The organism is Mycobacterium neumannii (assembly GCF_048452905.1).
Classification (GTDB): domain Bacteria; phylum Actinomycetota; class Actinomycetes; order Mycobacteriales; family Mycobacteriaceae; genus Mycobacterium; species Mycobacterium neumannii_B.
This window is the reverse complement of sequence record NZ_JBCGVF010000008.1, coordinates 221,997-278,281: the sequence shown is the minus strand read 5'-3', so window position 1 is coordinate 278,281 and position 56,285 is coordinate 221,997. Positions and strand designations below refer to the sequence as shown.

56 protein-coding genes (2 of these 56 cut by a window edge) are annotated in these 56,285 nt (G+C 66.3%); 32 read left to right on the top strand and 24 right to left on the bottom strand.

Going from position 1 to position 56,285, the window contains the following annotated elements; genetic code table 11:
* Positions 1 to 552, top strand: partial view of an FAD-dependent oxidoreductase gene (locus tag AAHH99_RS24060; protein WP_418770962.1) — the 3' end only. 789 nt of this gene lie to the left of the window's left edge; the window shows 552 of its 1,341 coding nt (coding positions 790-1,341); its start codon lies beyond the left edge, outside the window; its stop codon occupies positions 550 to 552.
* On the opposite strand, the gene AAHH99_RS24055 is transcribed toward AAHH99_RS24060, so the two are convergent.
* On the bottom strand, positions 546 to 1,460 hold the full coding sequence (locus AAHH99_RS24055; RefSeq protein ID WP_418770961.1) for an MBL fold metallo-hydrolase: 915 nt from the start codon (positions 1,458 to 1,460) through the stop codon (positions 546 to 548). The genes AAHH99_RS24060 and AAHH99_RS24055 overlap by 7 nt on opposite strands.
* A 133-nt stretch (positions 1,461 to 1,593) precedes the next feature.
* Positions 1,594 to 2,394 carry a hypothetical protein gene (locus tag AAHH99_RS24050; RefSeq protein ID WP_418770960.1) on the bottom strand — a complete coding sequence of 267 codons (801 nt, stop codon included), beginning with the start codon at positions 2,392 to 2,394 and terminating at the stop codon, positions 1,594 to 1,596.
* Between the two features lie 268 nt (positions 2,395 to 2,662).
* Between AAHH99_RS24050 and AAHH99_RS24045 the strand changes: the two genes are divergently transcribed.
* Positions 2,663 to 3,841: an epoxide hydrolase family protein gene (locus tag AAHH99_RS24045; RefSeq protein ID WP_418770959.1), complete on the top strand. Its 1,179-nt coding sequence runs from the start codon at positions 2,663 to 2,665 to the stop codon at positions 3,839 to 3,841.
* On the opposite strand, the gene AAHH99_RS24040 is transcribed toward AAHH99_RS24045, so the two are convergent.
* Together AAHH99_RS24040 and AAHH99_RS24035 are read right to left on the bottom strand one after the other, a co-directional pair.
* Complete coding sequence (locus AAHH99_RS24040) at positions 3,831 to 4,481, bottom strand: TetR/AcrR family transcriptional regulator (RefSeq protein ID WP_418770958.1); 651 nt, start codon at positions 4,479 to 4,481, stop codon at positions 3,831 to 3,833. The two genes, AAHH99_RS24045 and AAHH99_RS24040, sit on opposite strands and share 11 nt — an antisense overlap.
* Positions 4,474 to 5,727 (bottom strand): cytochrome P450, encoded by a 1,254-nt coding sequence (locus tag AAHH99_RS24035; protein ID WP_418771117.1) that lies wholly within the window; start codon positions 5,725 to 5,727, stop codon positions 4,474 to 4,476. The genes AAHH99_RS24040 and AAHH99_RS24035 overlap by 8 nt, the downstream gene beginning before the upstream one ends.
* 364 nt (positions 5,728 to 6,091) lie before the next feature.
* Between AAHH99_RS24035 and AAHH99_RS24030 the strand changes: the two genes are divergently transcribed.
* Positions 6,092 to 6,238: a hypothetical protein gene (locus tag AAHH99_RS24030; RefSeq protein WP_120279625.1), complete on the top strand. Its 147-nt coding sequence runs from the start codon at positions 6,092 to 6,094 to the stop codon at positions 6,236 to 6,238.
* A gap of 77 nt (positions 6,239 to 6,315) precedes the next feature.
* Here AAHH99_RS24030 and AAHH99_RS24025 read toward each other — a convergent pair whose 3' ends face one another.
* Positions 6,316 to 8,025 carry a GMC family oxidoreductase gene (locus tag AAHH99_RS24025; RefSeq protein ID WP_418770957.1) on the bottom strand — a complete coding sequence of 570 codons (1,710 nt, stop codon included), beginning with the start codon at positions 8,023 to 8,025 and terminating at the stop codon, positions 6,316 to 6,318.
* Between the two features lie 119 nt (positions 8,026 to 8,144).
* Between AAHH99_RS24025 and AAHH99_RS24020 the strand changes: the two genes are divergently transcribed.
* Complete coding sequence (locus AAHH99_RS24020) at positions 8,145 to 8,825, top strand: DUF4304 domain-containing protein (protein ID WP_418770956.1); 681 nt, start codon at positions 8,145 to 8,147, stop codon at positions 8,823 to 8,825.
* 65 nt (positions 8,826 to 8,890) lie between these two features.
* On the opposite strand, the gene AAHH99_RS24015 is transcribed toward AAHH99_RS24020, so the two are convergent.
* Positions 8,891 to 9,265 carry an endonuclease VII domain-containing protein gene (locus AAHH99_RS24015; protein WP_418770955.1) on the bottom strand — a complete coding sequence of 125 codons (375 nt, stop codon included), beginning with the start codon at positions 9,263 to 9,265 and terminating at the stop codon, positions 8,891 to 8,893.
* Between the two features lie 774 nt (positions 9,266 to 10,039).
* Here AAHH99_RS24015 and AAHH99_RS24010 point away from each other — a divergent pair.
* Positions 10,040 to 10,441, top strand: a complete 402-nt coding sequence (locus AAHH99_RS24010) for a hypothetical protein (RefSeq protein WP_064393834.1) — start codon at positions 10,040 to 10,042, stop codon at positions 10,439 to 10,441.
* A gap of 18 nt (positions 10,442 to 10,459) precedes the next feature.
* Here the strand turns inward: AAHH99_RS24010 and AAHH99_RS24005 are convergent, their stop codons facing one another.
* The 3 genes from AAHH99_RS24005 to AAHH99_RS23995 all read right to left on the bottom strand — a co-directional run bounded on the left by AAHH99_RS24005 (position 10,460) and on the right by AAHH99_RS23995 (position 12,708).
* Entirely contained in the window at positions 10,460 to 11,281 is an 822-nt protein-coding gene (locus AAHH99_RS24005) for a thioesterase family protein (protein ID WP_064427849.1), read from the bottom strand.
* 37 nt (positions 11,282 to 11,318) lie between these two features.
* A complete protein-coding gene (locus AAHH99_RS24000; RefSeq protein ID WP_064427850.1) occupies positions 11,319 to 12,020 on the bottom strand; it encodes an SDR family NAD(P)-dependent oxidoreductase in 702 nt (233 codons plus the stop codon).
* 136 nt (positions 12,021 to 12,156) lie between these two features.
* The gene (locus AAHH99_RS23995; protein WP_064427947.1) at positions 12,157 to 12,708 is read right to left on the bottom strand and encodes a class I SAM-dependent methyltransferase; all 552 of its coding nucleotides are present in this window, start codon (positions 12,706 to 12,708) and stop codon (positions 12,157 to 12,159) included.
* Between the two features lie 109 nt (positions 12,709 to 12,817).
* Here AAHH99_RS23995 and AAHH99_RS23990 point away from each other — a divergent pair, with 109 nt between their 5' ends.
* The 3 genes from AAHH99_RS23990 (at position 12,818) to AAHH99_RS23980 (ending at position 15,752) form a co-directional block, all read left to right on the top strand.
* On the top strand, positions 12,818 to 13,264 hold the full coding sequence (locus tag AAHH99_RS23990; protein WP_418770954.1) for a MerR family transcriptional regulator: 447 nt from the start codon (positions 12,818 to 12,820) through the stop codon (positions 13,262 to 13,264).
* Between the two features lie 46 nt (positions 13,265 to 13,310).
* Positions 13,311 to 14,189 carry an alpha/beta fold hydrolase gene (locus AAHH99_RS23985; RefSeq protein ID WP_064427852.1) on the top strand — a complete coding sequence of 293 codons (879 nt, stop codon included), beginning with the start codon at positions 13,311 to 13,313 and terminating at the stop codon, positions 14,187 to 14,189.
* A 90-nt stretch (positions 14,190 to 14,279) separates the two neighbouring features.
* A complete protein-coding gene (locus AAHH99_RS23980) occupies positions 14,280 to 15,752 on the top strand; it encodes an MFS transporter (protein WP_064427853.1) in 1,473 nt (490 codons plus the stop codon).
* A gap of 25 nt (positions 15,753 to 15,777) precedes the next feature.
* Here AAHH99_RS23980 and AAHH99_RS23975 read toward each other — a convergent pair whose 3' ends face one another.
* Positions 15,778 to 16,206, bottom strand: coding sequence for an SRPBCC family protein (locus AAHH99_RS23975; RefSeq protein ID WP_064427854.1), 429 nt, complete (start codon positions 16,204 to 16,206; stop codon positions 15,778 to 15,780).
* 365 nt (positions 16,207 to 16,571) lie between these two features.
* Between AAHH99_RS23975 and AAHH99_RS23970 the strand changes: the two genes are divergently transcribed.
* The 4 genes from AAHH99_RS23970 to AAHH99_RS23955 all read left to right on the top strand — a co-directional run bounded on the left by AAHH99_RS23970 (position 16,572) and on the right by AAHH99_RS23955 (position 20,679).
* Entirely contained in the window at positions 16,572 to 17,690 is a 1,119-nt protein-coding gene (locus AAHH99_RS23970) for an ABC transporter ATP-binding protein (protein ID WP_418771116.1), read from the top strand.
* Between the two features lie 89 nt (positions 17,691 to 17,779).
* On the top strand, positions 17,780 to 18,958 hold the full coding sequence (locus tag AAHH99_RS23965) for a polyamine ABC transporter substrate-binding protein (RefSeq protein WP_418770953.1): 1,179 nt from the start codon (positions 17,780 to 17,782) through the stop codon (positions 18,956 to 18,958).
* 3 nt (positions 18,959 to 18,961) lie between these two features.
* Positions 18,962 to 19,837, top strand: coding sequence for an ABC transporter permease (locus tag AAHH99_RS23960; protein WP_418770952.1), 876 nt, complete (start codon positions 18,962 to 18,964; stop codon positions 19,835 to 19,837).
* Entirely contained in the window at positions 19,834 to 20,679 is an 846-nt protein-coding gene (locus AAHH99_RS23955) for an ABC transporter permease (protein WP_418770951.1), read from the top strand. Before AAHH99_RS23960 ends, AAHH99_RS23955 begins: the two co-directional genes overlap by 4 nt.
* Before the next feature lie 89 nt (positions 20,680 to 20,768).
* Here the strand turns inward: AAHH99_RS23955 and AAHH99_RS23950 are convergent, their stop codons facing one another.
* Positions 20,769 to 21,635, bottom strand: a complete 867-nt coding sequence (locus AAHH99_RS23950) for an EamA family transporter (protein ID WP_418770950.1) — start codon at positions 21,633 to 21,635, stop codon at positions 20,769 to 20,771.
* A 69-nt stretch (positions 21,636 to 21,704) separates the two neighbouring features.
* A complete protein-coding gene (locus AAHH99_RS23945) occupies positions 21,705 to 22,115 on the bottom strand; it encodes a hypothetical protein (RefSeq protein WP_418771115.1) in 411 nt (136 codons plus the stop codon).
* 190 nt (positions 22,116 to 22,305) lie between these two features.
* Here AAHH99_RS23945 and AAHH99_RS23940 point away from each other — a divergent pair, with 190 nt between their 5' ends.
* Entirely contained in the window at positions 22,306 to 22,818 is a 513-nt protein-coding gene (locus tag AAHH99_RS23940; protein ID WP_418770949.1) for a hypothetical protein, read from the top strand.
* Between the two features lie 5 nt (positions 22,819 to 22,823).
* Here AAHH99_RS23940 and AAHH99_RS23935 read toward each other — a convergent pair whose 3' ends face one another.
* Genes AAHH99_RS23935 through AAHH99_RS23900 form a run of 8 tightly spaced genes read right to left on the bottom strand, consistent with a single transcriptional unit; the run spans position 22,824 to position 32,051 of the window.
* Entirely contained in the window at positions 22,824 to 24,359 is a 1,536-nt protein-coding gene (locus AAHH99_RS23935; RefSeq protein WP_418770948.1) for an MCE family protein, read from the bottom strand.
* Positions 24,359 to 25,600 carry an MCE family protein gene (locus AAHH99_RS23930; RefSeq protein ID WP_418770947.1) on the bottom strand — a complete coding sequence of 414 codons (1,242 nt, stop codon included), beginning with the start codon at positions 25,598 to 25,600 and terminating at the stop codon, positions 24,359 to 24,361. The genes AAHH99_RS23935 and AAHH99_RS23930 overlap by 1 nt, the downstream gene beginning before the upstream one ends.
* Entirely contained in the window at positions 25,597 to 27,045 is a 1,449-nt protein-coding gene (locus AAHH99_RS23925; protein WP_418770946.1) for an MCE family protein, read from the bottom strand. Before AAHH99_RS23925 ends, AAHH99_RS23930 begins: the two co-directional genes overlap by 4 nt.
* The gene (locus AAHH99_RS23920) at positions 27,042 to 28,124 is read right to left on the bottom strand and encodes an MCE family protein (protein ID WP_418770945.1); all 1,083 of its coding nucleotides are present in this window, start codon (positions 28,122 to 28,124) and stop codon (positions 27,042 to 27,044) included. The genes AAHH99_RS23925 and AAHH99_RS23920 overlap by 4 nt, the downstream gene beginning before the upstream one ends.
* Positions 28,124 to 29,146 (bottom strand): MCE family protein, encoded by a 1,023-nt coding sequence (locus AAHH99_RS23915; RefSeq protein ID WP_418770944.1) that lies wholly within the window; start codon positions 29,144 to 29,146, stop codon positions 28,124 to 28,126. Before AAHH99_RS23915 ends, AAHH99_RS23920 begins: the two co-directional genes overlap by 1 nt.
* Positions 29,143 to 30,363: an MCE family protein gene (locus AAHH99_RS23910; RefSeq protein ID WP_418770943.1), complete on the bottom strand. Its 1,221-nt coding sequence runs from the start codon at positions 30,361 to 30,363 to the stop codon at positions 29,143 to 29,145. Before AAHH99_RS23910 ends, AAHH99_RS23915 begins: the two co-directional genes overlap by 4 nt.
* 7 nt (positions 30,364 to 30,370) lie before the next feature.
* Complete coding sequence (locus AAHH99_RS23905) at positions 30,371 to 31,228, bottom strand: MlaE family ABC transporter permease (protein WP_064397019.1); 858 nt, start codon at positions 31,226 to 31,228, stop codon at positions 30,371 to 30,373.
* 13 nt (positions 31,229 to 31,241) lie between these two features.
* Complete coding sequence (locus AAHH99_RS23900; protein ID WP_094295118.1) at positions 31,242 to 32,051, bottom strand: MlaE family ABC transporter permease; 810 nt, start codon at positions 32,049 to 32,051, stop codon at positions 31,242 to 31,244.
* Positions 32,052 to 32,276: 225 nt separating this feature from the next.
* Between AAHH99_RS23900 and AAHH99_RS23895 the strand changes: the two genes are divergently transcribed.
* Positions 32,277 to 33,152, top strand: coding sequence for an alpha/beta fold hydrolase (locus AAHH99_RS23895; RefSeq protein ID WP_418770942.1), 876 nt, complete (start codon positions 32,277 to 32,279; stop codon positions 33,150 to 33,152).
* Here the strand turns inward: AAHH99_RS23895 and AAHH99_RS23890 are convergent.
* The gene (locus tag AAHH99_RS23890; protein ID WP_418770941.1) at positions 33,149 to 34,765 is read right to left on the bottom strand and encodes a flavin-containing monooxygenase; all 1,617 of its coding nucleotides are present in this window, start codon (positions 34,763 to 34,765) and stop codon (positions 33,149 to 33,151) included. The genes AAHH99_RS23895 and AAHH99_RS23890 overlap by 4 nt on opposite strands.
* Positions 34,766 to 34,895: 130 nt before the next feature.
* Between AAHH99_RS23890 and AAHH99_RS23885 the strand changes: the two genes are divergently transcribed.
* The 7 genes from AAHH99_RS23885 to AAHH99_RS23855 all read left to right on the top strand — a co-directional run bounded on the left by AAHH99_RS23885 (position 34,896) and on the right by AAHH99_RS23855 (position 41,992).
* Positions 34,896 to 35,198, top strand: a complete 303-nt coding sequence (locus AAHH99_RS23885) for a 2Fe-2S iron-sulfur cluster-binding protein (RefSeq protein WP_418770940.1) — start codon at positions 34,896 to 34,898, stop codon at positions 35,196 to 35,198.
* 92 nt (positions 35,199 to 35,290) lie between these two features.
* Positions 35,291 to 36,472 (top strand): acyl-CoA dehydrogenase family protein, encoded by a 1,182-nt coding sequence (locus AAHH99_RS23880; protein WP_418770939.1) that lies wholly within the window; start codon positions 35,291 to 35,293, stop codon positions 36,470 to 36,472.
* 10 nt (positions 36,473 to 36,482) lie between these two features.
* Positions 36,483 to 37,391, top strand: a complete 909-nt coding sequence (bphC, locus tag AAHH99_RS23875) for a biphenyl-2,3-diol 1,2-dioxygenase (RefSeq protein ID WP_418770938.1) — start codon at positions 36,483 to 36,485, stop codon at positions 37,389 to 37,391.
* Positions 37,388 to 38,848: an FAD-dependent oxidoreductase gene (locus AAHH99_RS23870; protein WP_418770937.1), complete on the top strand. Its 1,461-nt coding sequence runs from the start codon at positions 37,388 to 37,390 to the stop codon at positions 38,846 to 38,848. The genes bphC and AAHH99_RS23870 overlap by 4 nt, the downstream gene beginning before the upstream one ends.
* Positions 38,849 to 38,885: 37 nt before the next feature.
* Positions 38,886 to 40,043: a zinc-binding dehydrogenase gene (locus AAHH99_RS23865; protein ID WP_418770936.1), complete on the top strand. Its 1,158-nt coding sequence runs from the start codon at positions 38,886 to 38,888 to the stop codon at positions 40,041 to 40,043.
* Between the two features lie 201 nt (positions 40,044 to 40,244).
* Complete coding sequence (locus tag AAHH99_RS23860) at positions 40,245 to 41,087, top strand: IclR family transcriptional regulator (RefSeq protein WP_418770935.1); 843 nt, start codon at positions 40,245 to 40,247, stop codon at positions 41,085 to 41,087.
* Positions 41,084 to 41,992, top strand: coding sequence for an alpha/beta hydrolase (locus AAHH99_RS23855; RefSeq protein ID WP_418770934.1), 909 nt, complete (start codon positions 41,084 to 41,086; stop codon positions 41,990 to 41,992). The genes AAHH99_RS23860 and AAHH99_RS23855 overlap by 4 nt, the downstream gene beginning before the upstream one ends.
* Before the next feature lie 10 nt (positions 41,993 to 42,002).
* Here the strand turns inward: AAHH99_RS23855 and AAHH99_RS23850 are convergent, their stop codons facing one another.
* Positions 42,003 to 43,208, bottom strand: coding sequence for an NADH:flavin oxidoreductase (locus AAHH99_RS23850; RefSeq protein ID WP_418770933.1), 1,206 nt, complete (start codon positions 43,206 to 43,208; stop codon positions 42,003 to 42,005).
* 100 nt (positions 43,209 to 43,308) lie between these two features.
* On the opposite strand from AAHH99_RS23850, the gene AAHH99_RS23845 reads away from it, so the two are divergent.
* On the top strand, positions 43,309 to 43,656 hold the full coding sequence (locus AAHH99_RS23845; RefSeq protein WP_418770932.1) for a hypothetical protein: 348 nt from the start codon (positions 43,309 to 43,311) through the stop codon (positions 43,654 to 43,656).
* Positions 43,649 to 44,263 (top strand): Dabb family protein, encoded by a 615-nt coding sequence (locus AAHH99_RS23840; RefSeq protein ID WP_418770931.1) that lies wholly within the window; start codon positions 43,649 to 43,651, stop codon positions 44,261 to 44,263. Before AAHH99_RS23845 ends, AAHH99_RS23840 begins: the two co-directional genes overlap by 8 nt.
* A 76-nt stretch (positions 44,264 to 44,339) precedes the next feature.
* Here the strand turns inward: AAHH99_RS23840 and AAHH99_RS23835 are convergent, their stop codons facing one another.
* Together AAHH99_RS23835 and AAHH99_RS23830 are read right to left on the bottom strand one after the other, a co-directional pair.
* Positions 44,340 to 45,227, bottom strand: coding sequence for an SDR family NAD(P)-dependent oxidoreductase (locus tag AAHH99_RS23835; RefSeq protein ID WP_418770930.1), 888 nt, complete (start codon positions 45,225 to 45,227; stop codon positions 44,340 to 44,342).
* Complete coding sequence (locus AAHH99_RS23830; protein ID WP_418770929.1) at positions 45,224 to 47,152, bottom strand: flavin-containing monooxygenase; 1,929 nt, start codon at positions 47,150 to 47,152, stop codon at positions 45,224 to 45,226. Before AAHH99_RS23830 ends, AAHH99_RS23835 begins: the two co-directional genes overlap by 4 nt.
* A gap of 102 nt (positions 47,153 to 47,254) precedes the next feature.
* On the opposite strand from AAHH99_RS23830, the gene AAHH99_RS23825 reads away from it, so the two are divergent.
* The 9 genes from AAHH99_RS23825 to AAHH99_RS23785 form a co-directional block, all read left to right on the top strand.
* Positions 47,255 to 48,832, top strand: coding sequence for an acyl-CoA synthetase (locus tag AAHH99_RS23825; RefSeq protein ID WP_418770928.1), 1,578 nt, complete (start codon positions 47,255 to 47,257; stop codon positions 48,830 to 48,832).
* 27 nt (positions 48,833 to 48,859) lie between these two features.
* Positions 48,860 to 49,966 (top strand): zinc-binding dehydrogenase, encoded by a 1,107-nt coding sequence (locus AAHH99_RS23820; RefSeq protein ID WP_418770927.1) that lies wholly within the window; start codon positions 48,860 to 48,862, stop codon positions 49,964 to 49,966.
* Between the two features lie 16 nt (positions 49,967 to 49,982).
* Positions 49,983 to 51,401, top strand: coding sequence for an aldehyde dehydrogenase family protein (locus AAHH99_RS23815; protein ID WP_418770926.1), 1,419 nt, complete (start codon positions 49,983 to 49,985; stop codon positions 51,399 to 51,401).
* Positions 51,398 to 52,177 carry a crotonase/enoyl-CoA hydratase family protein gene (locus AAHH99_RS23810; RefSeq protein WP_418770925.1) on the top strand — a complete coding sequence of 260 codons (780 nt, stop codon included), beginning with the start codon at positions 51,398 to 51,400 and terminating at the stop codon, positions 52,175 to 52,177. The genes AAHH99_RS23815 and AAHH99_RS23810 overlap by 4 nt, the downstream gene beginning before the upstream one ends.
* Entirely contained in the window at positions 52,174 to 53,319 is a 1,146-nt protein-coding gene (locus tag AAHH99_RS23805; protein WP_418770924.1) for an acyl-CoA dehydrogenase family protein, read from the top strand. Before AAHH99_RS23810 ends, AAHH99_RS23805 begins: the two co-directional genes overlap by 4 nt.
* Positions 53,316 to 54,326, top strand: coding sequence for an acyl-CoA dehydrogenase family protein (locus AAHH99_RS23800; protein WP_418770923.1), 1,011 nt, complete (start codon positions 53,316 to 53,318; stop codon positions 54,324 to 54,326). Before AAHH99_RS23805 ends, AAHH99_RS23800 begins: the two co-directional genes overlap by 4 nt.
* Positions 54,327 to 54,407: 81 nt before the next feature.
* On the top strand, positions 54,408 to 54,896 hold the full coding sequence (locus AAHH99_RS23795; protein WP_418770922.1) for a nuclear transport factor 2 family protein: 489 nt from the start codon (positions 54,408 to 54,410) through the stop codon (positions 54,894 to 54,896).
* Between the two features lie 3 nt (positions 54,897 to 54,899).
* On the top strand, positions 54,900 to 55,751 hold the full coding sequence (locus AAHH99_RS23790; RefSeq protein WP_418770921.1) for an SDR family oxidoreductase: 852 nt from the start codon (positions 54,900 to 54,902) through the stop codon (positions 55,749 to 55,751).
* Positions 55,748 to 56,285, top strand: the 5' portion of a protein-coding gene (locus tag AAHH99_RS23785; RefSeq protein ID WP_418770920.1) for an alpha/beta hydrolase. 407 nt of this gene lie beyond the right edge of the window; 538 of the gene's 945 nt are visible here — the first part of the coding sequence; it begins with the start codon at positions 55,748 to 55,750; its stop codon lies beyond the right edge, outside the window. Before AAHH99_RS23790 ends, AAHH99_RS23785 begins: the two co-directional genes overlap by 4 nt.

The following is a 56,285-nucleotide window of genomic DNA, read 5'->3' as shown; positions in this document are numbered from 1 at the left end:
CCGGAGGTGTTGGCCGCTGTGGCCGAATGCGCGCCCCCGCATATCAGCGAAGCGCTTAACGAAGCCGAACCGCTGGGGGAGACGCACCATCGCCAGTTCCCGACGAGCGTGTGGCGCCGCTACGACAGGGTGTCCTCATTTCCTCAGGGGCTGTTGGTGATTGGGGACGCGGTGTGCAGCTTGAACCCGATGTACGGCCAGGGCATGACCTCGGCGCTGATGCAGGCTCGCGGCCTTCGACAGACCCTTGCCTCCAACGGTGAACCGTCGAGTCAGGCCTACTTTCGCGATGTTGCACGGCGGCTGGCACCTCTTTGGTGGGCCAACCGGCTCAACGACTTCGGCTTCACCCCAGCGAGCCGGTGGACGTCATGGCCACAGCGTGCGTTCAACAGCTACACCACCGCCTACATGGCCGCCGCATCGACTGACATGGCGCTCACCGAAACGTTCCTGCGCATGCTGCAAGGCGTGGACCCCGGGACGAGCCTTATGCGCCCCGGACATGTCGCGCGGGTCGTCGGTAACGCACGGCGGCGCGTTCGTCAGTAGTCCCACACAGTGGGGACGCACCGGAAGACGTCGCCGGCGGTCGCGACGTGGCAGACCGACGGGAACGGCAGGTGAGTGGCCACCAGGGACTCACCGGTCGCGGCCAGTTCCCGCAGAAGTTCGATCCGTACGCGAGCCGACTCTTCTGGGTCGTGTTCGAAGCCGTTGTGCCACTCCGGGTTATCGAATCCGGGGGCGAAGACGGCATCGCCGGCGAACGTCAGCCGGTCACCGCCGGAGTCGAGGCGGACGATGGCGTGACCCGGGGTGTGACCTCCGGTGCGAGCGACGAGTACTCCGGGTGCCAGTTCGTACTCTGTCTCGAAGGTCCGCATGTGACCGCGGTACTCATCGAGGAACCGCCCAGCGATCGACCGAAGCGCGTCCGGAACGGGAGCGGGCATGTCGGTGTGGGAGAAGTCGGGCGCCTCCCAGAATTCGGCCTCGGCGGCCGCAACGTGAACTTGCAGGTCGGGACGCAACCGTTCCTTCAGGCCCTTCGTGAGCAGCCCGCCCACGTGGTCCATATGCAGGTGGGTGAGCACCACATCGGTCACCGCCGAGGGGTCGATACCGGCGGCTTCCAGACGATGGACGGTCTGCCCGGCACGCGGAAAGTCCGGGAACTCCACGCCGAGACCGGCGTCGACCAGGATGGTCCGACCACCGGTGCGTACCACGACAACGTTGAGTGGCCAGGCGAGCACGTCTCTGGGAAGGAACCGGTCGTCGAGCCAGCTACCGAACTCGGTCGGGTCGGCGTTGGTCGCCATCGTCCTGGCCGCGATCGGTAGCACCCCATCGCTGATCACCAGCACCTCGATGTCGCCGACCTGAACCGCGTACCGCGATGGAACCAACTCGTCGAGTCCTGCTGTACCCAAGTCCGAGATACTGTCTACGCTCACGACCGTCCTCCTGAGGGCGTTACGAGAAATGATCTGTCATTTCCGGAGAACGCCCTCAGGCAGCGGGATTTATCCAGGGATTGAATCGGATCCTGTTTGTCCCGAGCCCTTCGATCGGCAGGACACAGCCGAATCAGCGCGGTGCAGTGACCACGAGTTCGTGGTCACCGGCCGCCCAGGCGGATTCGAACACGTCGGTGGTCACATGCTCGCCCCGGGTGTCGTCACCGCCACTATCGCCGAGATACACGGCGTCGTTGTCGTAATCGATCGCGGCTACAGTGACCAGGTGACCGCATCCCGTCCGGTCACCGTCGCCATCCCAGATGGTGGTGGAGTTCACGCACACAATCGCTTGCCGTCCGTCGCCTAAATAGTCCGCCAACGCATCCATACCTGTGGCGAGTCCACCTTTGGCAGCCGTGTCGTCGTTCGTGTAGTCGGCCTTGATTCCGTAGTGCTTGAGCAGGACTAGAAGGTCGGTTGTACAGGTGCCATGGCCGACACCTCCGTCACTGGGATCGACGCTTTCGTCATACACCGGTTCACCCGGGTCACAATCGCTCGGAGTTTTCGCCGCAAGATCGATGATCTCCCGCTCGGTGGGCGCCGCCCCGGTCATTTCGCCGACCACCATGCGGGTGGCCATCAGCCCGCAGTCGCTTTCGGTTTGTTCCTCCCAGTAGTGCAGGGCGGCTGCAGGATCTCCGTAGACGCCGCCGGTGATCTCGGGCTGGGCGTTCTCGTCGTCCTTGGCCTTCTCCGGAGTCGCCTCTGCGGGTTGAGGAATCCCGGATCCTTCGGGATTGGCCGCTGACGACTCGGCGGGCTCTGCCTCGCTACCGCACGCGGCACCGGCAAAGACGGTCAGGGTGGCGATTACGGCCGCGGCGAACGCCTTACGGTCTCGCTCGCTTCGCTGGCGAAATAGCACCTCGCGAAGCTAGCAGACGCCGAGGAATTCTCCGGGCATTTACTGACGTCAGAGAAAAATCGGTAGCGTAGGGAAGCTGTGCAGCTGGCGAGGATTCGTTGTCGGGGAGCGCCCGCGGGAGCGCGTCAGGGACTTGACGGGCCGTTTTGGCGCCCGTGGTGACACGAGCCGGGCTCTTGCAATTGCGAAACGGAAGTGAGATGACGCGGCAGGCGTTGAACGGTTCCGTCGACGCATACGCCGAGTCGACGATGACCAGGGAGGTCTCATGCCCACAAATCGCATCACCAGCGGTGTGCAAGCGTTCGAAACCCACACGGCCGGCACCGACCTCGACGATCTGCGCGCACGGTTGACCGCCGCGAGGCTGCCGGAAGCCGAGACGGTCAACAGCGCTGATGCCGGTCCACGCCGGTGGGAACAGGGTGTCCCTCTGGACTTTCTCGCCGACGTCGTCGAGTACTGGCGCACCGGCTACGACTGGTGGGCGTTCGAGGCACGCCTGAACCAGATCGGCCAGTTCCGCACCACGATCGATGGCCTGGGTATCCATTTCTTGCACCGCCGGTCCACGCGCACCGACGCGGTCCCCCTGATCGTGACGCACGGCTGGCCAGGCAGTATCGTCGAATTTATCGATGTCATCGATGAATTGGCAGATCCGAGCGATGCAAGCGCGCAGGCGTTCCACGTCGTGGTCCCGTCACTGCCCGGCTTCGGCTACAGCGACAAGCCGGCCACCACCGGGTGGGGGATCGAGAAGATCGCGGCCGCCTGGGTGAAACTGATGGGACGGCTGGACTACACCAAGTTCGTCGCCCACGGTGGCGACTGGGGAGGCGTGATCACCACGGTCCTCGGAGGCCGGTTCCCGGATCACCTTCTCGGCATCCATACTCTGACCCCGCAGGCACCGCCCGGACTGTCGACGGATGCGCTGACGGACGCGGAGCGGAAATGGGCGCAGGAGACACGTGATTTCTGGCTGCACCGCGCGGCATACGCGAAGCAGCAGGCGGCTCGACCGCAGACCATCGGGTACTCGCTCGTCGACTCGCCAGTCGGGCTCCTCGCCTGGATCCTCGACAAGTTCGCCGAGTGGTCAGACACCAAGGACAGTCCGTTCGAGACAATCTCGAGGGAAAGGATTCTCGATGACGTGACCTTGTACTGGCTGACTCGGACCGGTGCGTCGGCGGCTCGCATCTACTACGAAAGCCACGCCTCGCTCGATCCCGAGTTGCGAGTCGGCGTTCCGTCCGCGATCAGTGTGTATCCCCGCGACATCGAGAAGTGCCCGCGGCCGTGGGCCGAGGAGAGATTCCGGCGCATTGTCCGATGGAATTCTCCCGAAACCGGCGGACATTTCCCGTCGCTGGAGGTGCCCGACTATTTCGTCACCGATCTGCGTGAGAGCTTTGGGGCAGTACTGGCCGCTAATCGGTGAGCGCACCTGCTTCGTCGTGCTCGTGAATCAACAGTGACGTCACTCGCGGATAGAGAATCGCTGGACCAAGCCATCGAGCTACGAAGCCACGCAGTGCGGCCCCCTTACGAATCGGCTGTCCAGGATCGGTCAGCATGGACTGCACTGTGCGCAAGGTCATCTCGGCGAGTTCTTCAAGAAGGGCGCTGTCGAAGCCGTGAAGCTGCCAATCCACATCGAGCCTGCGAAAGAATGACAGGCAGAATGCCTTTGCGGTATCGGACGTCAACGAGGTGACAGCTTCCCCGTCTTGCCGCCGGCTCAGTAGGTTTTCCAGCTGGGGATCGCCGGTGAGGGTTTCGACTGCGAACGACACGCATCCGACGAGTGCCGTGACGGGGTCGTTGACACCGCTGACGTGCTCGACAACCTGATCGATGAATCCGTCGACGGCACGCATCGCGCTGGCGACGAGTAACGCGTCAGCATTGGGGAAGTAGCGGTAGACCGTTTGCCGTGTGACCCCGAGTCGGCGAGCGACGTCGGCAAGGCGTATCGCTGGTCCGTGCTCAGCGACCACTTCGTCCACCGCGTCCAGGATTCGGGCAATCGCTTCCTCGTCTGAGCTGGGTGTCGCGCCTGCCCAGCCGCGGCTACGCATGCGCGGTCGCAATCCTTGCGCTGGTGAATTCGATCTGAAGCGTTAGCGGACCAGTCATTCCCAACAAGGATTTCCACGGCGCCGGACCGACGCGGCGGGGTGCATCGAGACGGCGGGTGAGGACCACAAGTGCCTCCGCCAGCTCACGGCGCGCGAGATTGGCCCCCAGACAGTAGTGGGCACCGCCGCCAAAAGTCAGAATCGGCGGTACGTCTCTGCGGGTGATGTCAAACCGCTCAGCATCGCGATAGATCGCTGGGTCACGATTGGCTGCAAAGGTATTCACCAGTATGAAGGTCCCTGCCGGGAACAGGTAGCCGGCGAACTCGACATCCTCGGTCGCGGCCCGCGGCACGATACTGGCCGCCGGTGAGTGGCGCATGCTCTCCTCGACAGCCTGCATCGCAAGCTCCGGTTGGTCGCGAAGCGTCATCCACTGATCGGGGTGCTCGCAGAGCACCTGGACCGAGGCGGCCAGTTGATTGCGGGTGGTGTCCGTTCCCGCCATCAGGAAGCCGGCCACCAACATGCGGAGTTCGTCGAGATTCAGCCGGTCTCCGTCGCTTTCGGCGCGGATTAGTTCGGAGAGCAGATCATCGGTGAGGCTGTGTCGACGGGCGGCGACCATGTCGTCGACGTAAGCGTCCAATTCGCCCCACGCCCGCATGATCGCGGACTCGTCGAAGTTGGCGTCGGGCTGGAAGTTGAGGGCCTTGAAGACCTCCTCAGTCCAATCTGCGAACAGGTGCCAATCCTCTCGAGGTGCACCGATGAGCGTGCACATGATCGGAGTGGGGTAGGGACGCGCAAGGTCGGTCACGACGTCGCAGCGTCCGGCGTCCGCCACCCGGTCGATCAGCCCGTTCACCACCTCCTGGATGGTGTCTTGAAGACGCGACGTCGCGCGCGGAGTGAACGCTTTCGACACGAGTTTGCGTAGACGCATATGAGGTGCGCCTTCCAGCCCAAGGAGGCTGTTCGCCATCTTTTCGAACAAAGGACCCGACGTAATGCCCTGTGAGGCCAGAGTGATACCGGGCGGAAGCCGAAATCTACTGTCCCGCAGGATCTCGCGGGAAAGTTCATATGACAGGATTTCCGGCCCGAAGGGGCCGATGGCAATGGGTGCACGTGCCTGCGCCGCTCGGACATCGTCGAGGATGTCGTGCGGCGTGGCGGCGAGACCGTAGTTGAAGGTGGGAAGGCCCGCGTCGAAGACATTGGGAGCAGCGCTGGTCACGGTTATCAGAAGCGACTTTCGCGAGTTCTGGACGTTTTGCTCTGAAGCGTATGACCATCAACCGCTTAATGTCAACCAACAGGAACAAAGGCACAGGATAAGCGCGGGTTCCAAGGAGTTAGATCATACGTATAGAGCCCAAACGTCCTGTTGTGTGTCGTACGCGGCGCCAAGCTCCGACCGGCCGATTCTTTTCAGGAGTCATCGCTCGTTCGGCTGCGCTCACGCCGACCAGCGCGATGGGGAGTGACCCGTTTTCTGGACCGCGGCGGCACGCTCTCCAACGCGCCTACAGCCACTGACTCGAAAGACGTGTCGGCAACCTTGCGTAAGGGGTCACGATTTTCGCCTATGGGCGGAGAATTGATCCATGTCCACTGCGGTTTGGATCGCGATTGCGGTATTCGCGGTCGGGGCTGTCGCCGGCGGGTTGTTGCGGATTCGCGCCTGGCTGCAGAAGCCGGCACCACCCGAGGTGATCGAAGCCGCACACCGTGACGACGACGAAGGCGACTGAAGGTCACGACTCAAACAAACCGGTCGCGGCTGTCCGAGGCCAGTTCGGTGGAACGCTGCGGCACGAGTGGGACCGGCTTATTTTAGGATCGCCCGCGCTGCGCGCTCTGCGATCAGCATGACCGGCGCGTTGGTGTTCCCGGACGTGATAGTGGGCATCGCCGAAGCATCGGCCACCCGCAGGCCCGCGACGCCACGCACGCGGCAGTCGGTGTCGAGCACCGTGGCGGCGGACCGTGGCATACCGCGTGTATCAAAGGCACCCATCGCGCAGGTGCCCACCGGGTGGAAAATGGTGGTACCCAATTCACGCGCCGCCGCCAGTAGGTCTTCGTCGCTCACCAGTTCCGAGCCAGGGAGCATTTCTTCCGGACAGTAGCGGGCCAGGGGAGGGGTGGCCATGATCTGCCTGGTCATCCGAAGGCCGCGCACGGCGACTTCACGGTCGGCATCAGTGGACAGGTAGTTGCAGATGATCTTTGGGTGGGCCAGCGGATCTGCACCGACCAGACGCACGTGCCCGCGCGAGGTGGGTCGCAGGTTGCAGACCGAGGGAGTGATGGCACCGAAGGGGTGCAGGGGTTCCCCGAATTTCGGCAACGACAACGGCTGCACATGCCACTCCATATCCGGGCTGGCCAGCGCCGGCTCGCTCCTAGCGAAAGCCCCCAGTGTGGACGGCGGCATCGTCATGGGTCCCGATCGCAGCAGCAGGTACTGAATTCCCATGCCCGCCCGGGTGATCCAATTCCGGTACAGCGTGTTGACGGTTCGCGCGCCCCGAATGCGGTAGACCGTTCGAAGCTGCAAATGGTCCTGGAGGTTTCCGCCGACTCCTGGCAGATCAACGACCACCGGCACGTGATGCTGGGTGAGCAGCCCCGCCGGGCCCAACCCCGAAACCTGCATCAGATGGGGCGAGCCAATGGCGCCGGCGCTCAGGATCACCTCCCGACGGGCTCGGGCGTCGACGATCTGGCCGTCTTTGAGCAGCCGTAGGCCGGTGACGCGGTGCTGCGCCGTGGTCCAGGCGCCGCGACGCTGATCGTCGCTGACCTGATCGTCCATTAGCAGCTGGAGAGCCTGAGTCTGCGTGTAGACGGAGAGATTGGAGCGGTGGGTGACGGGGTGCAGGAAGGCATCGGCCATCGACCAGCGCCGGCCGCGTCGTTGATTGACATGAAAGTAGGCGCTCCCGGAGTTGTCGCCCCGGTTGAACTCTTCGATCGGCGCAATACCCAGTTCGGCTGCGGCGGCCTGCCAGGCGTCCAGAATTTTCCAGCGCACCCGCGGTCGCTCCACGCGGATCTCACCACCGGTGCCATGCCACTCGTCGGCTCCGCCGAAGTAGTCTTCCAACTCCTTGTAGATTGCGAGTGTTTCGCCTGGACCGTCTGGGCCGCCCCAAAGCCAGCGCTCGTCTCCGGTGGCTTGCGCCCACAACTCGTAATCGCTTGCCTGCCCGCGCATATGGATCATGGCGTTGATCGACGAGCATCCGCCGATCACGCGACCCCGCGCGTAGATGATGCTACGGCCGGCCAAGCCTGGGTCGGGCTCCGTCGTGAAGCACCAGTCGGTGCGGGGGTTGCCAATGGTGTACAGATAGCCGACCGGCACCTTGATCCAGAACCAGTTGTCCGTGCCGCCGGCCTCGATCAGGAGCACACGGTGGTCGGGGTTGGCGCTGAGCCGATTGGCGAGCAGGCAGCCCGCGCTGCCCGCTCCCACGATGATGAAGTCGAACTCGGCATCAAGTCGAACTCCTTGGTGGCCCCTGGATCTCACCGCTACCACATTAACGGGCAAGGTAGCTTTCGCCCTCATCGTCGGGCATGGTCGCGCCGCCCTTGCGTAGCCTGAAATTGGTGCGTTGGAGGATGGTGCCGCGGCCTTAGCCTTGAGTCATGGGCGAGGGGGCAGTCAACGGTTCATTGCAACGGGCTTACGAGGCGGTGGTCTCCGCCGATGTCGGCCCGTTCCTGCGCGCACGTGGCTTTGGCATATCGGACTGCAGTTTCAAGCGGGAGCGCGGGCCGCTCTACGACATGATCCACCTTCAGCCCGACTGGCACAACGGCACGATGTCGTGGCACGGGTTCTTCGTCAATGTCGGTATCGGATCAGTCGAAGTCGACGCCGCATGTCCTGGATACGAGCGAGTGAGACATCCTCTCAAAGGTTCGCTGCTGCAACGTCGTTGGGAGGACTTGGTATCCGATCTGCCATACGAGGTGCGATTCGACCGTCGCACCGACATGCGGCAGTTCGCCGGCGCGCTCTGCGACGGCTTCGACTTGATACTGGTTGAGGTGGAACGGATAAGCACTACAGAGCAATTGGTGCGATACGCAGTCGACAACAACTTGCTCATCGAATATGACAAGACCTGCCGGTACCTGGCTGCAATTGATGACATCGACACGCTGACGGAATACGTGACAAGGCTGCACGATTGCTTCGGACATCAAGACCGTTGGTCGATCTTCAGCCGCAACATCAGCACGGCTGCTGGGCGCTGGGCGGATGAGCTGGGGAAGCGAGGATTGCTCGAGGATTACCCCAGTGACAGGTATGAGCCTTCCTGACGACGGTGTGGCGGATGACAAACCGCTGGGACGGTTGTCGAAAACCGCGTCGCCGCCGACGCGTCCTACGCGGTATTCGACGAATTATGGGCTCGCAAGTACGAGATGGCGGCACTTAGACGCTGCGGGTTGTCACCAAACGCTCCGAGGCCCGCATTGCATGACGGACAGAGAAGCCCCCGAATTTCGCCGGTGACGTGATCATGATCTACCGCGAGCGGAACCTTCGCCAGTGGCCTGCCGTCGCGGCGAGGTCGACCACCGACTCGGTTCAAGTCGATTGCGATCTCGTCGCGTCCGCAGATTGCGCAGCGATAATCCTGAGTTGCCCGGAGTAAATCGTACTGCTCGGGCGTAATTCGATACTTCGCCCACAGGTTCGCGCGTCGGATCTCCGCTGGATGTTGCTTGAGCCGGCGAGCCCGCTGGTAGCACGCCATACACAATGGATCGCTCTCTCATGTACGCGCCATTCGTCTTCGCGGTTTGACTTTGCCGCATCCAACGACCGGAGAACAACGCATCATCTCTAGCTCCGACGAAATTGTCGGCGGCTGATCCATAGGGAGAGTCTGGCAGTATGGTCTGACATCTAACTTGACATAGTGTGGCTTATCGGCATTCGGCTGACCTGGCGGATGTGTTGCCGGGCCGGCCGGTTGTCTGTCACGGCCGGCGTCCCGGAGCGCTCCCGGCGGACCGCTCCGTTCCGGCCAACACGCCGCCCGGCGACCCCTTAACGGGTTGATTCCACGCACCAGACGCGTGCGATCAACCCGTTAGCGATGTCGACATCCGCCCGGTCGATCGAGGCCGCTTCGTGGCGTCGATGAACCGGGCCGGCTCGGGCATCCATCGACGCCTCCTGGCTTCCCCGCTGCGCGATGTCATTTCGTCACTGTGACGATTTGGTGCCGTCTAAGCCGGACCTGGAAAGCACTCGCTCCGGGGCGATTTCGAGCACGCGACCCGCCAGACTGATAGCAACCAATAGCTCGGCCATCGGCGCATCAAGAAGAACACCCATCATCCGCCTCCCGCCACTTCCGGCGCCGCAGAAAACAGCGCCTCGCCCCTGGACCCTCCCCACCTCTTCCCCGCGAGACGACCATCGTTATGTCACGTGACGATTTGCGCACTCCCCGCCTGTCCATCGCGCGAATCGTTCGCGGCAAATACCGGACAATGCGGTCACCGTGCGGGATCGTTGTCACATGAGCCCCAAGGTTCCCACCCCTAAAGAAATCAGAGAAGCGGCGCAGGCGGCCGCCGAGACCGCCCAGACGGTCGCCAGTGAGGCGATGCGCATCCCACCCGCATCGCTACAGATGATGGCCCAGGTGCCGGACCTCATCGAGAACATGGCCGCGGCGACGGAGCGTCTCAATGCGGCGATCGACCGCGCGGAACGCTATCTCGCACTGGCCGATCCGATGATCCGGACCATGGACGCGATCGTGCCGCAGCTCGAGGCGCTGATTGCCACCGGCAACGATGTCTACAACGCCGTTGGCCGGATCCCCGGCGTTGCCACGGTGGGCCGGTTTGCATCTCGGACCTCGAGCCCGCCGGCAGAAAAGAAGCCCCCCGGTGGGCGCACCCGCAAGAAACCCTGACGGCAAGCCGCCGAGCGATCATTCGTAGTTGACTTCACCGCGCGGGAACGGCCGGCCGCGGAAGTCGATCTGGGCCGCCGGGTTCGCCACCGCGGTCACCATGCCCGACCCGAAGGCGCCCTGCCGGTCGAACAGCGTCGCCGTGCCGACCGAGATTCCGTCAGCCACCCAATGTGAGTCGCCCTGCACCAGAACCCAGTCGTCAAATGGCATCCGCGCCAACGCAACCGTGAGGTCCCCGTTGATGTAACCGATCCCCTCGGTGCCCAGATTGCTCACCAGGCTCGTCGACTCCGCCACTGTTACCGCCCTGACAAACGGTGAGACTGGCTCTCCCGCAACGATGTCCGCGCAGGAAAAGTAGAACCGCTTGCGCGACGTGTTCTGGTGCGCTGCCGGCGAACGCGTCCAACCCGCATCGTCGCTACCGATGAACGGTACGAGTTCCTCGTCTGGAGTCGGCAGTTGCGGGACGCCGCCAGGCGCGACCCACTCCTCACCGGGCGGCGCAGCCGATCGTCGGTACTGCACCAGCGTGGCACGTGCGACCGGCCGACCATCCTGCACCACTTCGCATTCCGCGTTGCGTACGCGCCGACCGTCACGGATCACCCGCACCTCAACGGTCGTCGGCAGGTTGCGCGCCGCCCGGAACAGGTCGACAGTTATCCGCGTCGGCATGAACTCCGGCGAACCGCAATCCTTCTCGAGCGCCTGCGCGGCCAACCCGACGACGGCCGGTCCGTTGAGGTGATCATCACCCCAGTGGCTCTGGGCAAAGATCGACGGCATGTATGCGCCGTCCGCCGTCGGCGTGAAATACGCGGGGTCAGTGCTCATCTGCGGATCTTCGCACAGGGAGCCAAACGCGCTTCTGCTAGGTGTTGCGACCGCCGTTGACGCCGATGATCTGACCGGTGATGTAGCCGGCTTCCTCTGAGACGAGAAAAGCGCACGTGGCCGCGATGTCCTCGGGCTTACCCATGCGGCGCACAGGAGTCGCGTCGATGGTGGCCTGAATGTCGCCGAGGTAGCCCCGCGCCTCTGCCGCTCGCAGCATCGGCGTGTCGATGAAGCCCGGCGGCACGGCGTTCACGGTGATGCCTGCCGGACCGTATTCGAGCGCCAGCGTCTTCGTCAGCCCGTTCACCGCGGATTTCGCCGCCACGTAGTGCGACATATACGGCGCACCGGAATGCGTGCTCGACGACGAGATGTTGACGATCCGACCCCAACCCGCGTCCACCATGTCGGGCAGTACCGCCTGCACGCAGTGAAAGACGCCGTTGAGGTTGACATCGACCACGCGCTGCCACTGCTCGAACGTGATGTCGCCGAACCGCGAGAAGCCGTCCAGGCCCGCAGCATTGACTAGAATCGCCACCGGCCCGAGCTGGCTACGTACGGCCGAAAGCGCGGCGTCGACCTGACGGCGATCAGTGACGTCGGCGGTGAAGGTGAACTCCTCGTCGCTCGGCGCCAAGTCGACGCTCGCGACGCGGTAGCCGTCGGCACGCAACCGATCCACGACCGCGCGTCCGATCCCCGAGCCGCCGCCGGTGACGACCGCTGTCTTCATTCACTTGTCCTTTCGTGATCCCTTGTCAGAGAACGCGTATGCCGATCAGTGAAGCATCCGCAAACCAAGGAGTGCTGACGCGCGTCCTTCAGGTGTAGCAGATCGCACACTCGACGCCGGAGATCGGCACCGAAAGTTACCGGCGAACGGCCAAGACCGCCCACACGTCGCGCCGCCCGGCCTTGTGCCCGCCGACCGTCACGTCCGCGAAACCCCAGGAGCGACACCGCTCCGCGAACGCGTCAGCCTGCTGGCGCGTCCACCCGTGGCTGGCCAGGCCCGTCGCACCCGGTTTCGTCTGTCGTTCAATAGCGAGCAGGCGGCCACCGGGAACGAGCAGTCGAGCCGCCTCATTCAAACCTGAATCCACGTCTTGCCAGTGGTGCACGGTCGCCAGCGACCACACCACGGTCGCCGACTGGTCCGAGAGCGGCACGTCCTCGGCGGTGCCCGTCGTCCACGCGACGGAACCGTCGGGGGTGAACATGCGGGCGAGCCGGAGCATCACGGGCGCCGGGTCAACGCCGGTCGCGGCCGCCCCACGGCGGACGGCCTCGCGGACCGCGGACCCGGGCCCACACCCGATGTCGACGACGGTGTCCGCGGCCGACACACCAGTGAGGTCCGCGGCCAGGCGGGCACTCGGCCGCCCCATGAGCATCAAGACGAGCCCGACCAGCGCGCCCATCGGGCCTGCGAAGCCGGGATGGTCGGCGTGATGGTTGACGGGCAGATTATCGGCGGCGCTCACGACCACAAGCTTGCCGCTTCAAGTCGGCTTGAAGTCAAATGGCGGTATGGACGCGATTCCCATCGGCGAAGCGGCCGCCCGGTTGCAGATGGCCTCGTCGACGTTGCGCTACTACGACGAGCGCGGTCTGGTTCGTCCTCAGAAGCGGCTGGCCGGTCGGCGCATGTATGGCATCGACGAACTGCGCCGCTTGGCGCTGCTGAAGATCTTCAACAAACTGGGGCTGCCGCTGGACACCGCTGCGGCCGTCCTCGACGCGCCCAGCCCGCAGTGGCGCGAACTCGTGCGCCAGCAGATCGGCCAACTCGACGAGGTGATCGCGCAGGCGCGCGGCGCCCAGCAGTTCCTTACGCATGCGATGCACTGCCCCACCGACCACCCCGCCCGCCAATGCCCGACGATGACCGGGGCGTTGGACCGGCTGGTCGACGGCGCATCGGTCGAGCAGCTCGCCGCCGAACACGCCGATCCTGACCGTCCGAGCAATACGTAGGGCTCGATCCGGGTATATGAGGCCGAACCGGGGAGGGACCACGCTCATGACTGAGATGAACTATCTGGAGTTGCACGGCGACCGCGTCGCGTACCGAGACGTCGGCAGCGGTGAAGAAGCGCTGCTGCTGATCCACGGCATGGCCGGAAGCTCCGAAACGTGGCGGGCGGTGATCCCCCAGCTGTCGCGGCGATATCGCGTCATCGCGCCCGACCTGTTGGGGCACGGTCAATCGGACAAGCCCCGCGGCGACTACTCGCTGGGCGCGTTCGCGGTGTGGCTGCGCGACCTGCTCGATGAACTCGGGGTGTCCAAGGCCACCATCGTCGGCCAATCGCTGGGCGGCGGGGTGGCCATGCAGTTCGTCTACCAGCATCCCGACTACTGTCAACGCCTCGTGCTGATCAGCAGCGGCGGGCTGGGACCCGACGTCGGCTGGACGCTTCGCCTGCTCTCGGCGCCAGGTTCGGAATTCCTGCTACCGCTCATCGCGCCCCGGGCCGTCTTGGCCGCGGGCAACCGGCTGCGCAACTGGTTCTCCACCGCGGGCATCCAATCGCCACGCGGCGCGGAGATGTGGAGTGCCTATTCCTCACTGGCCGACGCGCAGACACGCCACGCCTTCCTTCGGACACTGCGCTCGGTCGTCGACTATCGCGGCCAAGCCGTCAGCGCCCTGAACCGGCTGCACGTCGCATCGGAGATGCCCATCATGGCCATCTGGGGTGACCAGGATCGCATCATTCCGGTCGGTCACGCGTACGTGGCGCAAGAGGCACGGCCCGAATGCCGGCTGGAAGTGCTCGAAGGCGTCGGGCATTTTGCGCATGTGGAACGCCCCGGTGAGGTGGTGGACCTGCTCGACGATTTCATCACCACGACCGCGCAGTCGGCCGGACAACCCGTCACCCACAGCGAGTCGTAGCCGCGTCCCCTGCACCGCCCGGTACAGGTACCTCCGGAACGCGCAGACATAATCGACGAAACGGAAGGTCATCTAAGGATCGGAGCGGCTGTGGTCGAGACCGGTGCGGCGCAGTCGCCCACGATCGGTCGCGAACGCTCCCCTCGCCTACTGGTCGCCGGGCTGTCCATCGTCGTGCTGACCGTCGCGGTGCTGCAGACGGCCGTCGTCCCGGTGCTGGGCATCATCGCCGACCAACTCGACGCATCCCTCGTCGGCGTGAGCTGGGCGGTTACCGCGAACCTGCTGGCCGCCGTCGCGGCCACGCCGCTGCTCGGCCGGCTTGCCGACCTTCACAGCAAGCACCGCGTGCTGCTCGGCGTTCTCGCAGTCGTGCTGGCCGGATCACTGCTCGCCGCCGTCACGTCGTCACTCGAACTGCTCATCGTCGCCCGCGTGCTCCAGGCCGCCTCCTACGCCCTCTACCCGATCAGCATCGCGATCCTGCGGGAGGAACTACCCCCGGACCGTCTGATGTCGGCGATGGCGGTGTTGTCCGGGACGCTGGGCTTTGGTGGCGGAACCGGCCTCGTCGTGGTGGGCCTGTTGATGACCGGGGACGCCGGCTATCACCGGGTGTTCTGGTTGACGACCGCGTTCACGGTCGTGGTGATCGCGATCGTGCTCCTGGTGGTGCCTCGACGGCCGCGCCACGTCGCCGGATCGATCGACTGGCTGGGAGCGGCCGGGTTGGCGGTGGGACTGTCGGCGCTGCTGTTGGCGATCAGCCAGGGCCAGACGTGGGGCTGGGCATCGCCTGCCACCCTCGGCTGCGTCCTCGGTGCAGTGGCGGTGCTCGCGGGCTGGTGGTGGTGGGAGCGTCACATCAACCGACCGCTGGTATCGACGTCGATGCTCACCCGACGCCCGATCCTGCTCACCAACGTCGCCACGATCTTCGTCGGTATGGGCCTGTACTTCGCGTTCCTCGGGTTGACGCTTTTCGTTCAAATACCGCGTGAGGCAGCGGGTTACGGCTTCGGCGCGACGGTGCTCGAAGCCAGCGTCGTCTATCTGCTTCCGGGTGCGTTCACCGGCTTCATCGTCGCGTTGGTCAGCGGTAGGTTCATCGACCGTTTCGGCGCCCGGCCGGTGCTGCTCGTGGCGGCGGTCGCCGGTATCGCCGGCTTTCTGTTTGTCGCGTTGGTGCACTCGCACACGTGGCAGATCATCGTCGCGAGCATCCTCGCCAACGCCTACATCAGCCTCGGCTACGGCGCGCTACCCGCGTTGGTCGTCAGCGAGGTGGACGCCGGCGAGACCGGCGTGGCCACGAGCATGAACGCAATAGCCCGCACGATCGGCAGTTCGATCGCGGCGGCGGTCGTTGCCATGCTGCTCAGCCGGTCGGTGCCCGGAACGGGCGTGCCGATGGAGAACAGCTTCCTCGCGATATTTCTGGGCGGCGCGATCACGTCGATGCTCGCGCTGGTGCTGATCGCCATGTCGCGTCCATCGTCACGGCCGATGGATTCCGTGGAGGCCCGCTACGAAACGCGTGCCATGAACCACGAATGGGGCTGACCCCGCCCAGCCGTCGGCCCGTTGGTCAGTGCAGCGCGGCCAGATTGCTGACCGACTTGTGCACGTCGGATTCGATCACCTTGGCCACCAGATTGCCGATGCGCGTGTTCAACAGCCCGCCAGATAGGTCGGCGACCACCTGAAACGTCGACCCCGGATTGTCGGCGCGGACGCACAGGGTCAGCCCGATGCGAATGCCCGGGCGGCCCCGGCCGACCATCTCGACGACCTTGGGCTCGTCGTAGCGCGTGACTTGCCAATGGATGGTGTTGCGGAATCCCTTGACCTTGATCAGCGACGAGACGCATGTCCCGACCTCGATGTTGGCGGGCACCTCGCTGCGCCACCCGCCGAAGATCGTCAGCCACTCGTCGAACCGGCTCAGGTCCGAGGCCAACTCCCACGCCTTGTGCGGGGTCAGGTCCGACGACACCGCAACGTCCACTGCTGCCATGACTAGTGCCGTACCCCTCGAACCGGGGCAGGTAAACGGCGTTTCACCCGATCATGGCGGCGCCGACTGCGAAACTGATCACGACACCGGTTCAGCGTCGGCGCCGCCTGCGGTCTGCCGGCCAGGCCGACGACTGCGCCGGTGACGCGAATCTGGTGCCCGGCATCACGTCAGACGAAGGATTCCATTGTGAGTATGTAAATTCCCTGCGGAATCGCTTGCGAACGACCGCTCGATCCGCGATTGTTTACCCACAGCTCGGGGGGCTGCCCGTAGGAGGATCCGCACTGACCGGCACACACACCACCGCCGTCGACCGATCATCGGGACACAGCGAGGCGGCCCGCCCGTCGGGCGCCCCGGTCATCGAGATTGACCACGTCACCAAACGCTTCGGCGACTACGTCGCTGTGGCCGACGCGGACTTCTCCGTCGCCTCGGGCGAATTCTTTTCGATGCTGGGACCGTCGGGCTGCGGCAAGACCACCACCCTGCGCATGATCGCCGGGTTCGAAAGCCCCACCGACGGTGCGATCCGGCTCGAAGGTGTCGATGTTTCGAAAGTTCCGCCTCACAAGCGCAACGTCAACACGGTGTTCCAGCACTATGCGCTGTTTCCGCACATGTCGGTGTGGGACAACGTCGCATACGGTCCCCGAAGCAAGAAGCTGGCCAAAGGTGAGATCCGTAAGCGGGTCGACGAGCTCCTCAAGATCGTGCGGTTGACCGATTTCGCCGATCGCCGTCCGGGCCAGCTCTCGGGCGGGCAGCAACAGCGCGTCGCGCTGGCGCGGGCTCTGGTGAACTATCCGAGCGCGCTGCTGCTCGACGAACCGCTCGGCGCGCTGGATCTCAAGCTGCGTCAGGTGATGCAGTTCGAGCTCAAGCGCATTCAGCGCGAAGTGGGGATCACGTTCATCTACGTGACCCACGATCAGGAGGAAGCGCTGACCATGAGCGACCGCATCGCGGTCATGAACGCCGGCAACGTCGACCAGATCGGTACGCCGACCGAGATCTACGACCGACCCGCCACCGTGTTCGTCGCGAGCTTCATCGGGCAGGCCAACCTGTGGGCGGGCCGCCAGACCGGAAGGGCCAACCGGGAATACGTCGAGATCGAGGTGCTGGGCTCGGCGCTGAAAGCGCGGCCGGGCGAGACGACGATCGAATCCGGAGGCCACGCGACGCTGATGGTGCGGCCCGAACGGATCCGCGTGTGCATAGATGCTCCCACCGGTGATCTCGTCGGCGTGCGCGCGACGGTCACCGATCTGACCTTCCAGGGTCCGGTGGTCAGGCTGTCGTTGGCTGCGCCGGATGACTCGGCGATGATCGCCCACATCGGCCCCGAGGAGGATCTGCCGCTGCTGCGCCCCGGCGACGAGGTCCACGTCTGCTGGACACCGGACGCCTCACTCGTGTTGCCTGCAGCCGACATTCCCACCGCCGAGGATCTCGAGGAGATGCTCGACGATTCCTGATCGTCCCCGTGGCGATCCGGCACCGCCCCGAGCGGCGACTCGCAAGTGGTCGGCCCCTCCCCTCCCTCCGACGAAAGGCACAGCCGCCCATGCCCTACGAGATGGATCCCCGCCTCTCCCGCTTCGCCGCCAACCGCACGTCGCGCCGCCGCTTCATCGGTGGAGGCGCCGCTGCGGCCGCCGCCGCGGTGCTCGGCCCGTCGTTCCTAGCGGCGTGCGGATCAGACAGCGGCACTTCCGGCACCACCACACAAGAAGGCGGACCGGCGAGCGGCACGCTGCGGATCTCGAATTGGCCGCTGTACATGGCCGAGGGGTTCATCGCCGCCTTCCAGCAGGGCTCGGGTATCACCATCGACTACAAGGAAGACTTCAACGACAACGAGGAATGGTTCGCCAAGGTCAAGGAACCGTTGTCGCGCAAGCAGGACATCGGCACCGACCTCGTGGTGCCCACCTCCTTCATGGCGTCACAGATCCGGAAGCTGAACTGGGTCAACGACTTCAGCGAAGACGGCATTCCGAACAAGAAGAATCTGCGACCGGACCTGCTCGACGCGCAGATGGATCCGGGCCGCAAGTGGAGCGCGCCCTACATGACCGGCATGGTCGGCCTGGCCTACAACCGCGCCGCCACCGGACGTGACATCACCAGGATCGACGATCTGTGGGATCCGGCGTTCAAGGGCCGCGTCAGTATGCTCTCCGACTTCCAGGACGGCCTGGGCATGATCATGCAGTCCCAGGGCGCAGACCCCGCATCGCCCAACACCGAATCGGTGCAGAATGCGGTGAACCTCGTCCGCGAGCAGAACGACCGCGGCCAGATCCGCCGGTTCACCGGCAACGACTACGCCGACGACCTGGCGGCGGGCAATGTCGTGGTCGCGCAAGCCTATTCGGGCGATGTGGTGCAGCTACAGGCCGACAACCCCGACCTTCAGTTCGTGGTACCGGAGACCGGTGGCACCGACTTCCTCGACACCATGGTCATCCCCTACACCACGCAGAACCAGAAGGCCGCCGAGGCGTGGATCGACTTCGTCTACGACCGGGCCAACTACGCCAAACTCATCGCCTTCACGCAATTCGTTCCGGTGCTCTCGGACATGACGTCAGAACTCGACCGGATCGACCCGAATCTGGGCAAGAACGAGCTGATCAATCCGCCGCGATCCACCCTCGACCGGATCAAGGCCTGGGCTCCGCTCGAGGACGAGCAGAAGCAGCAGTACGCTACGATGTACGCCGAAGTCACCGGCGGTTGATGGATGGCGGGAGTCGCCAGTAGCGGCCGACAACGCAGCAGGATCGCACCGTATCTGATGATCCTGCCGGCGATGGTGTACTTGGCGGTGTTCTTCGTCATTCCGTTCATCTCCCTGGCGCGGATGTCTCTGTCGAAGGCCAGCGGCTCGATTTTCCTTCCGACACTGACATTCTCGTGGGATTTCGGGAACTACGCCGAGGCGTTCAGCAAGTATCAGGAGCAGATACTGCGGTCGTTCGGCTACGCCACCACCGCGACGGTGCTGTGCGTGCTGCTCTCGTTCCCCTTGGCGTATGTGATCGCTTTCAAGGCCGGGCGTTTCAAGAACCTCATCCTCGGACTGGTGATCCTGCCGTTCTTCGTGACGTTCCTGATCCGCACCATCGCGTGGAAAACCATTCTGGCCGACGACGGTTGGGTGGTCGGCGCGCTGGATGCGATCGGGCTGCTGCCCGTCGAGGGGCGGCTGTTGTCGACGAGTTGGGCCGTCATCGGGGGCCTCACCTACAACTGGATCATCTTCATGATCCTGCCGCTGTACGTCAGCTTGGAGAAGATCGATCCCCGGCTGATCGAGGCCTCCAAGGACCTGTACTCGTCGAACACCCGCAGCTTCACCAAGGTCATCCTGCCGCTGTCACTTCCCGGCCTGCTGGCCGGCAGCCTGCTGGTCTTCATCCCGGCCGCGGGTGACTTCATCAACGCCGAGTATCTGGGCAGCACCCAAACGACCATGATCGGCAACGTGATTCAGCAACAGTTCCTGGTCGTCAAGGACTACCCGGCCGCGGCGGCGCTGAGCATGGTGCTGATGGGCATCATCCTGGTGGGTGTCCTGCTCTACACCCGGGCATTGGGCACGGAGGAACTCGTATGACCGTCCAGGCCATGGAAGCGGCGACCAGCATCGCGCCGGCCAAGCGAGTCAAGGGGACACCGCGGCGGGGTGACTGGCTGCTGAGGATCGTCGCGGGACTGGTGCTGCTGTACCTGTTTCTGCCCATCTTCGTGATCGTGCTGTTCTCTTTCAACGATCCCAAGGGCAAGTTCAACTACAGCTGGCAGGGTTTCACCCTGGACAACTGGGCCGATCCGTTCAAGTACCCCGCGCTGACCGAGGCGCTGAAGCTGAGCATCAACGTCGCCGCAGTCTCCACCGCCGTTGCATTGGTGCTGGGCTCGCTGGTGGCGATAGCCCTTGTGCGCCAACGGTGGCGGGGCCAGCGTGCGGTCGACACATTTCTCGTGCTGCCGCTGACGGCGCCCGAGGTTGTCATGGGCGCCGCGCTGCTGGTGCTGTTCCTCGACCTCGGCTGGGCCACCGGCTATGTGACGATCGTGCTGGCGCACATCGCGTTCGAGGTCAGCTTCATCGCGATGACAGTGCGTGCCCGGGTGCGCGGATTCGACTGGACGCTCGAGGACGCGTCGATGGATCTCGGCGCCAGCCCCACGCGCACCTTCTTCCGGGTGACGCTTCCGTTGATCGTTCCGGGCATCGTCGCGGCGGCCATGTTGTCGTTCGCCTTGTCGCTCGACGACTTCATCATCACCTATTTCGTCAGTGGTTCGACGGTGACCTACCCGCTGTATGTCAACGCCGCGGTTAAGGCCGCGGTGCCGCCGCAGATCAATGTTCTCGCCACGGCGATCCTGGTGGTCAGCCTCATCCTGCTGGCAGCGGGAACCCTGTACCGGCGCAAGCGGATCGACGTCTAGCGCACGCTACGCGCCGGGGTGCGCCGAGTTCTGCACCAGGGCTGCGAATCCGGCGGAATCACGACCCTCCTGCAGAACTCGGCGCGAACTCACGCGCCGACCTCGGCGGGCAGCGGGGGCTCGCGCGCCCCGGCGCGGGCGGCGCCCATGCCGGCGGCCACGACGAAGCACATGCCGAGCACTCCGAGCGGTTCGGGCACCTGGCGCAGGATGATGAGGCCGATGGCCATCGCGAAGCCGGGTTCGAGGGCCATCAGCGTGCCGAACGCCGCGGTCGTGAGTCTGCGCAACGCCAGGAGTTCCAACGCGAAGGGCACGACCGGCAGCAGGATCGCCAGTCCGATACCGATCAGCAGGATCTCAAGAGACATCCGAGGCAGCACCAGATGGCCGACGGCGAGCGTCGCCACCAAACCAGCGACCGGCATCGATACCGCCAAACCGGACATGCCCACCACCTCGTCACCGACCCGCTGGGTCAACAGGATGTAAGCCGCCCAGCAGGCGGCCGACGCCAGCGCGTAAAGGACGCCGACCGGATCAATCTCGCCGGCCCACGGTTGTGTGAGCAGCACGACCCCCGCCGCGGCCAGCCCCGGCCACAGGAGGCGGGTCCTTCCGGTTCCGTGCGCGACCGCGACGCCCAAGGGACCGAGGAACTCGATCGCGCTGGCAGTGCCCAAGGGAATGCGGGCGAGCGCCGCCATGAACAACAAGGTGATGGCGGCAGTGACGACACCGAGCACCACGCACATTCGAAAAGTCGCCCAGGTGAACGCGCTTGGTCGCGGCCGCACGATGACGAGCATCAGCACACCTGCCCATGCCAGCCGCAGCCAGGCCGCGCCTTCGGCGCCGATACGGTCGATCAGCGTCACCGCGACCGCCGCGCCGGTCTGCACGGACAGCATTGCCGCAACCGCCATCAGCACCCCGCTGCGGGTACGGCTCACCATTCCTGCATTGAACGGGATGTGGAGCGGTCGCGTCCACGGTATTTCGTTCGGCAGCCAGGCGTGGCTCTGCTACAGGCGAGCGAGGCTGAACGGGTAGGTGAAGGTACCGCCCGGGGCGCCGTCACAGCCGGTCGCGAACGAGGACTCGAGGATGCCCGATCGGGTCACGGCGTCCCATGAGTAGACGTCGCGGGTCGGGATCACCGGACCGTAGTAGACGTTGCCGCAGCGCAGCCCGTCCGGAACGTCGACGGTCAGGGTGTACCGACCGTCCGCCAACTGGGCGTCCCCGCTGTACGCGAACGCCTTCGCGATGGGTTGCGGGATGGCCTGTACGTGCACACATTCGCCGGGGCAGCGCGAGATCGCCCACAGCCACGTGTGGAAGTCGTAACGCCCCTCGATCACCAGATGGAAGTTGCCGTAGGCGGTCTCGGCGCGCGCGGGCAGCGAGGCGAACAACGCCGCGACTGCCAGCATCACACCGACCAATACGGAAGCCACGGAACGGCGTCGTACAGGCACGGTGTCCTTGATACGTCATGCCGACGACGACCGACGATGGTGGTGCCGCTCAGCGGGATCACCCGTTCCACTGAGCGGGCGTTACCCGATCTCGGTGCCAGAACCGATTTAGGTTGAACTCGCCACGATCGTGAAGGAGTCGGCGATGCGGATGCCCGGTGTCGCGGGATGTGTCGTCGCTGTCGCTGTGACAGGGATCGGATTCGCCGGTGCCGCCAACGCCACCGAGGACCAGTGGGGACTCAACGGCAGCTACACCGCCACCTCGAACGGTGAATACGCCAAGACCAACGAGGTGTTCCGCGACGAAGCCAGCCTGCGCAGCACGTGGACCATCACCACGACGTGCAGCTACCCGACGGAGTGCACGGGCACCGTCGTCAGCGACTTCGGCTGGACCGCGCCGATCTACAAGACGGGTGGCGTCTGGTACGTCAAGCACACGGTGGAGGACTGGATTCCGTGTCTTGACGGCACGGCGGCCCCCGGCCTCCAGGTGTTCCGGTTCGTTCCCGTGAACGAGGACGGCAGCATGACCGACCCTGCGTCGACGACACTGGCGGGCGAAGACCAGACCACCGGCCCCAGCGGCGCGTGCGGCGTCAGCAAGCCGGTCTTCATCAACATGCCGTTCAAGCTCGTGAAGAACGACGCTTGACCGGCTCACTCATTCGGGACGAGTAAGTCCTGCCACGACTTCCGACCCGCCGGTGCGGCCAGGTCGGCTTGTCGGAACACCTGTCCGTCCGGCGTCGCGTACTGACCCGTCTGCGGATCGTAGGGGGCGAAGGCGACGGACGGCTCGCCACCGGAGTGCGAGGAACTCGGGGCCGCGGCGGGACCCGGATTGTCCGACGGTGGCGGCGCGGCTTCGCCTGGTTGGGCGGGCGGCATCGGCGTTCCCTCCACCGGACCGTAGATCCGCTCTTCGAAGTCGACGCGGTCGTCGGGTGCGATCCCCTGGGCGATCAGGCCGGGATCGATCGGATACGGACCCAGCGGGTGTTGACGCATTGCCAGCGGCTCGAACGGCTTGTCACTGCGGCACATCTCGGCGGTCGGTGCGCGCTTGCCCGGTTGCGCGAGGCACGGATAGTTGCGGGCTCCACGCACCCCGATGGATGAATCCTGCGGCAGCTTGCAGTACAAACCGTCGGGTGTGTCGACGATCGTCTCGTCCTCCGGTGAGCGCCATTGGTTCGGCGGCAGGAACCCGACCGTGCACGCGGGCGGGTCGCTGATCACCAGCGTGAAATCCCCCAGCGCCATGCCCGTGGGATTGTTGCGCGCCACACCGACGGTCTGCGTGGCCGCCACATACGGTGGGAACAGCACCAGAAGTTGTTCCAGCGCAGCGTGATACGTCACGCCGACCTCGCCGACGGACGTCAGGTTGGCCAACAGCACGGGCAGCGTCGCCTTGACGTCGTTGAACAACCGCGAGGCCTCGTTTGCCGCGCCGGGACCGACCTCGAGGATCGTGCGCATCTGCGCATCGTCGGCCTCGAGTTGACCGGTGATGCCCGCGACGCTGCGAGCCCAGCTGCGGATGGCGTCGGCCGATTGCGCTTGACCGTCCAGAAGCGGACGGCTGTCGTCGATCAACGCCCGTGTCTTGTCGGCGATCGCATTGCCGTCGCTGACGATCTTCGCCGACGAGTCCATCAGTGAACCGAAGTCGTATCCGGCCCCGTCCAGAGCCTTAAACGACTCGTCGAGCAGACCGCTGATCTTGTCCTTCGGAATGCTGTCAATCAGGGCGCTGACCTGATCGAGCATGGGGCCGACGGCTTGCGGCACCGAGGTCTTCTCTCGGGGGATCACCGAGCCGTCCTGCAGAAACGGCCCGTTGGTGTCATCGGGCACCAGGTCCACGTATTGTTCGCCGACCGCGGACACGCTGCGCACGGCGGCCTGGGTGTCGGCGGGAACCTTCGGTGAGGTGGTCAGCGACAGCGTCGCGACGGCGCCCTCGCGGGTGGCGCGCACGTCGAGGACCTTGCCCATTTGGACACCGCGATAGGTCACGTTGGAGAACCGGTAAAGGCCTCCGGTGCCGGGCAGTTCGAGCTGCACCGTGATGCGGCCGATGCCCAACAGCGTCGGCACCTGCATGTAGCCGAACACCATCAGCGCGATGCCGATCACCGAGGCGATGGTGAAGATGATGAGCTGATTTCGGACGAAGCGCGTCAACATCAGTTGCCGCCTCCCCCGGCGTCCGCCGCTCCGTCGGCCGCGAGACCAGATCCGTGGTCGACGACGACTCCGTGGGAATCATCTGAGCCGTCAACGCTTTCGACCAGCGGCGGGGGCTCGGCGACCTCGGTGGGCGCCGGCGTGATCGGCGCGTTCAGCGGGTCCAGGGTGTAGGTCAGATACCAGGGGTCGCCCGGCGCGGGCACCATCGGCGCGCCCTCCTGCCCCCAGCGGGTGCCGAGGAACAGCCCCCGCTTGAGCCGCGGAATGGTGAAGTCGAAAATGATGAACTGGTTCATGTAGTCGCCGCGGATCGCACGGTCGATGAAGCTCTGCGTGTATGGGAACGTCGGCGCATAGGCGAGGACGGTGCCCAGATCCGGGCCGACGTCGGCGAGCGCGCGCAACGTAGGTTCGAGGTTGGCGAGGTTGCGCACGATGTCGTCTTTCGTGTCGTTGATCAGCCCGGTCGCCGTGTCGCTGAACCGTCCCAGGCGCTCCAGTGCCTCGGTGATGCGCGGCCGTTCCTTGATCAGGACATCGAGAGCGGGCGGAATGCGTTGCAGCGCATTGGTGATGACGTCGCGTTCGGCGGCGAACGTGCCGGACATGCGATCCATCGCGGTGATGGACGCATTGATGTCGTCACGTTGGGCGTCGAGCATCCCGACGAAATCGTTCAATCGGACAAACAGATCTCTGATCTGGTTTTCGCGCCCGTTGAGAGCGGCGTTGAACTCGCGGACGATGTCACCCATCTGCCCGAGGCCGCCGCCGTTGACCACGACCGACAGCGAGGACAGCGTCTGTTCGGTGGACGGGTACGTCGACGACCTGTCGAGTCCGATGGTCGATCCGGGTTTCAGTGTGCCGCTGGGCGCCTGCCCCAGAGGGGGGTCCAGCGCCAGGTGCATCGACCCGAGGAGGCTGGTCTGCCCCACGGTCGCCACCACGTTCGCGGGTATCACGACGTCGGGCCGCACCGACACCTCGATGTCGGCGTGCCAGTTCGTCACCTTCATCTTGCCGATGCTGCCGACGACGACGTCGCCGAGCATGACCGGTGAATTGGGTTCCAGGGAACCGACATTGGCGACCTGGATGTGATACACGGCGGCGCCCTCACCCCGTCCCACCGTGCCCGGGAGCGGCAGCGAGTTCACGCCTTCGAACGTGCACCCGGTCATCGCGAGGGCGACGCAACACGCCACGACGAGCCGACGGATCGAGCGGCGCGTCATGACGGCCCCATCGGGGTCGCCGGCGGCACCGGTGCCTCGGCGGGCATCAACATCTCCTCGAGAGTCGTCGGCTGCGAGGCCGTCGTCGGTGGGCCCGGAGGAACCGGCGCACCCGGGAACAGGGCGGGTTGCGGCGCGGCCGGCAGTCCGTGCGGTGCGTAGGCGCCGGGCGGGCCCGGCGGAGTGGCCCACCCCGCCGGCGGCGGCACGTCACCGGCGCCGGTGTACGCCGATACCGCCGGTGCGGCTTCCGGGGGCACCGGAGCGCCGCCGGCTCCCCCGGGTGCCAGCGCGGGATCCGAATAGATCAGGTTGTCCGGGCTCGGCGACTTCTGCAGGTAGGCGTTGAAGGGCATCGGCAGATAGTTGAAATTGAGCAATCGCAGTGCGGGCCCGAGGTATTCCGCGCATGCCTTCGACGCCTCGGGCGCCGTGGCGTTCTTGACCGCCCCGATCGCCGAGCACACCAGCTGCACCGGGTTGGCGAAGTTCGCCAACGCGAAGCCGCCGATCATGGTGCCGGTGTCGGGGTTGTAGATGTTGTATCCGTTGCCGATCGCGTTGGGGGCGACGTGGAGCACGTTCTCCAGGGCCAGTCGATTGTCGGCGAGATTCTGTGTGACGGCGCCGAGGCGCTGGATCTGTTCGGCGGTCTGATCTCTGCTGCCCGCGATGAACCGCTGCACCTCGCCGACGGCTTCGGCGAGATAGGTGAGGGCGGCGTCGAGATCGGACCTGCTCGAATCGACGACGCTGCTCACCGTGGCGAGGCGGTTCTGGAACTGCACGATCTGCGCGTTACTGTCGCGCAGTGCATTGACGAAGGTCTGGAGGTTCACGATGACGTCGACGATGTCGCCGCTGCCGTCGGCGAGGATCCGGCCGACCTGTGCCAGCTGGGTGATGGTCTCGCGGAGCTTGTCGCCGTTGCCGTTCATAGCGTTGGCCGCGCTGTCGATGAAGCGGCTGACCGAGGTCGTCGAGATGTCGCCGCTGGGGCCGAGATCCGTCGCGAGCCGCGTCAGTTGCTCCTTGACCTCGTCCCACTCGACGGGCACCGCGGTCCGGTCGACGCCGATGACGGCGTTGTCGGGAAGTGCCGGGCCGCTGGTCTCGTAGGCGGGGGCGAGCTGAACGTAGCGCGCGGACACCAGGTTCTGCGCGACTATTACCGCTTTGGCGTCGGCGGGGATCGGCACGTCACGGTCGACGGACAGCCGCATGCGGGCCTGGGCTCCGTCGGGCTCGATCGACTCGATGGTGCCCACCCGCACCCCCGCGACGCGTACCTCGTCACCCGGATAGATCGCGGTCGCGGAGGCGAAGTACGCGGTGATGGTCCTGGGACCGAAATACGACTGCCCAACCACCACACCGGTTCCGGCGACGAGCAGGCCCACCAGGATCACCAGCAGCGTAGTGGTCAGGGGTTTGCGACCGATCATCGCGACCCTCCCGGAATACCGTTGTATGGGAACGGGAATTCGGCTCGTGGCCCCGCATTGTCCGGTGGCTGTCCGGCGTTCACCCCGCGGCGGTAGCCGAGCGCATAGTCGAGGAACGGTTGCAGCGACTGCGCGGGGAGCAGGTTGCCGACGAACGCGTTGTAGTAGAACCCGTTGTTGACGGCCTCACCCTGAGTCACCTGGTACTTGGCCAAGCCGGACAGGGCCTTGGCGATGTTGTCGCGGTTGCGCTCGAGCATGTCGTAGACCGCGTTGAGCTTCTGCAACGTCGGCGCCAGTTCCTGCTCGTTGTCGTGCACCAGACCGGTCAGCTGCTGGGCGACGGCCGAGGTGTTGGCGAGCAGGCTGACGATCGCGTACCGACGGTTCTCGAGCACTCCCATCAGGTCGTTGGCGTTGAGGATCAAAGTGTTCAGCTGCTCGCTGCGCTCGGACAGCACACTCGTGACGTCGGCGGCGCTCTTGAGTAGCCGGCCCAGCGACTCGTCGCGTCCGTTCAGTGAGCGCGACAGCCGGCTCAGCCCGTCGAAGGTCGGTCCGAGTTGCGGCGCGATCCGGTCGATTGTGTCGGAGAGCGTGTCGAGGGCCTGGTTCACCGAGCCGGTATCGGTGTCAGTCGTGTTCGCGGTGAACTCGCTGACCGCCTCGGTCAGTGAGTACGGCGAAGATGTCCTCGACAGCGGGATGACGTACAGCGGCTTCACCCGGTCATCGCCCGCCGGTTCCAGGGCCAGCGTGCGCTCCCCCAGCAGCGTGCCGGTGCGGATGTGCGCCGTGGTCTGCGATCCGAGGCGGACCTTTCCGTCGACGGTGAACGTCACGAGGGCTTTGCCCTTGTCCAGGGAGACCTCGGACACCGAGCCGACGGTCATACCCGAGACCTTCACGTCGTTGCCCGGCGTCAGACCGCCAGCCTCGGTGAACAGCGCCTGATACCTGACGGCGGTGGCCCACGACCACAGCCGCTCGGGTTGCAGCCCCACAGCGATGATCAGGACGATGAGAACAACACCGATGAATCCGGCTCGAATCAGCGATGAGGCACGGTATTTCAGCATCAGGGCTCCCCGCATCTTCCGTTGTTCTGCAGGATCCAGGGAAAGTGCGCGGTGCGGCCCTGCAGGTCGGTGACCCTGACCGATATTCCGCACAGGTACTGGTTCAGGAAGCTGCCGTATGCGCCGAGACGCACGAGCTTCTTGTAGTTTTGCGGCGCCTTCTGTAGGGAGATGTCGAGAAGCGGTATGTCCTTCTCGAGCAGCGGAGCGACGCGGTTGAGCTGGTCGACGCTGCCGGCCAGCGGCGGCCGGGCCTGGGTCATCAGATCGGCGAGAGAAGCGGTCCCGCTGTCCAGTGCGGTGATCGCCTCCCCGATCGGGTCACGGTCGGCGGCCAGGCCGGTGATCAACTTCTCGAGGCGGTCCACCGCCCCGGAGAACTTGTTCCCGTCCTTGGCGATGGTGGCCAGCACCGCGTTGAGGTTGTCGATCAGGTTCCGCACGGTCTCGCCGTTGTCGGCGATCGAGTTGGAGAAGGATGCGGTCTTGGCGAACAGCGATTCGAGGTTGCCGCCCTGCCCCTGCAGAATCTGTATCAAGGAGCGGGTCAAAGCGTTGACGTCGTCGGGGTTCAGGCCGCGGATCACGGGCTTCAGCCCGCCGAGAAGGAGGTCGAGATCCAGGGCCGGCTCGGTGCGGTCGGCGGGGATCTGTGAGCCGGGTCCGGCGACTTTCGTCGAGCCGGGCCCGTCGAGGAGTTCGAGGTAGCGATCCCCGACGAGGTTGAGGTAGCGCACCGCGGCTTTGGTTCCTGAGGTGAGCACGATGTCGGAGGAGACGTCGAACGTGACCACGACGGTGTTGTCCGGTTGCAGGGAGACGTCGTGGACGGTGCCGACGCGGATACCCGAAACCCGCACGGAATCCCCGGGTTTGAGGTCGGAGACGTCGGTGAACACCGCGGAGTAGTCGTGCGCGGACCCGGTGCGGTACTGGCCGAAGATCGCGAACAGCGCGGCGGTGAGCAGCAGCATCACCGCACCGAAAACGCCCAGTTTGATGGCTGTTTTCACGCCGCTCATCCCGGTTGTCCGATCTGCGAGGAGTTGCGGGGCGGACCGTCGATCGGACCGAACAGCGCCTGCTTGAGCGCATCGGAGTTCAGCAGGATGCCCTGGTTGCCGTACTGCGCGCGGCTGGCGTCGATGTCGCTGACGACGTAGGGCGCCCGTGTTTCGTAGCCGACGTCGGGCAGTCCCGCGCACTGGGGCCCGCCTTTGGCCGCGACCTTGGGCAGGTTCTGCGGATAGCGGTAGCGTTCGGAGCCCAACACGAAGGAGTCGAGCAGCAGCACCCCGGGCACCGGCGAGGGTGCAGCGGTGGCCAGCGGGACCATACCTGCCAGAACGCAATTCAGCGCTGGGTGGTACTGGTTGGTCAGGTCGGTCGTCGGCACGAGGAGGTCGAAGACGTCGGTGAACACCTTGCGGTTGCCGGCGAGCACTTCGTCGCCGCTGTCGGCCAACCCGATCGTGCTGAGCAACAGGGTGTCGAGGTCCTGCTGTTTGTCGACGATCGTGTCGCTGATACTGGTGGCGTTGTCGACGATGGCCAGCAGGTCCGGGCTGGCGTCGGCGTAGGCCTCGAGAACCTCTGGCAAGACCGCGATGTCGTGACTCAGATTCCCCAGACTGGGATCGATCTTCGCGAGCATGGTGTCCAGATCGGACAGCGTCTGCCCGAATTTCTCGCCGCGTCCGCTCAGGCCCGATGCCAGCGCCCCGAGCGTCTCGTTGAGTTTGGCGGGTTCGATGCGGTTCAGCACCGACACGAGTTGTTCGAAGATGGTGTTGATCTCGACGGTGACGTGGTCGGCGTCGAGCACCTGACCCGCACGGAGCCCCTGCGGGGACGGGTCCGCGGGCGGCACCAGTGCAACGGATTTCGCGCCGAACACCGTCGACGACGCGATGTCGACGCGCACGTTCGCCGGGATCAGTTCCATTGACGAGGGATCCATGGCGAGGTGGATCGCGGCACGGCCGTCGGGCAGGGGCTCTACCGACGCGACAGTGCCCACTTGAGCGCCGTGCAGCTTGACCTTGGCGTCGGGGTTCATCACCAGGCCGGCGCGGTCGGTGACGACGGTGACCGGTTCGGTCTTGGTGAAGTCGCCGCGGAAGAGCGCGACGGCGATGGCGACGACCGCGACGATCGCGAGGACAGCGATGAGTCCCGCTGCCGGTCTTGCGTATTCACGTGGCTGCGCGGGCGCCGATGTCTGCTGGTTGGTCGTCAAGGTGCCACTACCCGGACAGGTTGAAGTTGCCGTTGGAACCGTAGACGGCCAGGGATACCAGCAAGGTGACCGACACGACGATCACCAGCGAGGTGCGCACCGCGTTACCGACCGCAACGCCCACACCGGAGGGCCCGCCTGAGGCGAAGTAGCCGAAGTAGGTGTGTACCAAAAGGATGGTGATGGCCATCAGCACCGCCTGCAGGAATGACCACAACAGGTCGATCGGATTCAAGAACGTGTCGAAGTAGTGGTCATACAAGCCGCCGGACTGGCCGAACAACACCACGGTGGTGAACTGGCTGGCAACGAACGACAGGATCACCGCGATCGAGTACAGCGGGGTGATCGCCACCATCCCCGCGATCAGCCGGGTCGACACCAGATACTCGATCGGCCGGATCGCCATCGACTCCAGCGCGTCGATCTCCTCGTTGATGCGCATCGCACCCAGCTGCGCGGTCACCCCGGCCCCGAACGTGGCCGCCAACCCGATCCCGGCCACCGTCGGCGCCGCGATACGCACGTTGATGAACGCCGCCAAAAACCCGGTCAGCGCCTCGATACCGATGTCGCCCAACGACGAATACCCCTGCACCGCCAAGGTGCCGCCCGCAGCCAACGTCAGGAAGCCGACAATGGCCACCGTGCCGCCGATCATCGCCAATGTCCCCGCGCCCATCGAGATCTCGGCGATCAACCGCACGATCTCCTTGCGGAAGTGCACCGACGCGTGCGGCACCCCCGCCAGAGCACGCAGATAGAACAACATGTGATCGCCGATGCGACCCAAAAAGTCGACCGGCTTGCGAGCCCCCCGAGTCAGGCGCGGATAGGTGCTGCGCAGAACTTGTACGGTTCCCATCGATAGCTCCCGATCAGCCCGTCGTCATCCGAATGCCGATCGCGGTCACGACCACGTTGATCACGAACAACGCCATGAACGCATACACCACCGTCTCGTTGACGGCGTTACCGACCGCCTTGGCACCACCACCGGTGATCGTCAAACCGCGAAAACACGCCACCAACCCCGCGATCAACCCGAACAGCGCCGCCTTCACACACGAGATGATCACCTCGGGCACACCGGTCAACAGCGTGATCCCGGCCGCGAACGCACCAGGGTTCACATCCTGGATGAACACCGAAAACGTGTAACCACCCAGGATCCCGATGATCACCACCAAACTGTTGAGCAACAGCGCGACCAGTCCCGAGGCCAACATCCGCGGGGTCACCAAGCGCTGGACCGGGTTGATGCCCAGCACCTCCATCGCATCGATTTCCTCGCGGATCGTGCGCGACCCCAGATCAGCACACATCGCCGTCGCGCCCGCACCGGCCACGATCAACACCGTCACGATCGGACCCACCTGGGTCACCGCGCCAAACGCCGCACCCGCCCCCGACAGATCAGCCGCACCCAACTCCCGCAACAAGATGTTCAACGTGAACGACACCAACACCGTGAACGGAATCGCCACCAACAACGTCGGCGCCAACGACACCCGAGCAATAAACCAGCACTGCTCCAAGAACTCCCGCCACTGAAACGGCCGACGAAACACAAACCGCACCGCATCGGCCGACATCGCGAACAACGCCCCGACCGCCTGCATCGGCCCCGCCAGATTCCGCAACGGCGGCAGACCCGCAGACCACCGCTCCGGCGCCTTAGTCGTCATGGCCAGCAACCTCGTTCGTCGACGTCACTGCGAAGCACCATCGGCATCGCGGGACATCACGCCTCCTGATTGCGTCATCTGACAGCGGGCGGCAAGGGCGCCATGTCTCGACGGGAAAGCGTCGCAGTCAAACGCGCGCCGGCACAGTGAGCGTCCCGCTTACCGGGACGACCGATGAACGGAACACCCGCCCGCCGCGCGACGAGCGCGTGGCAGGCTGTGGGCGTGACCGATACCGCAGCCTTCATCGCCCGCGTCGAGAGCGACCTCCGTGAGACACCCACCCCCTCCGGTGTGCTGCGCTACTACGACGTCGGTGACGGTCCCGTTCTGCTCTTTCTTCACGGCTCCGGGCCCGGCGTCACCGGCTGGCGCAACTTCCGCGGTGTGCTCCCGGCCTTCGCCGAGCATTTCCGTTGCGTGATCCTGGAATTCCCGGGCTTCGGGGTCAGCGACGACTTCGGCGGTCATCCGATGATCACCGCGCAGGGCGCCGTCGTCCCCTTCCTCGACGCGCTGGGCATCGACAAAGTCGACATCGTCGGCAACTCGATGGGCGGCGGCGTAGGGATCAATTTCGCAATCAGCAACCCGGACCGCATCGGCCGGCTGGTCACGATCGGCGGCATCGGCACCAACATCTTCAGCCCCGGCCCGAGTGAGGGGATTCGGCTGCTCCAGGAGTTCACCGAGGACCCCACCCGTCAGCGGTTGGTCGACTGGCTCAACTCGATGGTCTACGACCAGTCTCTGGTCACCGAGCAACTGATCGAGGAACGCTGGCAGTTGGCGACCGATCCGGAGACGCTGGAGTCCGCCCGACGTATGTACGGCAAGAAGGCCTTCGCGCAGATGATGGCGTTCATGCGCGGCAGCGACGTGCCTTTGCCGTGGGCGCAGATGCACAAGGTCGCGGCGCCCACACTGCTGACGTGGGGACGCGACGACCGGGTCAGCCCTTTGGACATGGCGCTCATTCCGATGCGCACGATTCCGAACGCTGAGCTTCATGTGTTCCCGAACTGTGGGCACTGGGCGATGATCGAGGCCAAGGCGGCGTTCGAGAGCACCGTGTTGGCGTTCCTCACCCGCGACGCCTAGGACGCAGCGAGTAGGCGGAAACCCTTGTAACCCGCGGCGGCGACCTCGGCACAGATGTCCAGGTAAACGCCGAAACCGCCGATGAACAACATGAATCCACGCGGTTTACCCGGGACGTTGGCGCCCATGTACCAGGAGTTGGCTTTCGGGAACAACGTCGCTTCTGCGCGTCGATTGCACTCGGCGATCCAGTTCTCGACGGCGTCGCCGGTGGGTTCGATCGCGGTGTAGCCGTGCTCGTCGAGATACGCAATCGCCTCGGCGATCCAGTTCACGTTCGCCTCGGCGTGCAACACCATGTTGGCGAGCACCGCGGGCGCACCGGGGCCCGAGATCAGGAACAGGTTCGGGAAGCCGTCCACGCCGAGACCGAGGTAGGTGCGCGGGCCGTGCGCCCAGTCGTCGTGCAGCGTCTGGCCGCCGCGGCCGACGATGTCGATCTTGGCCAGTGCGCCGGTCATGGCGTCGAAACCCGTGGCGAGCACGATCGCGTCGACGTCGTAATGGGCGTCGGTGGTGTTGATGCCGTCGGCGTCGACGGACACTATCGGCGTCTTGCGCACACTCACCAGCTTCACATGCGGCTTGTTGAACGTCTGAAAGTAATTGGTGTCGGTACAGATTCGCTTCGTCCCGATGGGATGGTCGTTCGGGATGAGAAGCTCGGCGACCTCGGGGTCGTCGATCACCGCCCTGATCTTCTCCTCGTAGAACTTGCGCGCTTCCTCGTTGGCGGCCATATCGATCATCTGATCGCTGAACGTCTTCGAGAACAGCACACCCCCGAGTTCCCAGCGCTTCTCGAACGCCTCGCGGCGCTCCTCGGGCGTAGCCTCCATCGTCAGCTTCGGATGGGCGATGTGCGGTGAGCCCCCGCCGCTGCGCCACGACAGGCGGCGGCGTTCGGCGTAGGTTGCCTTGACCTGGGCCCGGTCCTCATCGGTTAACGGCCGATTACCGGCGGGCACACTGTAATTCGGTGTCCGCTGGAACACGTAGAGACGATCGGCCTGTTCGGCGATCACCGGAATGGACTGGATGCCCGACGAACCCGTCCCGATCACCGCGACCCGCTTGCCGGTGAAGTCGACAGGCTCGTGCGGCCAGTGCGCGGTGTGGTACAGCTCCCCCGCGTAATCGTCCAGGCCGGGAAAGTCCGGCCTCAGCGCCGCGGACAGCGGACCGGTCGCCATCACGCAGAAGCGCGCGGTGACGACCTCGCCCGTGTCGGTCGACACCGTCCAGCGCAGGTTGTCCTCGTCGAGCACGGCCGAGGTAACCCGGGTGTTGAAAGTGATGCCGTCGCGTAGGTTCAGCTTGTCGGCGACCCAGTTCATGTAGCGCAGGATCTCGGCCTGCGTCGCGTACTTCTCCGACCAGTCCCACTCCTGCTCGAGTCGGGGATCGAACGAGTAGCAGTAGTCGACGCTTTCGACGTCGCAGCGCGCTCCCGGATAGCGGTTGTAGTACCAGGTGCCCCCGATCTCGGGCGCCGACTCGAACACGCGCACCGACAAGCCCTGCGACCGCAGCTTGTGCAACGCGTACAACCCGGCGAAGCCGGCGCCGACCACCACCGCGTCCACGCTTGACCGCTCCTCGGAAATACCCACGCAGCCACGGTAGGTCGTGGTGGGCCCGGCGTAGCCGGAGTTTCCCGATGACCGGGCGATCGGGCCGGGACCGTTCCGCCCATCGGAAGCACCGGTCGACCCGACTCCCGACGGCGGTGAAGATCGGCGCATGACACAGACCGACGCCTGCGAGACGCGGGTCGGCGCCACCGTTTGCGTCGATCTGGACGGCACCCGGCACCACCTCCGCTGGCCGCGCGACAAGACACTGGTCGACGCGCTGCTCGACGCCGGCGTCGACCCTCCCCACTCGTGCCGGGAGGGTCACTGCGGCTCATGTGTCGCGACCGTGGTGTCCGGCGAGGTCGACATGGCCACCTGCGAGATCCTCGAGCCCGACGACCTGGCCGAGGGTCTCATCCTCGGCTGTCAGGCCCGACCGGTCAGCGACGATCTGCACGTCGAGTACTGAGCCGGAAACGCCGCCCGCTGACCGGGATTTGATTCCGTTCGCGCTTCCGGTGCGGTAGACCATCAAGTGCAGCCAACAGTGAGGACATCAGCATGAGTGAGCGCGTACTCGACCGGGTGATGCAACTGGCCGAGCAGTTCAAGGATCAGGGCGCCGAGGCCGAGAAGATCGGGCGGTTGACCGACGCCACGGTCAAGTCGATGAAGGCCGCCGGCTCCATCCGCCTGCTGCAGCCCAAGAAGCACGGCGGCTACGAAGCTCATCCGCGCGAGTTCGCCGAAACCGTGATGGCCACCGCGGTCCTGGACCCTGCGGCGGGCTGGGTCAACGGCGTGGTGGGCGTGCATCCCTATCAGCTCGCCTACGCCGATCCGCGCGTCGGCGAGGAGGTGTGGGCCGACGACATCGACACCTGGATGGCTTCGCCGTACGCGCCGCAGGGTGTGGCCAAGCCAGTCGACGGCGGCTACATCTTCAACGGGCGCTGGCAGTTCAGCTCGGGAACCGACGCGTGCGACTGGATCATCCTCGGCGCGATGATCGGCGATGCGGAGGGCAAACCGCTGATGCCACCGCAGATGCTGCACATGATTCTTCCGCGACCGGACTACGAGATCGTCGAGGACTCGTGGGACGTGGTCGGACTGCGCGGCACCGGTTCCAAGGACGTCATCGTCAAGGATGCCTTCGTGCCGGAGTACCGGACGATGGACGCGATGAAGGTGATGGACGGCACCGCGCAGCGCGAGGCAGGCATGACCGAGCCGCTGTACCTGATGCCGTGGTCGACGATGTTCCCGCTCGGCATCTCCGCCGCCACGATCGGCATCGCCGAGGGCGCGCTGGCCGCGCACCTGGACTACCAGCGTGAGCGCGTGAACTCCAGTGGCGTTGCGATCAAGGACGACCCGTACGTCATGTACGCGATCGGCGAGGCGGCCGCCGACATCAACGCCGCACGCCAGGAACTGCTGGCCAACGCCGACCGCATCTACGACATGGTCGCCGCGGGAAAGGAGGTCAGCTTCGAGGACCGGGCCGCCGGCCGTCGCACCCAGATCCGCGCGGTGTGGCGCGCGGTGTCCGCCGTCGACGAGATCTTCGCCCGCTCGGGCGGCAACGCCGCGCGCATGGACAAGCCGCTGCAGCGGTACTGGCGCGACGTGCACGTCGGCCAGCTGCACGCGATCCACGTGCCCGGCACGGTGTTTCACGCGTCGGCGCTGAGCTCGCTCGGCGTGGATCCGCAGGGTCCGCTGCGGGCGATGATCTAGAAAGGGCACTATGAGCGATCTCAAGAGCCTCGGATACGTCAAGGTTCAGACCACCGACATCGACCGCTGGCGCCACTTCGCGTTCAAGGTGCTCGGCTTCGCAGAGGGCTCCGGCCCCGAGGACTATGCGCTGTATCTGCGGATGGACGAACGTGCCGCGCGCATCATCGTGGTGCCCGGCGACGTCGACAAGATCGTCACCGTCGGGTGGGAGGTCCGCGACCATGCGGCGTTGACGCGCGTGAAGGCGGCCCTCGACGGCGCAGGCGTGGCGGTCAAGGAACTTTCTCTCGAGGAGGCCGACGCTCGTCGCGTCGAGGAGGTGATCGCGTTCGACGATCCCGCGGGGACCTCCACCGAGGTCTTCCACGGCGCGGTGCTCGACCACAGCCCGGTGGTGACGCCGTACGGCGCCCGGTTCGTCACCGGCGATCAGGGGTTGGGTCACGTCGTGCTGCCGGCCCTCGACATGCCCGGCCTGTTTCAGTTCTACACCGAGGTCCTGGGATTCAAGTCGCGCGGCGCGTTTCGCGTTCCGACGCCGCCGGAGTTCGGGCCGCTGCGGGTGCGGTTCCTCGGGATCAACGCGCGCCATCACAGCCTGGCGATCTGTCCCGCGATGACGTTGCGTGACCCGGGCCTGATCCACCTGATGGTGGAGGTCGACAGCCTCGATGCGGTCGGGCAGGCTCTCGACCGGGTGAACAAGGACGGTTTCCAGCTGTCCTCCACGCTGGGCAGGCACACCAACGACAAGATGGTGTCGTTCTATGTGCGCGCGCCCGGCGACTGGGACATCGAGTTCGGCACCGACGGTATGCGGGTGGACGAAACGTATTACACCGCAGAGGAAATCACCGCCGACAGCTACTGGGGCCACGAGTGGGTGTCCGACCTGCCTGCGGCGATGCGCCCGTGAGCGGCGACATCACTCCCCTGTTCGCGGCCGACATCGCGCAGTGGGACGAGGAGGCCGACGTCGTCATCGCCGGCTTCGGCATCGCCGGGGCGGCCGCGGCGGTGGAAGCCGCGCGCGCCGGCGCCGACGTCCTGGTCCTCGAACGCACCGGGTCGTGGGGCGGCGCGGCGTCGATGGCCGGCGGGTTCATCTACCTCGGTGGCGGCACACCCATCCAAAAGGCCTGTGGTTTCGACGATTCCGTCGCGAACATGGCCGCGTACCTCAATGTCGCGATGGGACCCGGCGCCGACGAGAAGCGCATCGCCGACTACTGCGACGGCAGCCTCGAGCATTTCGACTGGCTCGTCGGCAGCGGCGTGCAGTTCAAGCCGGAGTTCTTCGGCGAGCCCGGCTGGGAGCCCATGGGCGATCAGGGGCTGATGTACAGCGGCGGGGAGAACTCCTACCCGTTCAACGCGATTGCCTCACCCGCGCCGCGCGGACACGTCCCGCAGATGTCGAACAAGAAGCAGGGCGAGGCGAGCGCCGGCTACATGCTGATGAAGCCGCTCGTGGAGACGGCCACCGCGGCCGGGGCGCGGGCGATCTATGACGTTCGTGTGCAACGGTTGGTCGTCGGGTCCGACGGTCGGGTGGTCGGTGTGTACGCGCGCCGGTACGGCGAGGAGATCGCCGTGCGGGCGCGTCGCGGAGTGGTGCTGGCGATGGGCAGCTTCGCCTACAACGAGGCCATGGTCGCTCAGTACGCGCCGCGCATCGCCGGCCGGCCCGCCGCCGCCATCGAGCAGCACGACGGTCAGGCGATCCGGATGGCGCAGGCGCTGGGCGCCGACCTGGCTCACATGGACGCCACCGAGGTGGCCATCTTCATCGATCCGCAGCAGCTGGTGCGGGGCATCCTCGTCAACGGTCGCGGTCAGCGCTACGTCGCCGAGGACACCTATCCCGGCAGGGTCGGGCAGCTGACCTTGTATCACCAGGACAACACGGCGTTCCTGATCATCGACGAGAAGTCCCAGGAGGAGGCGATGGCCTCGCTGTCGCCGCAGCTGATGCTGCGCCCGCCGACCTGGGTGTGCGAGACGGTGGCCGAACTCGAATCCGAGATGGGTCTGCCGACGGGATCGCTTCAGGCGACCGTGTCGGCCTACAACGCCGGCGTCGCCGTGGGCGAGGATCCGCTGCTGCACAAGAAGCCGCAGTGGCTGCGACCGATCGGGTCGCCGGTGGGCGCGATCGACCTGCGCGAGAGTACCGGCGGATTCACCCTTGGCGGGCTTCTGACGTCGCTGAACGCGGAGGTGCTGCACGTCAGCGGCGAGCCCATCCCTGGTCTGTTCGCTGCGGGCCGCTGCACCGCGGGCCTCGCCGCGTGGGGTTACGCGAGCGGGATCTCGTTGGGCGACGGCAGCTTCTACGGCCGGCGGGCGGGGCGCAGCGCGGCGGGAGCCTAGTCCCCGACCGCCCGTCCGCGTGGTACACGATGGACGCATGAAGGCCGTCAGCTGTGAACGTGGCACCCTGTCCGTCGTCGGCCTCCCGTCCCCTGCGCCGGCCCGCGGTCAGCTGCTGCTCGAGGTGCGGCGCTGCGGCATCTGCGGATCGGATCTGCACGCCAAGGACCACGCCGACGAACTGACCGACGTGATGAACGAAGTCGGTTATCCCGACTTCATGCGCCAGGACACGCCGGTCGTCTTGGGTCACGAGTTCGTCGGCGAAGTGGCCGAGCGCGGCCCCGGTGTCCCCAAGGAGTTCAGGGCCGGGGCTCCCGTGGTGTCGTTTCCCATGGTGCGGGCGGCAGGCGGGGTGCACATGACCGGGCTGTCGCCGCTGGCGCCCGGCGCGTACGCCGAGCACGTCCTGGCCGAAGCCTCGATGAGCTTCGTCGTCCCCAACGGGCTCGACCTCGACATCGCCGCGCTGACCGAACCGATGGCGGTGGCCTTGCATGCGGTGCGCCGCAGTCAGATCGGCAGGCGAGATGTCGCGATCGTGATCGGTTGTGGGCCGGTCGGTCTCGCGGTGATCTGCCATCTCAAGTCGCTCGGGGTGCAGACGATCGTGGCGAGCGACTTATCGGTGACCCGTCGCGAGATGGCGTCGCGCTGCGGCGCCGACGTCGTCGTGGACCCGGCCGTCGACTCCCCCTACGCGGCCGCCGGTCAGTCCGGGGCCGTCACCGAGGCCCAGCAGCTGTTCGAACTCGCCGTCGGCTCGATGGAGAAGCTGCGCCGGTTGCCCGGCTGGTCGCATCTGTACCGGATCGCCGACAAGGTGGGCGCCGCGTCGCCGAAGCGGCCGGTGGTATTCGAATGCGTCGGCGTGCCCGGGATCATCGACGGCATCATCCGGGCCGCGCCCGTGCAGTCGCGGGTCGTCGTGGTCGGCGTGTGCATGGGCACCGACCACTTCCGGCCGGCGGTGGCAAACGGCAAGGACACCGACCTGCGGTTCGTGTTCGGTTACACGCCGCTGGAGTTCCGCGACACGCTGCACCTGCTGGCCGACGGCAAGGTCGACGCCTCTGCGCTCGTCACCGGCACTGTCGGCCTCGACGGCGTGGCCCACGCCTTCGAAGTACTGGGTGCGGCCGAAGCGCACGCCAAGATCCTGATCGATCCGCGAAGCGACGCCGTTTCGCCCTAACCGGTTTGATCCACGCACCCGGTGCGTGGGATCAACCCGTGAGAGACACGCCGACGCGAGGCCCGACGCCGCAGGTCGTTGACGTGATCGAAAGTAAATTGCGCCGATCGTGTGACACGCCGCACAGCGACATGCTACAAATAGGCATATTCCTATTAGAAATACCGCCTGCCTGGTCGCAGGTCGCTCTCCGGAGGCCACATGACAACGACTGTCGAAACACCCAGCGCCGTCCTCGACCGCGTATCGCTGGTTCTTGACGCTTTCGATGGGCCGGGCCGACTGACACTGGCGCAGATCGTTCGCCGCACCGGGCTTCCTCGCTCGTCCGCACACCGCATGCTCGAGCGCCTCGTCCAGCTGCGCTGGTTGCGACGCAACGGACGCGACTACGAGTTGGGCATGCGGTTGGTCGAGCTGGGTTCGCTCGCGGTGCACCAGGACCGCCTGCACCGCGCGGCGGTGCCCCTGCTGCACGACCTGCATCGCGCGACCGGTCTCGTCGTCCACCTCGCCGTGCTCGACGGCACCGATGTCGTGTACCTGGAGAAGATCGGTGACGGGTTGGGCGCCGCCATTCCCAGCCGCGTCGGAGGGCGTCACCCCGCGCACTGTTCGGCGCTGGGCAAGGCGATGCTGGCGTCGGCCATCGACCTGAACTACGACACGATCGATTTGACGAACCGCCGTACCAAGTACTCCATCGGATCGCCCGTCCAGTTGCGCACCGAGCTGGCCAAGGTGCGCTCGCACGGGATCGCGTTCGACCGCGAGGAGTCTTTGGCCGGATTCGGTTGTGTCGCAGCGCCGATCGGTGGCCAGGGTGAAGCGGTCGCGGCCGTGTCGGTGTGCGGCCCGATGAACCGCATGATGTTCGACCAACGTCTCGTCGCGCCGGTGCGGATGACGGCCATGGCGGTGTGGCGCAACGCCGAGAACGGTCCGCAGCGGGTGGCGCCGACGCTGCAGCAGGCCCGGCCGCTGCGGAATGTGCCTGCGCCGCGGCCCACGGCGCCCCGCGAGCCGGTGCTGCAGTACGCGTGACGCTCGACCCGCAGATCGCCGAGCTGATCGAGACGCTGGACTCCGGCTTTCCTCCGGTGCACACCATGTCCGGTGCGCAGGCGCGGGCGGCGATCCGATCGCGGTTCGTGGCACCCGCGGAGCCCGAGGCCGTCGGGTCCGTCACCGACATCACCATCACCGGAGGCGTCAAGGTCCGGGTGTACCGGCCGGCGGCCGATGTCCCGCTGCCGGTGGTGGTGTACGCCCACGGCGGCGGGTTCGTGTTCTGCGACCTCGACAGCCATGACGGGCTGTGCCGCAACCTGGCGAATCTCCTTACCGCGGTGGTGATCTCGGTGGACTACCGACTGGCGCCGGAGAGCAGGTGGCCGGCCGCGGCGGAAGACGTGTACGCGGCGACGCTCTGGGCGGCCGAGCACGCGGCGGATTTCGGTGGCGACCCGGACAGGCTCGCGGTGGCGGGCGACAGCGCAGGCGGCAACCTCACGGCGGTCACCACCCTCATGGCGCGCGACCGCGGCGGGCCCGCGCTGTCCGCCCAGCTGCTGATCTACCCGATGATCGCCGCGGACTTCGAAACCGAGTCATACCGGCTGTACGGCAAGGGTTTCTACAACCCCCGGCCCGCGCTGCAGTGGTACTGGGACCAGTACGTGCCCTCCCCCGCCGACCGCATCCACCCGTATGCGTCGCCACTGCAGGCGCACCTGGACGGACTGCCACCGGCCGTGGTGGTGATCGCGGGTCACGATCCGCTCCGAGACGAGGGCGTTGCCTACGCCGACGCATTGGAAGCCGCGGGCGTTCCCGTGGCGCGGTGCACTTTCAACGGCGGGATCCACGGTTTCATGACGATGCCGATGCTCGACATCGCTCACGAGGCGCGCCGCCAAGCGACCCAAGAACTCGCGAAGTTGTTGTGAGGCCCTGCGATCAGACCTTCGTGACCGGCCCGTAGCGCTGGTGCGGGTCGAGCACGCAGTGGGTCCGGCCGAACACCGTGACCATGCACTTGTTGTTGTGGTTGCAGCGACTGCGCGTGTCGTGGTCGGCGATCATCGCGTTGACCAGATCGGGTTCGCGCAGCAGCGCCCTGCCCATCGCCATGAAGTCGAAGCCCTCGCGCAGCCCCGTCTGGAGGTGCTCGTAGTTCGTGATGCCGCCCAGCAGAATCAGTTTGGTGTTGCGGACCACCGGCACGAACTGCCGCGCCGCGTCGAGCATGTAGAGATCGCGGTACGGATAACTGCCCATGACCCGCTTGCCCGCGATGCGGACACCGGGCCGCAACGCGGACGGCATCACCTCGGCGAACTCCTTGACCGGGACGTCGCCCCGGAACAGGTACATAGGCTTGTACACCGACGAACCCTGGGTGAGCTCGATCGCGTCCAACGCGGAGTCGGCGTCGAGCAGCTGCGCGGTCCGCAGGGCCTCGTCGATCCAGATGCTGCCGGGCAGTCCGTCGTCCATGTCGAGTTTGGCGATGACCGCGATCTGGTCCTTGACGAGGTCTTTGACCCGGGCCGCTATTTCGCGCACCAACCGCGACCGGTTGTCGATCGAACCGCCGTATTCGTCCTTGCGCCGGTTGATCCGCGCGCTGAGGAACGAGCTCGGCAGGTAGAGATGGCCGAAGTGCAGTTCGACGGCGTCGAAGCCGGCGTCGACGGCCACCTGTGCCGCCGCGGCGAATTGTCCGATCACGGCGCGGATCTCGTCGCGGGTGATCTCGCGACAGTAGGCGAAGGAGGTGGGGTTGATGAAGCGGCTGGGGGCGACGGCCGTGACGCCGGTCAACTTCTTCGGAGCGACGACGCCGGCGTGTCCCAGCTGCGCCGAGATCGCCGCTCCTGTGGCGTGCACGGCGTCGGTAAGCCTGCGCAGTCCGGGCAGCGCCGCTTCGCTCATCACGATCTGGCCGGGCGCGCTGGCGCCCTCCTTCGAGACGCAGCAGTACGCGACCGTCGTCATACCCACGCCGCCCTTGGCGAATGCGACGTGAAAGTCGATCAGGTCGTCGGTGACCATTCCGTCGGGCGAGCGGCCCTCCGACGTCGCGGCCTTGATGACCCGGTTGCGCAGCTTCACCGGACCGAGCCGGGACGGCGCAAACGGGTCCAGCGTCTCAACGGTCATCGGATTACGGTGCTCCCCGCCGCGGGCGTGGTCAACCGTGTCGTCCCGATGGCCGGGAGCGTCATCGTCACCACGGGCGGCGCCCCCCTAATGTCGGGCCATGGCCGACGGTGAGGTGTTCGTCATCGACAGGGTCATCACCCGGCCCGGATGCGCACGGCGTTTCGTCGACACGTATCTGGCCGAATACGCGCCGGGGGCGCGTGATCGCGGGATGACGCTTCGCGACGTGCTCGTCAGCCCACCGATCTGGTTCGACGACCAATCCAACGTCATCACCGTGACGTGGTCGCTGCCCAGCCCGCAAGCCTGGTGGGAGATGACGTGGAAGGGCAGGCCCGACGCGACGCTCGGAGCGTGGTGGGACGGCGTGGCCGAGCTGGTCGTCGAGCGCACCCGCAGCGTCGCCGCCGCAGCAGGCGATGTCGACGGCTTGTGCGATGTATAGCGTCATCCGGCTGATCGATGCCGCCGATGCCACCGGACGTGACCGTTTGCTGTACGAGCTGCGCGAAGCCGCGACGGCCAGCAAAGCGGCCCACGCCCTGGTGCAGCCGACGCTGCCCGGCGTGCGCAACGGTGGCGACATCCTCATGCATCTGCGCTTTCGCAACGAAGACGAGTGGTCCTCGGTGGCAACGACTTTCGATTCGATCCTCGATCGCCCCGAGGTCGGCCGCGTCAACGGCGGCACCTACACCGGCGACGTGGTCGCCGCCCGAGACATCTCCGCCACCGTCTACCGGACACTGCTGCTGCGGGTACAACCGGACACCGACGAGGCGACGGTGGCGAGGTTCGAGGACGATCTGCGACTGCTTCCCCGCTATGTAACCTCGATCCGCACATGGCAACTCAGTCGCGTCGACTCGGCCGTCGGCGCCTCACCGTGGACCCACGTCTTCGAGCAGGAGTTCCGAGACCTCGACGGCTTGACCGGTCCGTACCTCATGCACCCCATCCACTGGGCGTACGTGGACCGCTGGTTCGACCCCGAATGTCCCGACGTCATCATCCGCGACCGGGTCTGCCACAGCTTCTGCAGCATGGAATGACCTGGCGGCTTATGCGTCGAGTTCTGCAGCAGGGCTGTGAAATCGCGCGATCCGCGACCCTCCCGCAGAAATCGCGCTAAAGACCGGCCGGCAGGATGTTTGGGTTGGCCGTCGCGGGAGGCTCCAAGGGCGGCAACTCGGTGACGCCATCGAGAGAGTGCACGGTCAGTCCCTGCGACCACGGATAGTGCAGGCTGAACGCGACCAGGCCGGTGCGCTCGGCGGCAGGCCGGTGACACATCGCGAGTACGGTCTCGGCGAGGTACTCCACCGGTTCGGTGGGGAAGCTGTCCGGGATGAGTTGTGCCGCACCGGGAGTGCGGATGGCAGTGGAAGGACCGACACAGTTCACCGCGATGTTCGCGTCGACCAACTCGGCAGCCACCCCCTGCGTGAAACGGTGTAGGGCCGCCTTGCAGGAAGCATAGACGACGTCACCCGACGACTTGTTGTACTCGCGGTACGGCCGCACCGGGGCGACGCCCGTCACCGACCCGATGTTGACGATCCAGCCTGCACCCCGTTCCCGCATGTGGGGCACGGCGGCCTTGGTCAACACGAACGGCGTGCGCAGATAGTGCTCGACGGTGCGGTCGAAGGTGTCCAGGCTCATCTCCTCGACCCGGGCGTAGTCGGCGAAACCCGCGTTGTTGACCAGGATGTCGAGGCCCCCCGCGCGTTCGACGACCTCGTCGATCAGCCGGCCCCGCTGATCGGGATCCTCGAGGTCGGCGGCGATGCCGATCGCCGTCCCGCCCGCCCCCTCGATCAGCTCGATAGTTTCGGCGATCGTTCCCGGCAGGGCCGTCGCCGCACCGCCGCGTATCGACGCCGACGGCTCGAACGACCTGGCCGTGACCACCACGGTCGCGCCCTCAGCGGAAAGGCGTTGCGCGACTGCGCGTCCGATGCCTCGGCTGCTGCCGGTGACGAGCGCCGTCTTCCCCGCGAGGAGGCCGGTCATCGGATCACGAAGTGTTCTTCGACGGGGGCGCGATGCTGGTGCCAGATGTCGACCAGGCGGTACGGCGTCGCGACGACCACTCGGCCGGACGCCGAACGGTAGTAGGTGTGTGCGTTCGGGGTGTGGCACCACACCGTCTGTGACATCGCCTCGTCGATCTGCGCGACGTAATCGTCGTAGGCCCTCCGCGTCACCTCGATGGTGGCGGCATCGCGCAGCGCGAGCAGTTGCAGGCATTCCATGATGTAGTGCGCGAGCACCTCCATGGAGAAGTTGGCGCCCGCGCCGTGGCCCGGGCTGTAGTTGGGCGCCGACGTGATGAACAGGTTCGGGAAGCCCGGCACCGTACCACCGCGGTACGCGCGCGGGCTGTCGCCCCACTCCTCGCGCAGTGTCCTGCCGTCGCGGCCACGGATGTCGACCGTGGACAGGAACTCGAGGTGATAGCCGGTGGCGTAGATGATCACGTCGAGATCGATCTGCCGCCCGTCCGCTGTGACGATGCCCGCCGCGTTGACGGCGGCCGGTTCGCTCGCCTCCACGTCGACGTGCTCGCGCGTCAGCGCCGCGTAGTAGCCACCCGGGTCGCGGATGATGCGCTTACCGTACGGCGCGAAGTCGGGGGTGACCTTCTTCGCCAGCTCCGATCCCTCGCCGAACGTCTGGTTGATGTATTCCATGCACATCTGCAGCAGGACGTCGTTGGCCTGCGAGATCGACAGATGGTCCTTCGCCCACTCGGGGTCGCGCAGGATGACGGGATAGTTGTTGTCGGCCGTCGCCCAATAGGACTTCAGCCGGTGCCAGTTCGCGTAATACGGCAGGTGCCGTCCGAGATACCGCCGGTACTCCGGGACGTCGTCGGACAACCGCTTTCGCGGAGCCACCCAGTGCGGCTGCCGTTGGAACACGGTCAGGTGTTCGACCTGGTCCACACACGCGTCGACGATCTGCACGGCGGTGCATCCCGCGCCGATGACGGCGACCCGCTTACCGGTGAGGTCCAGCGACGGATCCCACAGCGCCGAGTGAATGCTGGTGCCCTCGAACGATTCTCGGCCGGTCACATCGGGCCACCGCGGCCGGTTGAGATAGCCGGCGGCGGTGACGACCACCCGGGCGTAGCTGACATCGCGGTTGCCGTCGCGGTCGACCGCGTGGATCTGCCACTGGTTACGCGCGTCGTCCCACCACAGCGCCTCGACCTCGGTGCCGAACCGGGTGTGCTCACGCAGTCCGTGCTTGTCGGCCAGAGAGACCAGGTAGTCCTGATACTCCGCGCCCTGCGGGTAGTAGCTCGACCAGTCGGGGTTGACCTCCCGCGACAGCGAGTAGTACGCCGACGGCGTGTCGACACCGATACCGGGATACTTCGTCGTCAACCAGGTGCCGCCGACCTCGTCATTGCGGTCGAAGATCTGGTACCGCACCCCGGCGTCGGCCGCCGCCAGCGCGGTGATGATGCCGGCGATGCCCGCGCCGATGATCGCGACATTCGTCGTCGGCGGGATCGGCACGGTGCGCGGCAGCGTGGGCTGGGAGAGGTGAAAACCGCCCTGTTCGAGCAGGAGCGGAACGAACTCGTCGCCGACCTCGGAACCCAGCGCCACCGGCAGCGCGCGGGTGAACAGATCGATGTCGTCGGCGGCCATCGCCCCTTCGGTCCGCGGCGAGTACAGCGCCGAGACGACCGCGTCGACAAGCGCTGCCATGGTGTCGACGTCGGTGACGCCGGCGCGCTCCGGCGGATCGGGGATGTGGGTGATCTTCGGCCCGAACCGGTCGATCACCGAGGGATCACCCGTGAGCTGGGCCAGCACCGCGACCAGGACGCCAGGGTCCGCCTGAGCGAGATTCGCCCTCAGTTCATCGCGGTCGACGTCCGCGGCGTGCGGCGACGGTATTGCTCGAGCGTCAGCAGTCACGGTCACGAGTATCGGCGCGACGCGGCCGAGGAGGCAGTGCCCTGCCTACTGAGCGGGACACGAGTCCCTCGCCCCGCACCGGAGATGTTTACGCTGCCCGCCATGGATCTGGATGCGGTGGTCAACCAGGCACGCAGCCACACGTTGGGCGACATCCCGCGCCGTTCGGCCCGCAGGCAATCCGACAAGACCGCGATCATCGACGGCGATGTGGTGTTGACGTTCGCCGAGTTTGACCGACTCGTGGACCGGGCCGCGGCGGCGTTGCAGGACAACGGCTTCAACCCCGGTGACCGGGTGGCACTGCTGGCGCGCAACTGCTGGCAGTATGCGGTGCTCGCCTTCGCCACCGCCCGCGCCGCGGTGGTGTTGGTACCGGTCAACTTCATGCTGACGGCCGAGGAGATCGCCTACATCCTCGGCCACAGCAAGGCCGACGGTTTCATCGTCGAAGCAGAGCTGGCCGGCGTTGCCGAGGACGCGATGCGGATCGACGGAGCGGTGCGCGCCCGGGCGGCGATCGTCCGGCCCGGACAAAGCGTTCCGGCGGGCTGGAACGACTTCGCGCAATGGCTTTCCACCACCACCCCCGCGCCGACTCCACTCATCGAGGACGACCAGCTGCTGCGCTTGATGTACACCAGCGGCACGGAGTCGCGGCCCAAGGGCGCGATGCACACGAGCCGCAGCCTGATGTGGCAGTACGTCAGCACCATCGTCGCCGGATCGATGGCCGGTGACGACGTCGAAATCCACTCGCTGCCGCTGTATCACTGCGCGCAGCTGGACAACTTCATGGCCACCGACATCTATCTCGGCGCGACCAGCATCATCCTGCCAGGGCCCGATCCCGAGACGGTGCTGCGCACGATCGCCCACTACGGAGTGACCAACTACTTCGCGCCTCCCACGGTCTGGATCAGCCTGTTGCGGTGCCCGGTGTTCGACGAGGTCGATCTGTCGAGCCTGCGCAAGGGCTACTACGGCGCTTCGGCGATGCCGATCGAGATCCTCGCCGAGATCCGCGACCGGCTGCCGAACCTGAGGTTGTGGAACTTCTACGGCCAGACCGAGTTGGCGCCGCTGGCATCCGCGCTCGGACCCGACGAGCAGGACACCCACCCCGGTTCCGCGGGACGTCCGGTGGTCAACGTCGAGACGACGATCCTCGACGAAGACGACGCTCCCGTGGGACCCGGTGTGGTGGGTGAAATCGCCCACCGCAGCCCGCATCTGATGCTCGGCTATCTCGACGACCCGGCCAAGACGGCGGAGGCGTTCCGCGGCGGCTGGTTCCACTCCGGCGACCTCGGCTATTACGACGAACACGGGCTCCTGCACGTGGTCGACCGCAAGAAGGACATGATCAAGACCGGTGGTGAAAACGTCGCCAGCCGCGAGGTCGAGGAGGTTCTCTACCGGCACAACGGAGTTCAGGAGGTCGCGGTCTTCGGCCTTCCGCATCCGACGTGGGTCGAGACCGTGGTCGCCGCAGTGGTTTCCCGCGACGGAGCAGACCTGACCGAGGACGACCTGATCGCGCACTGCCGGCAGCATCTGGCCGGGTTCAAGACCCCCAAGCACGTCTTCTTCGTCGACACACTGCCGAAGAACCCGAGCGGCAAGCTGCTCAAGCGTCAACTGCGCGAACGCTTCACCGCCGAACCGCTGAGCCGCTGAGCCGCTGAGCCAGAAGGGAACTGAGGATTGTTCACAGGACGTATCGCGCGCTTCGACGCACCCGGAAAGCCATTCGAGATCGAAACCGTGAACTTGGCCGAGGTCGGCCCCGGCGAGATCCTGATCAAGGTCACCAGGACCAACATCTGTGGATCGGACCTGCACGCGTGGCACGGCACCTTCGCCACCCGCGGCCTGGGAGGACAACTCCCGACGGTGCTCGGTCACGAGATGGTGGGCGCGGTCTCCGAACTCGGTGCCGGCGTCACGGCGGACTCCAACGGCGCACCTCTGGAGAAGGGCAGGCGGGTGGTGTTCCCCTACTTCTTTTCCTGCCACCGGTGCCGAAACTGCCTGGCGGGCAGGCGCAACGCCTGCCTGAACCTCGCGATGGCCATGCTCGGACGCGCCGACGCACCGCCCTTCTTCGTCGGCGGCTACGGCGACTACTTCCTGCTGCCGGCCGGCGCGCTGGTGTACACGGTGCCCGACGTGGTCACCGACGACATCGCCTCGGGCGCCAACTGCGCGCTGTCGCAAGTGATGTACGGCCTCGAGCGCGTCGACCAGCAACTCGGCGAAACCGTCGTCGTGCAGGGCGCTGGCGCGCTCGGACTGTACGCGGTCGCGGTCGCCAAAGCCCGCGGCGCCGCCCTCGTCATCGCCATCGACGGTGTGTCCGAACGACTGGAGTTGGCAACGGCATTCGGCGCCGACGCGGTCATCGACATCACTACTGCCGCTACGGTCAAGGAGCGCACGAAGATGGTCCGTGACCTGACCGACGGCCACGGCGCCGACGTGGTGGTCGAGGTGGTCGGTCACCCCTCCGCCATCGACGAGGGCCTCAAGATGCTGGGTCAGTTCGGTCGTTACGTCGAGATCGGCAACATCAACATCGGCAAGACGTTCGAGTTCGACCCGTCACGCTTCGTCTTCGCCAACAAAACGATGGTGGGCGTTTCGCTCTACGAACCGTCGGTGCTCTCCAGAGCTCTGACCTTCCTCGAACAGCACCAGCACACGCTGCCCCTGCACCGGCTGGCTGCGGCGCAGTATCCGCTCGACGACATCAACGAGGCCTTCGCCGCCGCCGAGAACAAGCGCGACGTCCGCGCCAGCATCATTCCCTGATCCGCCAAGGAGATTCATGCACGACTACACCCGCAAGACGCTGTTCATCGACGGGCATTGGGTGGCGCCGTCGGCGGGCGACGTGATCGACGTCGTCGACCCCGCCACCGAGAAGGTGATCGGCTGTGTGCCCAACGGAACGGTCGCGGACGTGGACGCTGCGGTCGCTGCTGCCCGCCGCGCCTTCGATCCGCTGATCACCCGCGCCGAGCGGGCTGACCGGCTGGCCCGGGTGATCACCGCGATGGAGAAGCGGCTGCCCGACATCGCCGAGACCATCAGCCGGGAGATGGGCGCGCCGCTGCGGGTCGCGCAGGGCGTTCAGACCAAGGTCCCACTGGCGGTGGCCCGCGGTTTCGCCGACGTCCTCGAGTCCTTCGAATTCGAAGAGCGCGTGGGCAACTCGTTGGTGCTGCGCGAGCCGTACGGGGTCGTCGGCGCCATCACCCCGTGGAACTACCCGCTGTACCAGGTGGTGGCCAAGGCGCTTCCCGCGATCGCCGCGGGCTGCACCGTGGTCCTCAAGCCGAGCAACGAGGCGCCGCTGTCGGTGTTCGAGTTCATCGGAGCGGTCGAGGAGGCCGGACTTCCCGACGGTGTGGTGAACCTGGTATCGGGCCGCGGATCCGTGGTGGGCGAGCGCATCGCGTCGCATCCCGACGTCGACGTGGTGTCGTTCACCGGGTCGACCGCCGTGGGCCGCCAGGTCGCCGAGCTCGCCGCCGGATCGGTGAAGAAGGTCGCCCTCGAACTCGGCGGCAAGTCCGCCAACGTCATCCTCGACGGCGGCGACCTGACCACCGCGGTCAAGGTCGGCGTGGGCAACGCGTTCCTCAACGCCGGGCAGACCTGCATGGCCTGGACCCGGATGCTGGTGCCGCAGTCGCGCTACGACGAAGCCCTCGAACTGATCGAGGCCGCCGCCGCCAAGTACACCGTCGGCGACCCGTCCGACCCCGGCACCCGCATCGGCCCCCTGGCCTCGGCCGCGCAGTTCGAGTCCGTGCGCGGGTTCATCGACCGCGCACGCCGCGGCGGCGCCCGCCTGCTCACCGGTGGATCCGAACCGGTCCGCGACACCGGCTACTACGTCGCGCCGACCGTGTTCGCCGACGTCGACCCCGACTCCGAGTTGGGCCAGGAGGAGGTGTTCGGGCCGGTGCTCGCGGTGATTCCGTTTCGGGACGAAGACGACGCCCTACGCATCGCCAACGGCGCGCCATACGGGCTCGCGGGCGCGGTCTGGGGTCCCGACCTCGACACGGCCATCTCGTTCGCCCGGCGCGTGCAGACTGGACAGCTCGACGTCAACGGCGGCATGTACAACCCGGTCGCGCCGTTCGGCGGATACAAGAAGTCCGGCGTCGGCCGGGAGCTCGGTCGCGCGGGGTTCGAGGAATTCCTGCAGACCAAGTCCCTACAGTTGCCGTCATGAGCACACCGCTGAACATCGCCGCTCACGGTGCGACGCTGACGTGGACCATCGATCTGCCCGAAGTCGGCAACGCGATCACCGACAAGGGCTTCATCTCGGCGTTCGAGGCCGCCGTCGACGCCGCCAACGCCGATATCGAGGTGCGCGCGGTGATCCTGACGGGCGCGGGCAAGATCTTCTCCGCGGGCGGCAACGTCAAGGAGATGGCCGATCGCACAGGGATGTTCGGCCTCGACGCCCTCGACCAGCGGCGCGCCTACGTCGACGGGATCCAGCGCATCCCGCGCGCACTCGGTCGCCTGGAGGTCCCCCTGATCGCCGCGGTCAACGGTCCCGCCGTGGGAGCGGGCTGCGACCTCGCCATGATGTGCGACATCCGGGTGGCCTCCGAGCGGGCGTCGTTCGCCGAGAGCTTCGTGCAGATCGGCATCATCCCGGGCGACGGTGGCACGTGGTTCCTGCCGAGGGCGATCGGCTACGAGCGCGCCGCCGAGATGACGTTCACCGGTGACCGCATCGACGCGGCCACCGCCTTGGAGTGGGGCATGGTCAGCCGCGTCGTGCCGCACGACGACCTTCTCCCGCAGGCGCTCGAGCTGGCCGACCGGATCACGAAGAATCCCTCCCACGCCCTGCGGATGGCCAAGCGTCTGCTGCAGGAGTCGCGGGCCGGCTCGCTGGACTCCACGCTGGCCATGGCCGCGGCCATGCAGCCGCTGGCCCACCGCGACCGGGAGCACGAACAGCGCATCAGCCGATGGCGGACCGCACCGTGACGCTCCCCCGCCTGGTTCCCCCGGCGGCCGTCGACGCCGCTGCGACGGCGGCCCTGCGAGCCGAGGTACGTGAATTCCTCGCCGAGCAGCGTGCCGCGGGCGCCTTCACACCGTCGGTCGACGCGTGGCTGACGGGGTGGGACGAGGACTTCACCAAAGCGCTTGCCGCACAAGGCTATCTCGGAATGACCGTGCCCATCGAGTACGGCGGGCACGGACGCTCGTTCGTCGAACGGTTCGCGGTGACCGAGGAATTGCTCGCCGCGGGCGCACCGGTCGCGGCGCACTGGATCGCTGACCGGCAGATCGTGCCGTCGTTGCTCAAGTACGGCACGGAACTGCAGAAGAGGGAGTTCCTTCCGCGAATCGTGCGCGGCGAGTGCTTCTTCGGCATCGGCATGAGCGAACCCGATTCCGGCTCCGATCTTGCGAGTGTGCGCACCAAGGCGGTGCAGGTGGACGGCGGCTGGTCGCTCTCGGGGACGAAGGTGTGGACCTCGGGGGCGCACTACGCGCATGCGTTCATCGCGTTGGCCCGCACCGCGCCAGTCGACCCGGACAACCGCCACGCCGGGTTGAGTCAGTTCATCGTCGACCTGCGCGGACCGGGTGTGCACATCCGGCCTGTCGTCTCGATGAACGGCGCACACCACTTCAACGAGGTGATCCTCGACGGCGCCTTCGTGCCCGACGACATGGTGTTCGGTGAGATCGGGGCGGGCTGGCGCCAAGTCACCTCGGAGCTGGCCTTCGAGCGCAGTGGACCCGAACGGTTCCTGTCCACCTTCGTGTTGTTGCAGGCTTGCGGCGAAAAGATGGCAGCACAGGAAATTTCGCGGGATGCCGACCTCGGTCGCCTCGCCGCCAGAACCGCCGGACTGCACCAGATGTCGACCGCCGTCGCGGGCGCACTGGAGCGGCGCGAGCCCGCCGATGTTCCCGCGGCGGTGGTCAAGGTGCTCGGCACCACCACCGAGGGTGACATCGCCGACTTCGCCGACAGGCTGACCGACGCGATCACGGATCCCGGTCTCGCCGAACTGGTTTCGAGAGCCGTGGATCAGCGTCCGGGCTTCACGCTGCGCGGTGGCACCAACGAGGTGTTGCGCGGCGTGATCGCACGAGGATTGGGGCTGCGATGACCGTCGACCCGGCCCTCATCGAGATGATGGACGCGGTCTTCGCCGAGTACCGCGACGCCCACCCGCCGGCGAAGGCCGTCGAACGGGACACCGAGTTGTGGCGGCGCCTCGACGACCTGGGCCTGGTCCGCCTGACCGGCGCCGAGGAGTCGGGCGGCAGCGGAGCGGGCTGGTTCGAGGCCGCCGAACTGCTGGCGGCCGCCGCCCGCAACGCGGTGCGAACACCATTGGCCGAACACGACCTACTGGCCTGCTGGCTGCTCGAAGCGAACGGGATGGGCAGCGACGACGCGGTGCGCACGGTGTGCATACTCGGTGACGACGGAACCGCCGGCGGTGTCCCCTGGGCTGCGGCCAGTGACCGGGTGGTCGTCGTCTGGCGCGACGGCGACGACCACCTTCTCGCCGACGTCGACGCCGCCGCGCTCTCGATCACGGCCGGCAGCAACCTGATCGGTGAACCCCGTGACTCCGTGCAGGCCGACGTCGCCGCGCTCGACGGCGTACCGGTGACCTCCGATCTGGTGGCCGAATTGTGGCTGAGAGCCGCGATGGTGCGGGCGATCCAGGTGTGCGCGGCGCTCGACCGGATCGTCTCATCGTCGGTCGAACACGCCGCGTCGCGAATCCAGTTCGGCCGACCGTTATCCCGCTTTCAGGCCGTCCAGCACCTGATCGCGGACCTCGCCGCCGAAGCGGCGTTGGCGCGGGCGGCGACCGAGGGCGCGCTGACGACCGCCGTGACGAGCGGCTGGTCGACGGGCAACCTCGCCTTCCGCGTCGCGGCGGCACGCTCCTGCGTCGGTCATGCCACGTCGGTCGTGGTGCGCAACGCCCACCAGGTGCACGGCGCGATCGGTACCACCTTCGAGCACCGGCTGCACGAGTTCACCCGCGCCGCACTCGCGTGGCGATCCGAGTTCGGGACGGTGCGTTACTGGGACCAACAGGTCACCGACGCGACGCTGGCCGCCGGAGCCGACATGTGGAGCCTGATCGTCGACTGATCCGGCCACCGGACCGCGCAGTGTTCCACTGACCGGGCATCGTCGCGCCACGTCCCGGTCGTCGGCGGTTGACTCGCACCCATGAGCAACGAGATCACGCTGTCCGAGGTCCAGGAGTTCATCGCCGCCTTCTGGTACCACTACGACCAGGGTCACTTCGCCGAACTCGGGGCCCGGCTCGGTGACGAGATGGAATACCTGAGCCGATCCGATTCCGGGAACTGCCCGTTCGAGGACCTGCTGGCCGCCGAGTTGCACGGCAAGGACGAGACGTTGGCGTGGTTGACCCAGCACCGCAACGAGAATCCGTACCCGCTGCGCCACCACGCCACCAACGTCTTCCGCACCGGCGTGAACGGGGACGTCACCACCGCACGCTTTTACCTGTACGTGAACCAGGTGACGAACAACGTCCCGTTCGACGTCTCCAGCGGCGTGGTCGACGTCGGCATCCGCCGCGAGGGCGACGGCCTGGTGTTCACGTCGATGACCGTGATCCTCGACGCCGAGGACTCCGTCACGTTCTCCGAGCACGCCGTCAAGACCGCCACCGCCTCGACCGCTTCGTAACGCGTGGACGCACGCGCGACGTTCGGCGGTGGTGTCGCGGTCATCACCGGCGCCGGCAACGGGATAGGCGCGGGGCTGGCACGCCATGCCGCCGCGCTGGGCATGACCGTCGTGCTGGTCGACATCGACGCCGCGGCGATCGCGGCGCTTCGCGACGAGCTCGCGGGCTCGGTGGACCTGGTGTGCGATGTGCGGGACCCCGAGGCGCTCGAAAGAGTTGCCGCACAGGTGTACTCGGAGATCGGCCCGGTTCGGCTGCTGGTCAACAACGCCGGCGTCGAGCAATTCGGATACCTGTGGGACACCCCGGTCGCCAATTGGGACCGGCTGGTGGACATCAACGTCAACGGTGTGTTCTACGGAATCCGTGCATTCCTCCCGCGCATGATCGCCGCGAACACTCCGTCGTGGGTGTGGAACCTGTCGTCCATCGGCGGAGTCGCCGCCGTGCCGCTGCAGGCGCCCTACATCATGAGCAAGCACGCGGTGCTGGCGCTGACCGAATGTCTGCGCCTGGAGGTCGAATTGGCCGGCCACGGCGACCGGATCCACGTTCAGGCGGTGCTGCCCGGCGCGGTGAAGTCGAACATTTTCGAGTCCGCAGGCGGCGTGGACGACGGCGACGTCGGGGCCGCGGAGTCTCAGCGCGCCGCGATGCTCGATATCAAGGCCGAGGCGATGGATCCGGTCGAAGCGGCACGGGTGGTGTTCGAGCAGGCCGCGGCCGGTGAGTTCTATCTGCTCACCCAGTCCGAGTACGTCGGCAACGCCATGTCGGAGCGGGGAGCAATCCTGGCGTCGCGCCGGGCGCCGGTCCTGCGCACCAAGCGGCGATTCGACCCGTCACGCCAATGACCACATCGAAACAGGGTGTCCCGCAACTGGATCTCGACGCCACGGCGCGGGTTGCTCAGTTCGGGGATATGGCGCCGATGCGGGAGCGTGGGCTGGACGCCGTGCGTGACGCGTTGGAGTCCGCCCCCCTGCCGGTGATGCCCGCGATGGCCGATGTCGAGGATCGGATCATCGAGGGCCCCGTCGGGGAGATCCCGCTGCGCATCTACCGACCGTCAACCGACAGCGACGCACCTGCGGTCGTCTACTTCCACGGCGGCGGGATGGTTCTGGGCTCCAACCGCTCGTTCGAACCGTTGGCGCGCAACCTCGCCCACCACTCCCACGCCACGGTGGTGTCCGTCGACTATCACCTCGCTCCGGAAGCGGCTCCCCCCGCGCAGTTCGACGACGCCTACGCCGCGGCCTATTGGGTGGCCGCCCATGCCGACGACCTCCGCATCGACAGCGCCCGGGTCGCGGTGGCGGGCGACAGCGCCGGGGGCACGCTGGCTGCCGGCGTCGCGTTGGCCGCCCGCGACCGCGGTGGCCCCA

Bases quoted from the DNA above. Each gene is read 5' to 3' on its own strand.
- AAHH99_RS24045 (WP_418770959.1), top strand. From the start codon at position 2,663: ATGCCCACAAATCGCATCACCAGCGGTGTGCAAGCGTTCGAAACCCAC.
- AAHH99_RS24040 (WP_418770958.1), bottom strand. From the start codon at position 4,481: ATGCGTAGCCGCGGCTGGGCAGGCGCGACACCCAGCTCAGACGAGGAA.
- AAHH99_RS24030 (WP_120279625.1), top strand. From the start codon at position 6,092: ATGTCCACTGCGGTTTGGATCGCGATTGCGGTATTCGCGGTCGGGGCT.
- AAHH99_RS24020 (WP_418770956.1), top strand. From the start codon at position 8,145: ATGGGCGAGGGGGCAGTCAACGGTTCATTGCAACGGGCTTACGAGGCG.
- AAHH99_RS24015 (WP_418770955.1), bottom strand. From the start codon at position 9,265: ATGGCGTGCTACCAGCGGGCTCGCCGGCTCAAGCAACATCCAGCGGAG.
- AAHH99_RS24010 (WP_064393834.1), top strand. From the start codon at position 10,040: ATGAGCCCCAAGGTTCCCACCCCTAAAGAAATCAGAGAAGCGGCGCAG.
- AAHH99_RS24005 (WP_064427849.1), bottom strand. From the start codon at position 11,281: ATGAGCACTGACCCCGCGTATTTCACGCCGACGGCGGACGGCGCATAC.
- AAHH99_RS24000 (WP_064427850.1), bottom strand. From the start codon at position 12,020: ATGAAGACAGCGGTCGTCACCGGCGGCGGCTCGGGGATCGGACGCGCG.
- AAHH99_RS23995 (WP_064427947.1), bottom strand. From the start codon at position 12,708: ATGGGCGCGCTGGTCGGGCTCGTCTTGATGCTCATGGGGCGGCCGAGT.
- AAHH99_RS23990 (WP_418770954.1), top strand. From the start codon at position 12,818: ATGGACGCGATTCCCATCGGCGAAGCGGCCGCCCGGTTGCAGATGGCC.
- AAHH99_RS23985 (WP_064427852.1), top strand. From the start codon at position 13,311: ATGACTGAGATGAACTATCTGGAGTTGCACGGCGACCGCGTCGCGTAC.
- AAHH99_RS23975 (WP_064427854.1), bottom strand. From the start codon at position 16,206: ATGGCAGCAGTGGACGTTGCGGTGTCGTCGGACCTGACCCCGCACAAG.
- AAHH99_RS23965 (WP_418770953.1), top strand. From the start codon at position 17,780: ATGCCCTACGAGATGGATCCCCGCCTCTCCCGCTTCGCCGCCAACCGC.
- AAHH99_RS23960 (WP_418770952.1), top strand. From the start codon at position 18,962: ATGGCGGGAGTCGCCAGTAGCGGCCGACAACGCAGCAGGATCGCACCG.
- AAHH99_RS23955 (WP_418770951.1), top strand. From the start codon at position 19,834: ATGACCGTCCAGGCCATGGAAGCGGCGACCAGCATCGCGCCGGCCAAG.
- AAHH99_RS23950 (WP_418770950.1), bottom strand. From the start codon at position 21,635: ATGGTGAGCCGTACCCGCAGCGGGGTGCTGATGGCGGTTGCGGCAATG.
- AAHH99_RS23945 (WP_418771115.1), bottom strand. From the start codon at position 22,115: ATGCTGGCAGTCGCGGCGTTGTTCGCCTCGCTGCCCGCGCGCGCCGAG.
- AAHH99_RS23940 (WP_418770949.1), top strand. From the start codon at position 22,306: ATGCGGATGCCCGGTGTCGCGGGATGTGTCGTCGCTGTCGCTGTGACA.
- AAHH99_RS23935 (WP_418770948.1), bottom strand. From the start codon at position 24,359: ATGTTGACGCGCTTCGTCCGAAATCAGCTCATCATCTTCACCATCGCC.
- AAHH99_RS23930 (WP_418770947.1), bottom strand. From the start codon at position 25,600: ATGACGCGCCGCTCGATCCGTCGGCTCGTCGTGGCGTGTTGCGTCGCC.
- AAHH99_RS23925 (WP_418770946.1), bottom strand. From the start codon at position 27,045: ATGATCGGTCGCAAACCCCTGACCACTACGCTGCTGGTGATCCTGGTG.
- AAHH99_RS23920 (WP_418770945.1), bottom strand. From the start codon at position 28,124: ATGCTGAAATACCGTGCCTCATCGCTGATTCGAGCCGGATTCATCGGT.
- AAHH99_RS23915 (WP_418770944.1), bottom strand. From the start codon at position 29,146: ATGAGCGGCGTGAAAACAGCCATCAAACTGGGCGTTTTCGGTGCGGTG.
- AAHH99_RS23905 (WP_064397019.1), bottom strand. From the start codon at position 31,228: ATGGGAACCGTACAAGTTCTGCGCAGCACCTATCCGCGCCTGACTCGG.
- AAHH99_RS23900 (WP_094295118.1), bottom strand. From the start codon at position 32,051: ATGACGACTAAGGCGCCGGAGCGGTGGTCTGCGGGTCTGCCGCCGTTG.
- AAHH99_RS23885 (WP_418770940.1), top strand. From the start codon at position 34,896: ATGACACAGACCGACGCCTGCGAGACGCGGGTCGGCGCCACCGTTTGC.
- AAHH99_RS23880 (WP_418770939.1), top strand. From the start codon at position 35,291: ATGAGTGAGCGCGTACTCGACCGGGTGATGCAACTGGCCGAGCAGTTC.
- bphC (WP_418770938.1), top strand. From the start codon at position 36,483: ATGAGCGATCTCAAGAGCCTCGGATACGTCAAGGTTCAGACCACCGAC.
- AAHH99_RS23865 (WP_418770936.1), top strand. From the start codon at position 38,886: ATGAAGGCCGTCAGCTGTGAACGTGGCACCCTGTCCGTCGTCGGCCTC.
- AAHH99_RS23860 (WP_418770935.1), top strand. From the start codon at position 40,245: ATGACAACGACTGTCGAAACACCCAGCGCCGTCCTCGACCGCGTATCG.
- AAHH99_RS23850 (WP_418770933.1), bottom strand. From the start codon at position 43,208: ATGACCGTTGAGACGCTGGACCCGTTTGCGCCGTCCCGGCTCGGTCCG.
- AAHH99_RS23845 (WP_418770932.1), top strand. From the start codon at position 43,309: ATGGCCGACGGTGAGGTGTTCGTCATCGACAGGGTCATCACCCGGCCC.
- AAHH99_RS23840 (WP_418770931.1), top strand. From the start codon at position 43,649: ATGTATAGCGTCATCCGGCTGATCGATGCCGCCGATGCCACCGGACGT.
- AAHH99_RS23835 (WP_418770930.1), bottom strand. From the start codon at position 45,227: ATGACCGGCCTCCTCGCGGGGAAGACGGCGCTCGTCACCGGCAGCAGC.
- AAHH99_RS23825 (WP_418770928.1), top strand. From the start codon at position 47,255: ATGGATCTGGATGCGGTGGTCAACCAGGCACGCAGCCACACGTTGGGC.
- AAHH99_RS23815 (WP_418770926.1), top strand. From the start codon at position 49,983: ATGCACGACTACACCCGCAAGACGCTGTTCATCGACGGGCATTGGGTG.
- AAHH99_RS23810 (WP_418770925.1), top strand. From the start codon at position 51,398: ATGAGCACACCGCTGAACATCGCCGCTCACGGTGCGACGCTGACGTGG.
- AAHH99_RS23800 (WP_418770923.1), top strand. From the start codon at position 53,316: ATGACCGTCGACCCGGCCCTCATCGAGATGATGGACGCGGTCTTCGCC.
- AAHH99_RS23795 (WP_418770922.1), top strand. From the start codon at position 54,408: ATGAGCAACGAGATCACGCTGTCCGAGGTCCAGGAGTTCATCGCCGCC.